Below are 56,930 nucleotides of genomic sequence, written 5' to 3'. Positions count from 1 at the left end.
GGCGAGCCGCGTCGGACGCGCTCGGTCAAGGCGGCGGCCGCGCGCCCGCGCGCGGGCGAAACCGCCCGCTGCCGCGCCGGACCGTCTGCGGGGCGCGACGCCATGCCGCGCCTTTTTGAAAATCGACCCCCAAACGGTGCGAAAATGATGGCCTGCGCGATGGCGAGCCCGCGATTCGGGGGCGCCGGCGCGCGGCGCGGCATCGAACGAGGGGCCCGGCGCATCGGCGCGGGCGCAACGGGCGGTGTCGCGGTCGAGCCGGATCGCATCGGACGTTGCGCCGCCGGCGCGCCGTGCGTCGTGCGTCGTGTATCGGTCGGCGGTTTGCGCGGCGGCGAGCCGTCATGCGAGCCGCCGCTCCCGCGCGGCGTCGCCGATACGGAAGAGGGTGCTCGCCGCACGCCGTTCGCGCCGACGGCGCGAGACCGACAGCAGAAGAGGCGTGGAATGATGAACTGGTTTGGAATCGTCGTGCTGGGCTTTGCCGTCGGCCTGCTCGGCTGGGCGCTCAACCCGCTGCGCCGGCTGAGCCGCGCGTCGCTGTGGCTCGCGGTCGCGGCGGGCGTGTTCGGCGCCGCGGCCGCGAAGATGGCGGGCAATGTCGCAGGACTCTTTTACGATGGCGAGACGCTCGAATGGCCGGTCTGCACCGCCGCCGCGCTTCTCGCCGTTGCCGTGACGGTGGGCCTGTTGGCCCGCCGCTGAACGTTTGCAGGTGAAATCATGAATGCCCGACTTCCCGATCCGTCGCCCGTGCCGGCGCGTCTTGCCCTGTTGCGCGGCGCGATGACGCGCGAGGATCTGGCCGCCTACGTGGTGCCGTCCGCCGATCCCCATTTGTCCGAGTATCTGCCCGAGCGCTGGCAGGCGCGGCAATGGCTGTCGGGCTTCACCGGCTCGGTCGGCACGCTTGTCGTGACCGCCGATTTCGCGGGCCTCTGGGTCGACAGCCGCTACTGGGTGCAGGCCGAGGCGCAGCTCGCGGGCACGGGCGTCGCGCTGATGAAGATGGCGGGCGGCCAGCAGACGCAGCCGCACGTCGAATGGCTCGCCGAGCACGTGCCCGAGGGCACGACGGTCGGCGTGGACGGCGCGGTGCTCGGCGTCGCGGCGGCGCGCGCGCTCACGTCCGCGCTCACTCCGCGCGGCATCGTGCTGCGCACCGATCTCGACCTGCTCGACGCGATCTGGCCGCAGCGCCCGTCGCTGCCCGGCGACGCGGTGTTCGAGCACGCGGCGCCGCAGGCAGACACGGCCCGCGCGGGCAAGCTCGCGCAGGTGCGTCGCGCGATGCACGAGCAGGGCGCGCAGTGGCATTTCGTGTCGACGCTCGACGATCTCGCCTGGCTCTTCAACCTGCGCGGCGCCGACGTCAACTACAACCCGGTGTTCGTCGCGCACGCGCTCGTCGGCCTCGAGCGCGCGACGCTGTTCGTCGCCGACGGCAAGGTGTCGCCCGAGCTCGCGACGTCGCTCGCGCAGGACGGCGTCGACGTGAAGCCGTACGACGCCGCGGCCGCGGCGCTCGCCGCGCTGCCCGAGGGCGCGGGGCTGCTGATCGATCCGCGCCGCGTCACGTACGGGCTGCTGCAGGCGGTGCCGCAGCAGGTGCGCGTGATCGAGGCGGTGAATCCGTCGACGTTCGCGAAATCGCGCAAGACGCCCGCCGAGATCGAGCATGTGCGCGCGACGATGGAGCTCGACGGCGCGGCGCTCGCCGAATTCTTCGCGTGGTTCGAGGGCGCGCTCGGCCGCGAGACGATCACCGAGCTGACGATCGACGAGCAGCTCACCGCCGCGCGCGCGCGCCGGCCGGGCTACGTGTCGCCGAGCTTCGCGACGATCGCGGGCTTCAACGCGAACGGCGCGATGCCGCACTATCGCGCGACGTCCGCCGCGCACGCGACGATCGAAGGCGACGGCTTGCTGCTCGTCGATTCGGGCGGCCAGTATCTGAGCGGGACGACCGACATCACGCGCGTCGTGCCGGTCGGCGCGATCGGCGACGCGCACCGGCGCGACTTCACGATCGTGCTGAAGGCGATGATGGCGCTGTCGCGCGCGCGCTTCCCGCGCGGCATCCGCTCGCCGATGCTCGACGCGATCGCGCGCGCGCCGATGTGGGCGGCCGGGCTCGACTACGGGCACGGCACGGGGCACGGCGTCGGCTATTTCCTGAACGTCCACGAAGGGCCGCAGGTGATCTCGCACCATGCGCCCGCCGAGCCTTACACGGCGATGGAAGAGGGGATGATCACGTCGATCGAGCCCGGCGTGTACCGGCCGGGCAAGTGGGGCGTGCGCATCGAGAATCTCGTCGTGAACCGCGCGGCGGGCCAGACCGAGTTCGGCGATTTCCTCGAATTCGAGACGCTGACGCTCTGCCCGATCGACACGCGCTGCGTGTTGCCCGCGCTTCTCGACGGCGACGAGCGCGCATGGCTGAACGCGTATCACGCGACGGTGCGCGAGCGGGTCGGCAAGCACGTGTCGGGCGACGCGAAGGCGTGGCTCGACGCGCGCACGCAGCCGATCTGACGGACGCGCGGCCGCCGGCGTCGCCCGTCGCCGGATCGCCGGCCGCGGGTGCCGGCGGGCGGGGCGAACGATCGAACGATAACAACGGAGGGCGGCATATGGCGAAGGTGGCGGTGATCGTGGTGGACATGCAGCGCGGGCTGCTGCAGAGGGCAAAGCCCGCGCACCGGCTGGACGAGGTCGTCGCGGGCATCAACCGGCTGACGGCGGCGGCGCGCGCGGCGGGCGCGCCCGTGTGCTTCGTGCAGCACGACGGCGACGCGGGCGACGACATCGTGCCCGGCGCGCCCGGCTGGCAACTGCATGCGGATCTCGCGTGCGCGGATGCCGACTGGCGCATCCGCAAGCGCGCAAGCGACGCGTTCCACGGCACGCCGCTTGCCGCGCAACTTTCCGCGCACGGCGTCGACGCGGTCGTGATCTGCGGCTACGCGTCGGAATTCTGCGTCGATTCGGCGGCGCGCCGCGCGGCGCTCCTCGGCTACCGGACGACGGTCGTCTCCGATCTGCACACGACGAACGATCGCGCTCACCTGAGCGCGGCGCAAATCGTCGCGCATCACAATTTCATCTGGAGCAACTGTTCGTTTTCGGGCAACGGCGTCGCGCCGCGGCTGCTCGACGACGTGCTCGCCGCGGAGTTCGCATGACCATCAAGGCTGTGGTGTTCGATTTCGGCGGCGTGCTGATCGACTGGAGCCCCGAGTATCTGTACAAGCAACTGATTCCCGATGAAGCCGAGCGGCGCTGGTTCCTCATGCACGTGTGCGGAATGGACTGGGTGGTCAGGCAGGACGGCGGCCAGACCATCGACGAGGGAACCGACGAGCGCATCGCGCAGTTTCCCGAGCACGAGGCGCTGATCCGCGCGTTCTACGCGCGCTGGCGGGAGATGATCGGCGGCGAGCTCGCGGGCGGCGTCGCGCTCGTCGACGAGCTCGACGCGCGCGGCGTGCCGCTCTTCGGGCTTACGAACTGGTCCGCGCAGACGTTTCCGTATGCGTGGGAGACCTTTCCGGTGCTGCGGCGCTTCAAGGACATCGTCGTGTCCGGCCGCGTGAAGCTCGTGAAGCCCGATCCAGCGATCTACCGCGAGATGCACGCGCGGATCGAGCCGCACCTGCCGGGCGTCGCGCCGCACGAGCTCGCCTTCATCGACGACAACGCGAAGAACGCCGCAGCCGCGACCGCGCTCGGCTGGCACGGGATTCACCACACGAGCGCCGAGGCGACGCAGGCGCGGCTGCGCGAGCTGGGCGTGCTCGGCTGACGCTACGGGCGAAGCGGCGGCGCGGGGCGTCGCGGCTGAGGATTGGCCGCGCGCGCGCATCGGCGATGGATCGGCGATGCGCATGAAAAAAGCGGGCGACGTGAATGGCAAACCGAAGGTCGAATCGACGATGACCTTTTCGAGTTGTCACTCACGTCGCCCGCTTTTCGTTCGGCGATGTCTCGCGCCGCGCGCGACGCGGATCGTGCGCGGCGCACGGCATGCCGATCGCCGTCGCAAGACGCGCGGCGCGCCGGTCGCGGCGAGCCTTCGCCGCCTGCGCGACGCCTGTCCCCGCGAACGACGAACGCTTGCGCGCGCCGGCCGTTACCGGCTGATCGGCTTGTAGCGCAGACGCTTCGGCTTGGCCGCTTCCTCGCCGAGGCGCGCGCGCTTGTCGGCTTCGTACTCCTGGTAGTTGCCGTCGAAGAACACCACCTGCGAATCGCCTTCGAACGCGAGGATGTGCGTCGCGATCCGGTCGAGGAACCAGCGATCGTGCGAGATCACCATCACCGAGCCCGCGAATTCGAGCAGCGCATCCTCGAGCGCGCGCAGCGTTTCGACGTCGAGATCGTTCGACGGCTCGTCGAGCAGCAGCATGTTGCCGCCCGCGATCAGCGTCTTCGCGAGATGCAGCCGGCCGCGCTCGCCGCCCGACAGGTTGCCGACGTTCTTCTGCTGATCGCCGCCCTTGAAGTTGAAGCGGCCGATGTACGCGCGCGACGGCGTTTCGTACTTGCCGACCGTCAGCACGTCCGCGCCGCCGGAGATTTCCTCGAACACGGTCTTGCTGCCGTCGAGCGCATCGCGGCTCTGGTCGACGTACGCGAGCTTCACCGTCGGGCCCTTCACGATCTCGCCCGAATCCGGCTGCTCCTTGCCCGTGAGCATCCGGAACAGCGTCGACTTGCCCGCGCCGTTCGGCCCGATGATGCCGACGATCGCGCCCGCCGGAATCTTGAAGCTCAGGTTGTCGATCAAGAGACGGTCGCCGTACGCCTTGCTGACGTTCTTGAACTCGATCACTTCGTTGCCGAGACGATCGCCGACCGGGATGAAGATTTCCTGCGTCTCGTTGCGCTTCTGGTATTCCTGGCTGCTCAGTTCCTCGAAGCGCGCGATACGCGCCTTCGATTTCGCCTGGCGGCCCTTCGGGTTCTGGCGCACCCACTCCAGTTCCTTCTTGATCGCCTTCTGGCGCGCCGATTCCGCCGCTTCTTCCTGCTTCAGGCGGTCTTCCTTCTGGTCGAGCCAGCTGCTGTAGTTGCCCTTCCACGGAATGCCGTGGCCGCGGTCGAGCTCGAGAATCCATTCGGCCGCGTTGTCGAGGAAGTAGCGATCGTGCGTGACCGCGACGACGGTGCCCGGGAAGCGCGTCAGGAACTGCTCGAGCCATTCGACCGATTCGGCGTCGAGGTGGTTGGTCGGCTCGTCGAGCAGCAGCATGTCGGGCTTTTCGAGCAGCAGCTTGCATAGCGCGACGCGGCGCTTCTCGCCGCCCGACAGGTGCTCGATCTTCGCGTCCCACGGCGGCAGGCGCAGCGCGTCGGCGGCGACTTCGAGCTGCTGCTCGGGGCTGCCGCCGTCGCTCGTCGCGAGGATCGCCTCGTATTTCGCCTGCTCGGCGGCGAGCGCGTCGAAATCGGCGTCCGGCTCCGCGTACGCCGCGTAGATCTCGTCTAGCTTCTTCTGCGCCTGAAAGATGTCGCCGAGCCCTTCCTCGACGGCTTCGCGCACCGTCTTGCTCGGATCGAGCTGGGGCTCCTGCGGCAGGTAGCCGATGTTCAGGTTCGGCATCGGCGTGGCTTCGCCCTCGATGTCCTTGTCGACGCCCGCCATGATCTTGATCAGCGTCGACTTGCCCGAGCCGTTCAGACCGAGCACGCCGATCTTCGCACCGGGGAAGAACGACAGCGAGATGTCCTTCAGGATCTGGCGCTTGGGCGGCACGATCTTGCCGACCCGGTTCATCGTGAAAACGTATTGGGCCATCTGCGTGATTGAAAGAGTGGAAATTCACGCGGCCGCGCGCCGGCTGGGCCGGCGGCGGCGACGTGCGGATTCGGTTCGTGGAAGCGGCCGCGGCGCGTGCCGGCGGCGGTGCCGCGGCTGCGCGGCGCGAACCGCCATTGTACTCGGCGCGGTACGGGTGCGCGCCCGGCGCGCGTCGGATTCGCATCGATCCTGCGGGAGGGGGCCGCAGCCGAGCGCTCGCGCGATGCCGGGCCGATTGCGCCCCGGCGGTGCGTTCCGTGTCGCGGCCGCCCTAGCGCCACGCGGCGACGCCGCCGTGCCCGGAGCACGTACCGCGCCGGTGCCGGCTGAAGCTGTATGCGCCGTCGCGGCAGCGCGCCGTCGCCCCTTCGGGGACGCGGCCCGATTTCGAATGCGCGGGCGCGTGCACGGTCTCGCCGTCGCGGTTGCGGTACGTATCGTGGCGGTCGAGGTCGGCCTCGCCGCCGGCGGCGGGCGCGTTCGGCAAATAGGCGAATGCGGGGGCGGGCGGCAGCGCCGCGATCGCGAGCGCGACGGCGATGCGCCGCGCCACTCGAGGCAGGGAAATGGACATGGTCTCTCTCGTTTGTCGTTGTCGATGGGGCAAGCGGCCTGACGGCATCTTAAGCGCGGCGAAGCGCTGAAGAAAATCCGCCGCGCATCGTCACATCAGGAAGATGGAACGGATTTCGGCGGGGGAACGAAGCCGACGACGCGGCCGGCCGACGGGACCGGACGGCGGGCGGCGTTCGCGGCCGCCGTGGTGCGAGGCCGCGGCTACGGCGCGTCGCCGGACATCGACGCCGCGCCGTCCGAGCGCGCGTCGTCAATGTCGGGCGGCCGAACGCGGCTACTTTCGCGCGCTCCGCGTGATGCGGCGGATAGACGAGGCGGGACGAGAAGTCGTCGAGCCGCCGCGGATTTCGTCTGCGACGCGGGCCGCGCCTACCGGGCGCCGATTTTCGCGAGCGCGCGGCGAAGGCGATTGCGTTCGCGTTCGCGATCGTCGCGGTCCAGGGGCACGCGCCGGCGCTCGCGCGCGCCGAGCGAACGAGCGAACGAGCGAACGAGCGAACGAGCGAACGAGCGAACGGCGCGATTTTCAGGTACGGTGGCCGGGCGTGATTCCGGCGGGAACGTCCAGGAGAAACCATGACATTCGATGAAGTCAGGCGGATCGCGCTCGCGTGGCGTGGCGTCGAGGATGGCATGTCGTACGGCACGCCGGCGCTCAAGGTGCGCGGCAAGCTGCTTGCGCGGTTGCGCGAAGACGGCGACACGCTGGTCGTCAAGGGCGTGGGCCCCGACGAGCGCGCGTGGCTGGTCGAATCGGCCCCCGACGTGTTCTACGTGACCGATCACTATCTCGGCTGGCCGATCGTGCTCGTGCGCCTGTCGGCCGCGCAGCCCGACACCGTGAAGGCGTTGCTGCTGCGCGAGTGGCGGGCGACGGTGCCGGCGAAATGGCGTGACGACGTGGCATGACGACGTGACGCGCCGGGCCGGCGGGCGGCGCCACGCGATCCGGATGACGACGTTGCATGTTTTCCGCTGCCATCGCGCGTGTTTCGTCAAGCATCGGGAATCGGCATCCGACCGTTTTTTCGCGCGGCTTTTCGGGCCGCGCGAGCGCGTCGGACAGGCCGTGCGACGGTCGCACGTTCGTCGATCCGGCAAGTGGTTCCATCGAAATTCGCGAATTGGTTCTTAGTCGCGAACCGTTTGGTGCTTACACTGCTTCGCTTCGAAGGCGGCCGATCACGATGCCGACGACGGGCACGCCGCCATGCGTTGCCGCATGCGCGGCGCATGCCGAACGCAGCCTCGCAGATCTGCGCGGCGCGCCCGTTCGCATGGCCGCAGGCATGACGTCCGATCGACGCGCGACGCCCGTCGCGCCTGAACGGTTCGATAACAACAAAGCCCCCGCGCCGCCTTCACGCGATGCCCGGTCACACCGGAACCGTTTTTTTGGAGGGAGACATGAAAGGAAGTCAGACAGGCCTCGGAACCGGCCTGAAGCAGCGCCACGTCACGATGCTGTCGATCGCGGGCGTGATCGGCGCCGGGTTGTTCGTCGGTTCGGGGCATGCGATCGCGGAGGCCGGTCCGGCCGCGCTGATCGCTTACGCAATCGCGGGGCTGCTCGTCGTGCTCGTGATGCGGATGCTCGGCGAGATGGCGGTTGCGCAGCCGGACAGCGGCTCGTTCTCGACCTATGCCGATCGCGCGATCGGCCATTGGGCGGGCTTCACGATCGGCTGGCTCTACTGGTGGTTCTGGGTGCTCGTGATTCCGATCGAGGCCACGGCCGCCGCGACGATTCTCAATGCGTGGTTCCCCGGCGTCGCGACGTGGATCTTCGCACTCGGCATCACGTCGGTGCTCACCGTCACGAATCTTTTCTCGGTCAAGAACTACGGCGAATTCGAATTCTGGTTCGCGCTCATCAAGGTGGTCGCGATCGTCGTATTCCTCGCGATCGGCGGCGCGGCGATCGTCGGCCTGCTGCCGGGCTCGAACGTATCGGGCGCGGCGCGCCTCGTGAACGCGGGCGGCTTCATGCCGAACGGCATCGGCGCGGTGCTCGCCGCGATGCTGACGACGATGTTCTCGTTCCTCGGCACCGAGATCGTCACGATCGCCGCGGCCGAATCCGAGCACCCGGAGCGCCAGATCGTCCGCGCGACGAATTCGGTGATCTGGCGGATCTCGCTGTTCTATCTCGGCTCGATCTTCGTCGTCGCGGCGCTCGTGCCTTGGAACGACGCGCTGCTGCCCGCGCACGGCTCGTATCAGCGCGCGATGGAGCTGATCGGCGTGCCGCACGCGAAGGCGATCATCGACGTGATCGTGCTGGTGTCGGTCGCGAGCTGCCTGAATTCGGCGCTCTACACGGCGTCGCGGATGATCTTCTCGCTGTCGAGGCGCGGCGACGCGCCCGCGCTCTTGCGCCGTACCGATGCAAGCGGCACGCCGCGCGCGGCGGTGCTCGCGTCGACCGCGTTCGGCTTCATCACGGTGATCGCGAACTACGTGATGCCCGAGCAGGTGTTCGGTTTCCTGCTTGCGACGTCGGGCGCGATCGCGTTGCTCGTGTATCTCGTGATCGCGATCTCGCAGTTGCGGATGCGCAAGATGCTCGACGCGACGGGCGAGCGTTTGCAACTGCGGATGTGGTGTTTCCCGTGGATCACGTGGGCGGTGATCCTGTTCATTTGCGGCGTGCTGACGGTGATGCTGGTGAGCGAGGCGCACCGGATGGAAGTGGGCGCGACGGCGGTGCTTGCGCTGATCGTGCTGGCGGCGTCGTGGCTGAACAAGCGCGGCCGCGATGCGCAGGCGAGCGTGGGGCGGCGGGTGTCGGCGACGTAACGAACGCGAGCGGCCCGAGGGCGCGGCTGCGCCCGATCTTCGCTGCCCGGGGCAAGCCCGGAACAATCTTGGCCCGACCGGCATGTGCCGGCCGGGCCATTTTCTATTCACGAATCGGGCGTGAGGGCGGCGGGCCGGCGGCGACGGTTGCGCGCCGGCGATGATCCAAAACAAAGGTCCGCATTGCGCGGGCCTTGCAAGCATGCTGCGGCGCGCGGCGAGCGCCGTCGCGAAACGCTCAGACGTTGAACAGGAAGTTCATCACGTCGCCGTCGTGCACGACATATTCCTTGCCTTCCGCACGCATCTTGCCCGCCTCCTTCGCGCCTTGCTCACCCTTGTACGCGATGAAATCCTCGTAGGCGATCGTCTGCGCGCGAATGAAGCCGCGCTCGAAATCCGTGTGAATCACGCCCGCCGCTTGCGGCGCGGTGTCGCCGATGTGAATCGTCCACGCGCGCACTTCCTTCACGCCTGCGGTGAAGTACGTCTGCAGTCCGAGCAGCTTGAAGCCCGCGCGGATCACGCGGTCGAGGCCCGGCTCGTCCATGCCCATGTCGGCGAGGAACGCTTCTTTGTCTGCGTCGTCGAGGTCGGCGATCTCCGCCTCGATTGCCGCGCACACCGCGACGACCGGCGATTTCTCGCTTTCCGCGTACTTGCGCACCGCGTCGAGGTGCGGATTGTTCTCGAAGCCGTCTTCCTTCACGTTCGCGACGTACATCGCGGGCTTCGCGGTGATCAGGCAGAACGGCTTGAGGAGCGCCTTTTCGTCGTCGGACAGGTCGAGGCCGCGCACGGCCTTGCCCTGATCGAGGTGCGCGCGCGTCTTTTCGAGCACCGCGACGAGCTTCGCCGCTTCCTTGTCGTTGCCCGACTTCGCCGCCTTCGAATAGCGGGCGAGCGCTTTCTCGACGGTGCCGAGGTCGGCGAGCGCGAGTTCGGTGTTGATGACTTCGATGTCGTCGAGCGGGCTCACCTTGCCGGCGACGTGGATGACGTTCTCGTCCTCGAAGCAGCGCACGACGTGCGTGATCGCGTCGGTTTCGCGGATGTTCGCGAGGAACTGGTTGCCGAGGCCCTCGCCCTTGCTCGCGCCGGCGACGAGGCCCGCGATGTCGACGAACTCGACGACGGCCGGCACGACGCGCTCGGGTTTGATGATGTCGGCGAGCGCCTTCAGGCGCGCGTCAGGCACCTCGACAACGCCGACGTTCGGCTCGATCGTGCAAAACGGATAGTTCTCGGCGGCGATGCCGGCCTTCGTCAGCGCGTTGAACAGGGTGGACTTGCCGACGTTGGGCAAGCCGACGATGCCGCATTTGAGGCTCATGGGTTCCTTCGGGATTCAATGGGTTGTGCGTGATGTGGGGCGCTTCGGGCCCGGCGCGCTCGTCCGCGCGCTATCGCGAACCGCACCGGGCCGGGCAGGAGCATCCGGCCGGGCGCCGGCGGGATGTGCGTTGCCACCAAAAGAGGCAATTGTAACTCGTTCGACGGCGGGGCAAGGCAACCGGCGGCTCGGGCGGCGGCACGCCGCGGCGCTGCCGCACGCGGGGGCCGGCGCGGTGCGAACGGCGCGGCGGAGGTCGCGAAGACGCGTTGCGACGGAGCGCGGCCGACGCCTGCCGCGCACGAAGCGTCATGCGCGAACATCGGCGCACGGCCGACGCGCGCGCCGCGAGTGAGCCTTTCGCGGCGCCCGGCGGCGCGGGGCCGGCGAGGCCCGAAGCCGAATCAGTCGGCGATCCGCCGGTCGGCGAGCGCCGCGCGGCAGTCGTCGAGCACGAGCTGCGCGAGGCGCGCGTCGTAGTTCAGGTCGTCGGTATCGATGATTTCTTCCACGGCGTCGCGCGCCCACGGCGCGTTGACGAATTCCGCGTGCTTCTTCGCGATGTCGAGTGCGATGAGCGACAGCTTCGCGAGTGTGAGCCAATCGGCTTCGCGTGCGTGCCGGTCGAGCCATTTGTGCGCGGACTGGACCTGAAAGGCTGCACCGGGCCAGCTCTCGTTCAGGTAATAGGCGCCGAGATTTCCGACGACGAGCCAGCAGAGCAGCTCCACTCGGTCCTGTTGATTGAGATGGTGGCGCAGGTCGCTCATGGCCGTGCTCACGAAGGTGGTTGAGACCTGTTTTTACGGCGCGCTCGATATGATCGCGTCGTGATTGAAACGATAGCACGCGACGAGCGGAATCAGACAGGCGTTCGGTGGGATGGACCGCACTTGGCGCTCGGGCGCCGCGGCTCGCGCGGGGCGGGGGCTGCGGTGCGCGACGCGTTGCCCGCGGGAACGGCGCGACGGCGGCGCGGGGCTGCGATGGGGTGCGGGAAGGCGCTCGTCCGAGCCGCGATTTTCATCGGCAGGCGCAGCGCGTATCGGCGCATCGGCGCATTGGCGGGCTCACGCTCGGGCGTCGGCCCCACGCGGCTTGCAGGAACTCGGCTGGGACGGCTGCGCTTGGCGGTGCGCCCGTTCGTGGCCGCTTGCCGAAAAGGCCGGCAAGCGTCGGCTTCGCGCCGCCGATCGCACGTGACGAGACCGGCGACGCGAGCCGCGGGCGACGGGCCGCCGATTCGCGGCCGACGCCGCCGGGCGCGTCAATACCGGTAGTAGTAGCCGCGATGATGATGGTAGCCGCCGTCCGGTACCACGATGCATCCTGCGAGCACGCTGCCCAGCACGACCGCGAGGGCGGCGAGAGCCGCGATCCGTTTCATCGATATCTCCTGTGGTTGCTTGCGTCGGCACACTGTAGTGGCCGGCGGGATGACAAGCGGTGTGCGTTTGTAAGGAAACGTGTGGCGCGTAATGCGCGGCCGCGCCGGCGCGCGGCCGCGGGCGAGCGCCCGTTACATCGCCGCGCAAAGGCGGGGGCGATCGGAGCGGCGCGGGCCCGCCGCCCACGCGTGAAAACCCGCATCGGACGGCCGCCGCGAAACCGGTCCGGCGCGTGCGTCGCCGTGTCGCGCGCCCTGATTTACCGCAAATTCCCCGAGGGAAACGGCGTGGCCCTCCCGGCTATAATGCCCGCCATGACTGCCTATCATCAGACCTTCGACGTCGCCGTCGTCGGCGGCGGCCTCGTCGGCAAGACGGCCGCGCTCGCGCTGACGCAGGCGGGCCACAAGACCGCGCTGCTCGCGCAGCCGGCTGTCCCGCGTCCCGCCGATCTCGCGTTCGACTCGCGCATCTACGCGCTTTCCGCGAGCTCGCAGGCGCTGCTCGAGCGGCTGCGCGTGTGGCAGGCGCTCGATCATGCCCGGCTCGCGCCCGTCTACGACATGCGCGTCTATGGCGACGCGCATGCCGAACTGCACTTCTCCGCGTTCCAGGCGGCGGTGTCGCAGCTCGCGTGGATCGGCGAATCGTCGCTGATCGAATGCGCGCTCGACGCCGCGCTGCGCTTTCAGCCGAACCTCACGTGGTTCGACGCGCGCGCTCAGGGCCTCGACGTGAAGCCGGACGCCGCGACGCTCTCGCTCGCGAACGGCGACGTGATCGAATGCGATCTCGTCGTTGGCGCGGACGGCGCGCATTCGTGGGTGCGCTCGCAGATCGGCTCGAAGGTCGAGCGGCGCGATTACCGGCAGACGGGCGTCGTCGCGAACTTCAAGGCGGCGCAGCCGCATCGCGAGACCGCGTATCAGTGGTTCCGCGACGGCGAGATCGTCGCGCTGCTGCCGCTGCCGGACGGCCACGTGTCGCTCGTCTGGTCCGCGCACACCGCGCACGCCGACGAACTGCTCGCGCTCGATCCCGCGCGGCTCGCGGCCGAGGTCGAGCGCGTGACGATGAACCGCCTCGGCGCGCTCGAGTGCGTGACGCCCGCTCAGGGTTTCCCGCTCGCGCTGCAGACGGTCGACCGGCTGATCGCGCCGCGCGTCGCGCTCGTCGGCGACGCCGCGCATTTGATTCACCCGCTCGCGGGCCAGGGGATGAACCTCGGCTTGCGCGACGTCGCCGCGCTCGCCGACACCCTCGCGAACCGCGAGGCGTTCCGCGATCTCGGCGACACCGTGCTGCTGCGCCGCTACGAGCGCGCGCGGCGCGAGGACATCCGCGCGCTGATGATCGCGACGGACGGCCTGCAGCGGCTCTTCTCGCTGCCGGGCGCGCTCGCGCGCATCGTGCGCAACACGGGGATGGCGCTCGTCGGCGCGCAGCCGCTCGTCAAGCGCTGGCTGGTCGCGTCGGCGCTTGGCTGACGCGTGGCGCGAACCTTCGCGCGGCGCGGCGGTCGGACACTGCTCGGCCACAGTCAGTCGTACACTGTGACGATGCACGCACGCTTTGAAGGATGATTTGCATGAAAAAAACGATTCGTATCGCCGCGCTCGCACTCGCTGCCGCGACGGCGACGCTCGGCTGCACCGCGCAGGCCGACCAGTCCACCGACAAGCTGAAGGCCGCGCTGCAGTCGCGCCTTGGCGCCGACGCCCCGATCAAGAGCGTGACGAAATCGCCGATCGCGGGTTTGTACGAGGTCAATCTCGGCTCGCAGATCGTCTACAGCGACGCGTCGGGCGACTACGTGCTGCTCGGCGAGCTCGTCAACACGAAGACGCACAAGAACCTGACGGCCGAGCGTCTAGCCGAGATCAACAAGATCGATTTCGCGAGCCTGCCGCTTTCGAACGCGATCAAGGTCGTGAAGGGCAACGGCGCGCGCAAGATCGCGGTGTTTTCCGATCCGAACTGCCCGTACTGCAAGAAGCTCGAGACGACGCTGCAGTCGGTCGACAACGTGACCGTCTACACGTTCCTGTATCCGGTGCTGTCGCCCGATTCGACGGTGAAGTCGAAATCGATCTGGTGCGCGAGCGACCGCGTGAAGAGCTGGCAGGCGTGGATGCTCGAGCATCGCGCACCGACGGCCGCGGGGAACTGCGACACGACCGCGCTCGACAAGAATCTCGCGCTCGGCCGCGGGATGAACGTGACGGGTACGCCGACCGTGTTCCTCGCCGACGGCACCCGCCTGCCGGGCGCCGTGTCCGCCGACGAACTGAATCAGGCGCTCGCCAGCGTCAAGTGACGCGGCGTTTCCCGCATCGCCAAAGAGGCGCCGGCGCGTAGCCGGCGCCTCTTTTCGTATCCGTTTCCGTTCCCGCTTGCCCAGACCGATTCCGACGATGAAGCCGATTCGCTACACGATCGTTCCGAAAGACCCCGCCGCGCACCTGTTCGAAGTGACGCTCACGCTCGCCGATCCCGATCCGGCCGGTCAGCGCTTTGCGCTGCCCGCATGGATTCCGGGCAGCTACATGGTGCGCGAGTTCGCGCGCAACATCGTGACGCTGCGCGCGTTCAACGACGCGGGCCGCAGGTTGCGGATCGGCAAGCTCGACAAGCACACCTGGCAGGCCGCGCCGTCGCCCGGAGCGATCACGCTGCGCTACGACGTCTACGCATGGGATCTGTCGGTGCGCGCCGCGCATCTCGACGACACGGGCGGCTTCTTCAACGGCACGAGCGTGTTTCTCGCGCCGCTCGGCCACGAGGACGCGCCGTGCGAGGTGATGATCGAGCGCCCGGCGGGCGACGCGTACCGGCGCTGGCGCGTCGCCACCGCGCTGCCGGAGGCGCGCGGCACGAAGCGCTACGGCTTCGGCGCGTACCGCGCGCAGAACTACGACGAGCTGATCGACCATCCGGTCACGCTCGGCGAGTTCGCGCTCGCGTCGTTCGACGCGCACGGCGTGCCGCACGACATCGCGATCGCGGGCCGCGTGACCGGGCTCGATCTCGAGCGGCTGGCGGCCGACCTGAAGCGCGTGTGCGAAGCGCAGATCGCGCTGTTCGAGCCGAAGACGAAGCGCGCGCCGATGTCGCGCTACGTGTTCATGACGCAGGCCGTCAGCGACGGCTACGGCGGGCTCGAGCATCGCGCGTCGACGGCGCTCGTCTGCAATCGCACCGACCTGCCGGTGAAGGGGCGCACGGAGAAGACGGAGGGCTATCGGACCTATCTCGGCCTGTGCAGCCACGAGTATTTCCACACGTGGAACGTAAAGCGGATCAAGCCGGCCGCATTCGCGCCGTACGACCTGTCGCGGGAGAACCATACGTCGCTGCTGTGGCTCTTCGAGGGCTTCACGTCGTACTACGACGACCTGATGCTCGTGCGCAGCGGCCTGATCTCGCAAGACGACTACTTCGCGCTCGTCGGCCGCACGATCGCCGGCGTGCAGCGCGGCGCCGGCCGGCTCAAGCAGAGCGTCGCCGAAAGCTCGTTCGACGCATGGATCAAGTATTACCGGCAGGACGAGAACGCGACGAACGCGATCGTCAGCTATTACACGAAGGGCTCGCTTGTCGCGCTCGCGTTCGATCTGGCGATCCGCGCGCGGACCCGCCACCGCAAGTCGCTCGACGACGTGATGCGGTTCTTGTGGCAGCGGTTCGGGCGCGACTTCTACGACGGCAAGCCGAACGGCGTCGGCGAGGGCGACGTGAAGGCGCTGATCGCCGAGGCGACGGGCGTCGATCTCGGCCGCCTCTTCGACGATGCGGTGTCCGGCACGCGCGATCTGCCGCTGGCCGCGCTCCTCGAGCCGTTCGGCGTGACGCTCGCGCCGGACGCGGGCGCGAACGGCTCGGCCGACGCGCCCCCGAAGCCGACGCTCGGCGCGCGCACCCGGGGCGGCGCGGAATGCACGCTCGCGGCCGTCTACGAAGGCGGCGCCGCGCATCGGGCGGGGCTGTCCGCGGGCGATGCGCTCGTCGCGATCGACGGGCTGCGCGTGACGGGCTCGAACCTCGACGCGCTGCTCGCGCGCTACCGGGTCGGCGACAAGGTCGAGATCCACGCGTTCCGGCGCGACGAGCTGCGCGTCGCGCATCTCAAGCTCGACGGCCCGGACATCGCGCGCTACAAACTGACGGCGCAGCCGAAACCCGCGGCGACGCGCGCCCGCCGCGACGCGTGGCTCGGGTTGCCGGCGGCGCGCGGCCGCCGATAATCGCGTCGGGCCGGGCGCGGATTGTTTCGCTGTTGCAACAATCCGTCGTCCGGCCGCTGCTTTTTCGCGGCGGCGGCGATCCGCACAATGGCGTCACTCGCGCTGCACTCGGCGCAAACCAAACCCACGGAGCCCGACATGACGACCATTCTCCAGATCAATTCCGCCGCCCGCTCGCAAGGCGCCCAGTCGACGATGCTCGCCGACGAACTGACGGCGAAGCTGCAACAGGGCAACCCCGGCGCAACCGTCAAGGTCCGCAGCCTGCTCGCCGACGCGCTGCCGCACCTCGACGACGCGGTTCTTGGCGCGTTCTTCACGCCGGCCGAGCAGCGCAGCGCCGAGCAGAACGCGATCGTCGCGAAGAGCGACGCGCTGATCGACGAGCTGCGCTCGGCCGACGTGATCGTGATCGGCGCGCCGATGTACAACTTCGGCGTGTCGTCTCAGTTGAAGACGTATTTCGACTGGATCGCCCGCGCGGGCGTCACGTTCCGCTACACGGCGCAAGGTCCGGAAGGGTTGCTCAAGGGCAAGAAGGTGTACGTGGTGTCGGCGCGCGGCGGCAAGCACGTCGGCATGCCGACCGACAGCCAGACGCCGTTCCTGACGACGTTCCTCGGCTTCATCGGCATGACCGATGTGACGTTCGTCTACGCGGAAGGTCTCGCGCTCGGGCCGGACGCGGCGAGCGAAGCGCTCGCGAGCGCACGCGAGGCGATCGCCGCGGTTTGAGCGTCGTTGCCCGGTAGCGGGAAAAAACGGAAAAAAACGCCGCGAACCTCCCAGGCCCGCGGCGTTTTCGTTTGCGTCGGCGATGGGCTGGATGCCGCGCGATGCACTTGGGCCTGGGGCACGTCCTTTTCACGTGGCGCGAGCGGAATCGCGCGCGGCGGGCTGTTTCGCCGAAACGGTCCGGCGTCGAGCGTCAGGCGAGCGTCTCGGCTGCGTCCGGCAGCCGCCAGTCGATCGGCGCGCGCCCGTGTTTGACGAGATAGTCGTTCGCGAGCGCGAAATGACGGCAGCCGAGGAAGCCGCGGTGCGCGGACAGCGGCGACGGATGCGGCGCTTCGAGCACGCAGTGCTCGCGCGGATCGAATAGCGCGCGCTTTGCCTGCGCGTGCGCGCCCCACAGCATGAACACGAGGTGGCGGTGGCGTGTCGCGAGTTCGTGGATCAGCGTGTCGGTGCATTTTTCCCAGCCGCGCTTCGCGTGGCTCGCGGCCGACGAGCGCTCGACGGTCAGCACCGTGTTGAGCAGCAGCACGCCCTGGCTCGCCCAGGTGTCGAGACAGCCGTGGCGGGGCGCTTCATAGCCGAAGTCGGCCGAGATTTCCTTGAAGATGTTGCGCAGCGACGGCGGCGGCCGCACGCCGGGCGGCACCGAGAACGCGAGCCCGTGCGCCTGCGGGATGCCGCGGTCCTCGCCGTGATACGGGTCCTGGCCGAGAATCACGACCTTCACGTCGTCCGGATGCGTGAGCCGCAGCGCGCGGAACACGTCGGCCGGATAAATCGCCTTGCCGGCCGCACGCTCGCCGTCGACGAAGCGGCAGAGCGGCGCATAGGCGTCGCTCGCGACGAACGGCTCGAGAATCGCGCGCCAGTCGGGCGGCAACGCGTCGAATTGCGATTCGAGGGTGGGCGTGAATGCGTCGCCCTTCGGGGCCGGCGGCGCGGGCGGAGCAGGATCGTCGAACAGCGAGGGTTGTTGCATCGGGCGGGACGAAGAGGGCTTGGTCATGCGGAAAAGGGCGGTCAGTCGGTGCGCAGGTCGCCGCCGCGCAGCCGATAGCCGCGCTGCGCCTTGCTCAGGTTGTCCGGCGCGACGCCCGGCAGCGCTGCGGCGACTTCGTCGGCGAGCGTCGCGAGCGCACCCGCGTCGCCATCGACGAGTTCGAGCTCGATCTCGCAGATCGGCTCGCGGCGCACGTCGCCGTCCGCCTGCGCGACGATCTCGCCGCGATCGAGCGCCGCCTCGATCGTCGCGCCCGCGTGTTCGATGCGCCACAGCGTGCGTGAGAAGTCGGTGCGAAAGAGCGCGATCAACTGCGGCGCGGCGGCGCGTAGCGCATCGGCCGCGTCCGGCACGTCGCATGCGGCGCAAAGCGCATCGATCTCGAGCGCTTCGCCCGCGACGGGCATCTCCCACTCGTGGCGGCGATGCAACCCGCGCTCGCTCATGCCGGCCGTCTTGAACGTCTGCAGCCAGCCCTGCGGCGCGCGCCGCAGGCGCAGCGCGCTTTTCGCGCGCGCGAGCGTGAGCGTCGGCGTGTCGAAGTAGACGTTCACGAGCGCGATCTCTCGGCCGCTGGCGCCGGCGCGCGCATCGAGAAAGCGCCGCGCCGCGTCGACTTGCGCGGCGGGCAGCGCGAGCTTGATTTCCTGTTCGATCGCCATCGCGGGCCGCTCAGAAGAACATCCGCGCGAGTTCCGCGCCCGGATTCTCGGCGCGCATGAACGCTTCGCCGACGAGGAACGTATGCACGCCCGCCGCTTCCATTCGCTCGACGTCCGCGCGCGACAGGATGCCCGATTCGGTGACGACGATGCGGTCGTCCGGAATCGCGTCGAGCATGCCGAGCGTCGTGTCGATCGTCGTCTCGAACGTGCGCAGGTTGCGGTTGTTGATGCCGACGAGCGGCGTCTTCAGTTCGAGCGCCGCGCTCAGTTCGTCGCGGTTGTGCACCTCGACGAGCACCGCGAGCCCGAGCGAATGCGCGTACGCCTCGAGATCGACCATCAGCGGCGTATCGAGTGCGGCGGCGATCAGCAGGATCGCGTCCGCGCCCATCGCGCGCGCTTCGAGCACCTGATACGGGTCGACGATGAAGTCCTTGCGCAGCACGGGCAGGTTGCATGCGGCGCGCGCCTCTTCCAGATAGCGCGCGCTGCCCTGGAAGAACTGCTCGTCGGTCAGCACCGACAGGCATGCGGCGCCGTGCTCCGCGTACGAGCGGGCGATGTCGGCCGGCACGAAGCGCTCGCGCAGCACGCCTTTCGACGGGCTCGCCTTCTTCACCTCGGCGATGACGGCGGCGTGTCCGGCCGCATGCTTGCCGCGCAGCGCGCCGACGAAGTCGCGCGAATCGCGCGCCGACGCCTGCAGCTTCAGTTCTTCGAGCGGCGCGCTCTTGAGTGCGGCGGCGATCTCTTCGCGCTTGACGGCGATGATTTTGTCGAGGATGTCGCTCATGGATGTCTGCCCTGCGTGCTGGATTCGGATTCGGTTGAGGCGCGAGGCGCCGGATCAGCGCTTGAACTGCTGCGTGAAGCGCGCGAGCTCGTCGACCTTCTCGCGCGCGCGGCCGCTCGCGATCGCTTCGCGCGCGAGCTGGATGCCGTCGGCGATCGAGCCCGCGACGTTCGCCGAATAGAGCGCGGTGCCCGCGTTGAGCGTGACGATTTCGCGCGCGACGCCCGGCTTGTTGCCGAGCGCCTCGAGCAGCATCACGCGGGATTCGCCGGCGTTCTCGACCTTTAGCGTGCGGTTCGACACCATCTGCATCCCGAAGTCCTCCGGGTGGATCTCGTACTCGCGCACTTCGCCGTCGCGCAGCTCGCCGACGAGCGTCGCCGCGCCGAGCGACACCTCGTCCATCCCGTCCTTGCCGTAGACGACGAGCACGTGCCGCGCGCCGAGCCGCTGCATCACGCGCACCTGAATGCCGACGAGATCCGGATGGAACACGCCCATCAGCTGGTTCGGCGCGTCGGCCGGGTTGGTGAGCGGCCCCAGGATGTTGAAGATCGTCCGCACGCCGAGCTCGCGGCGCACGGGCGCGATGTTGCGCATCGCCGGATGATGGTTCGGCGCGAACATGAAGCCCATCCCCGTCTCGGCGATCGACGCGGCCACCTGCTCGGGCTGCAGATCGATGTTCACGCCGAGCGCCTCGAGCACGTCGGCGCTGCCGGACTTGCTCGACACGCCGCGGTTGCCGTGCTTCGCGACCTTCGCGCCCGCCGCCGCCGCGACGAACATCGTCGCGGTCGAGATGTTGAACGTGTGCGAGCCGTCGCCGCCCGTGCCGACGATGTCGACGAAATTCGCGTTGTCCTCCACCTCGACGTGGCGCGCGAACTCGCGCATCACCGTCGCGGCGGCGGTGATCTCGCCGATCGTCTCCTTCTTCACGCGCAGACCGGTGATGATCGCGGCCGCCATCACGGGCGACATGTCGCCGCGCATGATGAGCCGCATCAGGTGCAGCATTTCGTCGTGGAAGATCTCGCGGTGCTCGATCGTGCGCTGCAGCGCTTCCTGGGGAGTGATGGTCATGATTCGGTCCGCCGTCGTCAGGCTGAATGAGCGGCCGCTTGCCGCGCTTCCTTCAGGAAATTCTCGAGGAGCGCGTGGCCGTGCTCCGACAGGATCGATTCCGGATGGAACTGGACGCCTTCGATGGGCAGCGTCTTGTGGCGCACGCCCATGATCTCGCCGTCGTCGGTCCACGCCGTGATTTCCAGGCAATCGGGCAGCGATTCGCGCTCGATCGCAAGCGAATGATAGCGGGTCACGTCGAAGTGCTTCGGCAGGTCGGCGAATACGCCGCGGCCGTCGGTCTCGATCCGGCTCACCTTGCCGTGCATGATCGTCTTCGCGCGCACGACGCGGCCGCCGAACGCCTCGCCGATCGCCTGGTGGCCAAGGCACACGCCGAGAATCGGCTTCTTGCCGGCGAACTCGCGCAGCACGCCGAGCGTGATCCCCGCATGCTGCGGGTTGCTCGGGCCGGGCGACAGGCAGATCGCGTCGGGGTTCAGGCGCGCGATTTCGTCGAGCGTGATCTCGTCGTTGCGATAGGTGCGCACGTCCTCGCCGAGCTCGCCGAAGTACTGGACCAGGTTGTAGGTGAACGAATCGTAGTTGTCGATCATGAGCAGCATGGTCAGTCTCCGGTCAGAAATCGGAATCGAGGCCGTCTTGCACCTGTTCGGCCGCGCGCAGCACCGCACGCGCCTTGTTCTCGGTTTCCTGCCATTCGGATTCGGGCACCGAGTCGGCGACGATGCCCGCCGCCGCCTGCACGTACAGATTGCCGTTGTGGATGAGGCCCGTGCGGATCGCGATCGCGAGATCCATCTCGCCCGAGAACGACAGGTAGCCGACCGCGCCGCCGTAGAGCCCGCGCTTCACCGGCTCGAGCTCGTCGATCAGCTCCATCGCGCGGACCTTCGGCGCGCCGGAGAGCGTGCCGGCCGGGAACGTCGCGCGCAGCACGTCGTAATTCGTCATGCCGGGCTTCAGCTTGCCTTCGACCGAGCTCACGATATGCTGCACGTGCGAGTATTTCTCGATCACCATCTTGTCGGTCACTTGAACCGAGCCGATCTGCGCGATGCGGCCGACGTCGTTGCGCGCGAGGTCGATCAGCATCACGTGCTCGGCGATCTCCTTCGGATCGTTGAGCAGCTCGGTCGCGAGCTCGGCATCGCGCTCGGGCGTGTTGCCGCGCGCACGCGTGCCGGCGAGCGGGCGGATTGTCACGATCTGGTCGTCGCCGCGCTTCTCCTGGCGCACGAGAATCTCCGGCGATGCGCCGACGACATGGAATTCGCCGAAGTTGTAGTAATACATATACGGCGACGGATTCAGCGAACGCAGCGCGCGGTACAGCGACAGCGGATTGTCGCGATACGGCTTCGCGAGGCGCTGGCCGACCTGGATCTGCATCAGCTCGCCCGCCGCGATGTATTCCTTCGCCTGGCGCACGGCGGCCAGATAGTCTTCCTTCTTGAACTCGCGATAGATTTCGGTGCGCACGCTCGCCGACGTGACGGGCGGCACGACGCTCGCGCGCAGCCGGTGCTTCAGCTCGCGCAGCCGCTGCTTGGCTTTCGTGTACGCCTCGGGCTTCGTCGGATCGGCGTAGACGATCAGGTAGAGCTTGCCGGCGAGATTGTCGATGACGGCGACTTCCTCGGTGAGCAGCAACTGGATGTCGGGCAGGCCGAGATCGTCGCGCGGCGCGGTGTGCGCGAGCTTTTTCTCGATGTAGCGCACCGCGTCGTAGCCGAAGTAGCCGGCGAGGCCGCCGCAGAAGCGCGGCAGGCCGGGACGCTGCGCGACCTTGAAGCGGCTCTGGAATTTCGCGATGAACGCGAACGGATCGCCGTCGTGGGTTTCGACGACCCGGCCGTCCGTCACGACTTCCGACACGCCGTTCTTCGTGCGCACGAGCGTGTGCGCGGGCAGGCCGATGAACGAGTAGCGCCCGAAGCGCTCGCCGCCCACCACCGATTCGAGCAGGAACGAGTTGGCGCCGCCGCGTTCGGGCTGCGCGAGCTTCAGATACAGCGAAAGCGGCGTTTCGAGGTCGGCCAGCGCTTCGGCGATGAGCGGAATGCGGTTGTAGCCCTCGTTGGCGAGCGATTGGAATTCGAGTTCAGTCATGTTCCGGTCCTGTCGTCGGGACGATCGGCGCGGCGCGCCGGGGATCGCGTGGCGCTGCGCTCGCGCCCGGAGCACGTCCCTCGCGGGGCGGATCGGACGAACCGGCGGATGCTTTGCCTGGCGATCGTGCGTCGCGCGCCGACGGGCAGCCCGAACGCGGAACGTTCGACAGCGGCAGGGCCGGCGGGTTGGACGACGATCGGGGCGCGGACGCGCAGCGAAACAAAAAACGGGGCTGAAGACGAGCTTCAGCGTACCTCATCGAGGTTGGCGCGACCAGCGACGCCAGGGCCAGGCTCCCCGGTCGATGCTGCTCAGACTCCGTTTTTTGTTCAGAAACATGCGGATGGAAGAAAAAGTCAGATGGCTGATCTTGCCGCTGATCTTGCCGAATTATGCGCGGAAATGAGCCGCGCGGCGGCGAGAAGCGAATCGACTATACCATCCGATTCGATCGTTTGTATAGCGTTGCCGTGGTTGTAGCCGTACGGCACGGTCAGCGTCGCCATTCCGGCGGCGCGGCCCGCGAGCGCGTCGTTCTCCGAATCGCCGATCGCGACCGCCGCGCGCGGCGCGACGCCGAGCGCATCGCACGCGGCAAGCATCGGCGCCGGATCGGGTTTCTTGCGCGGCACGCTGTCGCCGCCGAACACCGCGCAGAAGTGCCCGGAGAGGCCGTACTGCGCGAGCAGCTCGACTGCGAACCGGTAAGGCTTGTTTGTCACGCATGCCAGCTTGACGCCCGCGTCGCGCATCGCCTGCAAGCCTGCGTCGACGTCCGGGTAGAGCCGCGTGTGGCGGCCGTTGATCTTCGCGTATTCGGCCTGGTAGAGCGCGAGTGCCTCGCCAAAGCGCGCGCTCGCGTCGTGTTCGGAAAAGCGCGGCGTGAGCACGCACTGAATCAGGTTCTCCGAACCCTTGCCGACATAGCGCATCACCTCCTCGCGCGTCGTTTCCCGAGCGTCGAGCTGCGCGAGCATCGCGTTCAGGCCGGCCGTGAAATCGTCTGCTGTATCGACCATCGTGCCGTCGAGGTCGATGAGCGCCGCTTCGATGCGCGGCGCGTCGATGAAGGGCGACGTCGTCATCGTGCTCACGCGCGCTTGACGGCGGCGAGCGCGTCGCGCATCTCGCCGATCACCTGACGATAGTCGGGCTTGCCGAAGATCGCCGAGCCCGCGACGAACGTGTCCGCGCCCGCCGCGGCGATTTCCGCGATGTTGTCGGCCTTCACGCCGCCGTCGATCTCCAGATGGATCTCGCGGCCGGTGCGCGCGGTGTACGCGTCGATGCGCGCGCGGGCTGCGCGCAGCTTGTTGAGCGCCTCGGGAATGAACGATTGACCGCCGAAGCCCGGATTCACCGACATGATCAGCACGAGATCGACGCGGTCCATCACGTGGTCGAGGTAGTTGAGCGGCGTCGCCGGATTGAACACGAGGCCCGCCTTGCAGCCGTGATCGCGGATCAGGCCGAGCGTGCGGTCGATGTGGTCCGACGCTTCCGGGTGAAAGCTGATCAGGTTCGCGCCCGCCTTCGCGAAATCCGGCACGATCCGGTCGACCGGGCGCACCATCAGATGCACGTCGATCGGTACCTGCACGTGCGGCCGGATCGCCTCGCAGACAAGCGGGCCGATCGTCAGGTTCGGCACGTAGTGGTTGTCCATCACGTCGAAGTGGATCCAGTCGGCGCCGGCGGCGACGACGTTGCGGACTTCTTCGCCGAGCCGCGCGAAGTCGGCCGACAGAATGCTGGGGGCGATGCGGAATTGCGTCATGAGCGGAAAGCGCGTGGGGAGCGTTGCGATACGGAAAAACGCCATTCTACCGCCGCGGCGCGCGGCGCCCGGTTGCGGGCCGGGGCCTCATCAAGCAGAATGCCGAACCAAAGCGGCGCGTCGGCCGTGCGGGGCGGGCGCCTCGGCAGCGGCTGCGGCGGGCGACCTCGACGGGACCACCATGAGCCAGTATCGATTCAGCGTATCGGTGAAGACCAGCTATTTGCCGGAACAATCCGACCCCGAACGCCGTCAATACGCATTCGCGTACACGCTGACGATCCGCAATACAGGGCAGGTGGCGGCGCAACTGATCGCCCGGCACTGGATCATCACGGATAGCGAGAACCAGGTTCAGGAGGTCAAGGGGCTCGGCGTCGTAGGCCATCAGCCGTTGCTGCAGCCGGGCGAGCAGTTCGAGTACACGAGTTGGGCCGTGATCGCGACGCCTGTCGGCACGATGCGCGGCGCGTATTTTTGCGTCGCGGAGGACGGCGAGCGCTTCGAGGCGCCCGTCGACGAATTCGCGCTGCACATGCCGCGCACGCTGCACTGAGCGTGCGGGCGCCGCCGGGGCGCGGCAGATTGGGGCGCTGTCAGCGCTGGGGCTTGTCGTGCCGGCCGGGCTGCTTCTTCTTGCCCGAAGCCGTCCAGACGACGATGAATATGAGCAGGGCGAGCGCCAGCAACGATTCCAGCGCAAAGATGAGCATCGGGTATTGGTCGAGCAGATCGGACATGGCGGTTTCCATCAACAACGGACATTGTATGGGTTTTAGCCGGCGGCTTGCCGGGTGGGCTGCGGCCGTCGCGGCTGCGGCGCTTCTTGCCGCATGCGGCGGCACGCCGGTGCGGCAGGCGTCGCGGCCCGCGGGTGCCGCGATCGTACCAGGGCAGATCGCGGCTGCGCGACTCACGCCCGTCGCGTGGCAGCAGGTGCCGGGCTGGCAGGACGACAGCCTGATCGGCGCGACGATCGCGCTGCGCGAGAACTGCGTACGCCTCGCGCGGCAGGCGAACTGGCAGCGCGCGTGCGCGGCCGCCGTGCGGCTCGACGATCTCGACGTCGGCAGTGCCCGCACCTTCTTCGAGACGTACTTCACGCCATTCCAGTTCGCGAATAACGACGGCACGCTCGACGGCCTCGTGACCGGCTACTACGAACCGCTGCTGCACGGCTCGCGGGTTCGGCGTGGTCCGTATCAGTACGCGCTCTACCGCTGGCCCGCCGGCTACCGCGCGGGCGCGTCGATGCCGGCACGCGCGCAGCTCATGCGCTCGGGCGTGCTGAACGGCAACGAGCTCGTCTGGGTCGACGATCCGATCGAGGCGTTCTTCCTGCAGGTGCAAGGCTCGGGCCGGGTCGTCCTCGACGACGGTACGGTGATGCGGGTCGGTTACGGCGGCACGAACAACCAGCCGTACCGCTCGATCGGCAAATGGCTGCTCGATCATGGCGAACTCAGCGCCGGGCAGGCGACGATGCAGGGGATCAAGGCGTGGGCGCGCGCGAATCCGTCGCGTGTCGATGCGCTGCTCGACACCAATCCTCGCTTTGTGTTCTTCCGCGAGATGCCGTCGCAGGAGGACGTGCCGCGCGGCGGCGCGGACGGCCCGGTGGGCGCGCTCGGCGTGCCGCTCACGCCGGAGCGCTCGATCGCGGTTGATCCGTCGTCGATTCCGCTCGGCACGCCGGTGTTCCTGCAGACGACGCGTCCGATGACGAATGCGCCGCTCAATCGCCTCGTGTTTGCGCAGGATGTCGGAACGGCGATCAGGGGCGGCGTGCGGGCGGACTATTTCTGGGGGCTTGGCGACGACGCAGGCGACCAGGCCGGCCGGATGAAGCAGACCGGGCGGATGTGGCTGCTGTTTCCCAATTCATGAGCGGCGCGTGAGCATGCGCGTGCGCGCGGCGAGCGTCGGGTGCTTGACCGCGTGAGTGCGATTGCGTGACCGCGCTGTGGCCGCGCGAGCGTTGCATTGGGGCGACGGCGGATTGCGCGCCGCGTTCGTCCGCATGTCGGGCGGCGCGCTTTGTTTTCGGGGGGATCGGTGGTGGGGCTGGGGGCGCGCGAACGGCGCGCGGCCGGTCTGCGCGATCGAACGTATGTGATTCGCGCCGCCGTGCATCGCGCGGCGGTTTTTCCTCCAAGCGGTTCGTTTCGGAACGGGCGGCGCGCGCGGGGCGTCCAGCGCGATGCGCGAAGCGTCACGACCGCCGCTTGTCGACGATTCGCCGCGCCTTGCCGACCGAGCGTTCGATGCCGTTGACGGGCAACACGTTGATGATCGCGGTCACGCCGATCAGCGACTTGATGTCGTGAGCGAGCGAGCGGCGTGCGGCATCGATCGCGGCTGCATCCGGCGCCGTCTCCGGGCAGGGCTCGACGTTGAGCGTCAGCACGTCGAGCGGCCCGTCCTTCGTCAGGACGACCTGATAGTGCGGCGCGAGCGCACGCTGCTTGAGCAACTGCTCTTCGAGCTGGGTCGGAAACACGTTTACGCCGCGCACGATCATCATGTCGTCCGAACGGCCGGTGATCTTTTCCATCCGGCGCATCGTGCGCGCGGTGCCGGGCAGCAGGCGCGTGAGGTCGCGGGTCCGATAACGGACGATCGGCATTGCCTCCTTCGTGAGCGACGTGAACACGAGCTCGCCGAACTCGCCGTCCGGCAGCACTTCGCCGGTGTCGGGATCGATGATTTCGGGGTAGAAGTGATCTTCCCAGATCGTCGGGCCGTCCTTCGTTTCGACGCACTCCGATGCGACGCCCGGGCCGATCACTTCGGAGAGCCCGTAGATGTCGACGGCGTCGATGCCCATGCGCTTTTCGATCGCGACGCGCATGTCGTTGGTCCACGGCTCCGCGCCGAAGATGCCGATCCGCAGCGAACACTGGGCGGGATCGAGGTGCTGGCGCTCCATTTCGTCGGCGATCGACAGCATGTAGCTGGGCGTCACCATGATGATGTCGGGCCGGAAGTCCTGAATCAGCTGCACCTGCTTTTCGGTCTGGCCGCCGCCGAACGGGATCACCGTGAGCCCGGCCCGCTCCGCGCCGTAATGGGCGCCGAGACCGCCCGTGAAGAGGCCATAGCCGTAGCTCACATGGACCTTGTCGCCTGGCCGGGCGCCCGCCGCACGGATCGAGCGGGCGACGAGGCCGGCCCACATATCGATGTCTTGCGCCGTGTAGCCGACCACGGTCGGCTTGCCCGTCGTGCCCGACGAAGCATGGATGCGCGAGAGGCGCTCCTGTGGAACGGCGAACATGCCGAACGGGTAGTTGTCGCGCAGGTCGTTCTTCGTCGTGAACGGAAAGCGGCCCAGATCCGCCAGCGTCTTCAGATCGGTCGGATGCACGCCCGCCTCGTCGAACTTGCGCCGATAGACGGGCGAATTCTCGTACGCGTGCGCGAGTGACCATTTCAGGCGGTCGAGCTGAAGCGCGAGCAGTTCGTCGCGGCTCGCCCGTTCGATCGGTTCGAGCGGAAGCGAGGTTGTCATGATGTCTCCAATATATTTATGTGAGCGCGTGTGCACGCTAACGGTCTATAGGGATCACCGTCCCTTTGATTTGGGTCGATTTGCCGCGGAACATCGCGACGGTTTCTCCCGCCCGGTTCGTTACGCGAATATCGTAGATGCCGTGCCGGCCGTTCAGCGTCTGCTCAGTCGCCTCTGCGGTGAGCACGTCGCCGCCCGCCACCGGCCGCAGGAATTCGATCGAGCAGCCGGCCGCGACGGTGTTGACGTTGTACGAGTTGCACGCGAACGCGAACGTTGAATCCGCGAGCGTGAAGATGAGTCCGCCGTGACAGATCTGGTGGCCGTTCAGAAAATCCGGGCGCACCGGCATGCACGTGCGCGCATAGCCCGGCCGCACTTCGAGCAGCTCGATGCCGAGGCCGCGGCTGCAGGCGTCCGCGGCAAACATTGCTTCGGCGGTCGCGCGGGCAAGCGCTTCGGCGGAGCGTTCGGCGGTTGCCGTGGGAGAGCGTTCGGTCATCTCAGCGTCCTTCGAAGCGAGGGGCGCGCTTTTCGATGAACGCGCGCACGCCCTCCGCGTAGTCGTACGATTGCCCGAGCTCGCGCTGAAGGTCGCGTTCGACATCGAGCTGTTGGTCGAGCGTGTTGGTGACGCTCGACCGCATCGCCTGCTTGATTGCCGCGATCGCTCGTGTCGGCTGCTGCGCGAGTTGTCGGGCGAGTTGCGAGGCGGTACCGGTGAGTTCGGCATCGTCGACGACGCGCCACACGAGCCCCCAACGCTCCGCCTGTTCGGCCCCGAGTTTGTCGCCCGTCAGCGCGAGGCCGAGCGCGCGGGCGAAGCCGACGCGCTGCGGCAGGAACCACGTGCCGCCGGAATCCGGAACGAGGCCGATCTTCACGAACGATTGAATGAAACTGCTCGATTTCGCCGCGATGACGAGATCGCACGCGAACGCCAGATTGGCGCCTGCGCCCGCCGCGATGCCGTTCACGGCGGCGATGACGGGCAGCGGCAGCGCTTGCAGGCGGCGAATGAGCGGATTGAAATGCGCTTCGATCATGTCGCCGAGATCGGTCATCGCCCCAGGTGTGAAATCGAGGTCGGCAAGATCCTGGCCCGCGCAGAAGCCGCGGCCCGCGCCCGTGAGAATCAATGCGCGCGCGTTGGCGGCCTGCACGTCGTCGAGCGCCGACTGCAGCTCGCGATGCATGTTGCGCGTGAAGCTGTTGAGCTTGTCGGGGCGATCGAGCGTGATCGTCGCGATCTGTGCTGCCGGATCGATGTCGATGCGAATCGCTTGGTAGGACATCGGCTGTCTCCTGTCATGCCTTCGAAATGAACGGGATGCGTCCTTCGCCTGCCGGCTCGTCTTATACGCGCTCGATCGCGATCGCGATGCCCTGCCCGACGCCGATGCACATCGTGCAGAGCGCGAAGCGGCCGCCGGTGCGATGCAACTGATACGTCGCGCTCGTCACGAGCCGCGCGCCCGAGGCGCCGAGCGGATGGCCGAGCGCGATCGCGCCGCCGTTCGGATTCACGCGCGCATCGTCGTCGGCGACGCCCAGCAGCCGCAGCACCGCCAGGCCCTGCGATGCGAACGCCTCGTTCAGCTCGATCACGTCGAACTGGTCGAGCGTCATGCCAAGCCGCGCGAGCAGCTTCTGCGTCGCCGGCGCCGGGCCGATCCCCATCACCCGCGGCTCGACGCCCGCGGTCGCGATCCCCAGCACGCGCGCGCGCGGCACGAGGCCGTGACGCCGCGCGGCCGCCTCGCTCGCGACGAGCAGCGCGCACGCGCCGTCGTTCACGCCCGACGCGTTGCCTGCCGTCACCGTGCCGTCCGGCCGCACGACGCCCTTGAGTTTGGCGAGCGCATCGAGCGTCGTCTCGCGCGGATGCTCGTCGCGCGCCACGACGAGCGGCTCGCCCTTCTTCTGCGCGATCGTCACCGGCACGATTTCCTGCGCGAGGGTGCCGTCGGCCTGCGCGCGCGCCGCCTTCTGCTGGCTGCGCAGCGCGAACGCGTCCTGATCGGCGCGGCTCACGCGGTAATCGGTCGCGACGTGCTCGGCCGTCTCCGGCATCGAATCGACGCCATACTGCTGTTTCATCAGCGGATTGACGAAGCGCCAGCCGATCGTCGTATCGAAGATCTCGGCCTGCCGCGAGAACGCGCTCGTCGCCTTGCCCGTGACGAACGGCGCACGGCTCATGCTCTCGACGCCGCCCGCGATCATCAGGTTCGCCTCGCCGGCCTTGATCGCGCGCGCGGCGATGCCGATCGCGTCCATCCCGGAGCCGCAGAGGCGGTTGATCGTCGCGCCGGGCACGGCGTGGGGCAAGCCGGCGAGCAGCAGCGACATGCGCGCGACGTTGCGGTTGTCTTCGCCGGCCTGGTTCGCGCAGCCGTAGATCACGTCGTCGACGGCGGCCCAGTCGACGTCGCGGTTGCGCTCGGCGAGCGCCTTGAGCGGCACCGCGCCGAGGTCGTCGGCCCGCACCGGGGCCAGCGCGCCGCCGTAGCGGCCGATGGGCGTTCGGATTGCGTCACACAGGAATGCTTTGGTCATGTCGAGTTCCGGCAAGGGTGAACCCGCGAGCGGGCGGGTTCATTCATGGTAGTGAACGATCGCGCGATCGGCAGCTCGGCCGAACGGGTTATGCCGTTTGGCCAGCTTCCGCGGGAACGGCCTTCGGCGCAACATGGTGCCGGCTCTGTACGACGCGGAAGCGATTCGCGACGAACGCTGCATCGGCGAGCGACGCGTTCGCGGCCGGATTGGCGCCCGTGCCGTGAAAGTCGGAGAACGCCGCCGACTGATTGACGAACACGCCACCCGTCAGATTGATCGACAGCGCGACGCCGCCTCGTATCGCCGCATCGTGCGCCGCTTCGACGACGGCATCGTCCGTGCTATAGACGGACAGCGTCAGCGCGCCGTGCTCGGCCGCGATCGAGCCGGCGAGATCGAGCGATTGCGCAGTCGAGTCGGTCGCGATGACGAACGAGATCGGACCAAACCACTCCTGCGTGTACTTCGCGCGATCCGCGACGTCGAGCTGCACCACGAGCGGCGTACGCACGCGTGCGTCCTTGAATGCCGGATGCTCGAGCGCCTGACTGTCGGCGAGCACGCGACCGAGTTTGCGCGCGCCGTCGATGCGGGCCGCGATGCCTTCGTTCTGGAGCGCGCCGATGAGCTCGACCGAGCGCGCCGGGTCGCCCGTCAGCTTCTGCACGGCGCCGGCGATTGCCAGTGCAACGTCGTCGAAACTGACGTGCCCTTCCGCGGTGCGGATGCCGTCGCGCGGAACATAGATGTTTTGCGGCGCGGTGCACATCTGGCCGGAGTAGAGCGCGAGCGAGAACGCGATGTTCTTGACGGCGGCTTTCAGATCGTCGATGGAATCGATCACGATCTGGTTGACGCCCGCCTTCTCCGTATACACCTGTGCCTGGTGCGCGTTGCGTTCGAGCCAGTTGCCGTTTTGCGAGCTGCCGGTGAAGTCGATCAGCTTGATCTCCGGGCGGAGCGCCAGCTCTTGGACGAGCGCGCCGTCGCTCCCTTCGGTCGCGAGCAGTGTGACGACGTTCGGATCGAAGCCCGCTTCACGCAGCACGGCGCGCGCGATGCGCACGGTGATCGCGAGTGGCAGGATCGCGCCGGGATGCGGCTTGACGATGACCGCGTTGCCGGTTGCCAGATCGGCAAACAGGCCCGGATAGCCGTTCCAGGTCGGGAACGTGCAGCAACCGAGCACGAGCCCCGTGCCGCGCGGCACGACCGTGTAGCGCTTGTGCATCGCGAGCGGCGGATTCTTGCCCTGCGGCTTTTCCCAATGGGCGTCGGCGGGGATGCGCTGCAGTTCGTGCCACGCGTAGGCGACGGCTTCAAGCGCGCGGTCCTGCGCATGCGGCCCGCCCGCCTGGAAAGCCATCATGAACGCCTGTCCGGTGGTGTGCATCACGCTGTATGCGATTTCGAAGCTCGCGCGATTCAGCCGGGCGAGGATTTCAAGGCTCACACCGACCCATGCGGACGGTCCGGCCTTGCGCCATGCGGTCTGTGCCTGGGCGGCAGCGGCGATCAACTCGTCGGGCGAAGATTTCGGGTAGCGGATGCCGAGTGCAAATCCGTACGGCGAGCGCTCGGCGCCGACCGTTCCGCCAGAGGCGGGCTGATCGAGTTCGAAGGGTTTGTAGAGTTGGGCTTTGAATGCTGCTTCGCCGTCTGCGTTGGCGCTTTCCCCGTACACTTTGGGGCTCGGCATCTCGGCGAACGGGCTCCAGTAGCCGCGCGTTTCGATCGTGGAGAGCGCGTGCTTCAACGTGTCTTCATGCTTCGTGAACAGAGGATGGGTCATGGCGGCAGGCGTGGTGAACGTTGAGAAAGGTGGCGGTCATTAATTAACCGACCGGTTGGTCGGAAAATGTTAGCATCAAATCGTCCGTACGTGTGCGGCATTTCATGTTTCATTGATCGAGGAGAGGCAGATGGCTTACGAGAACATCCTGGTGGAGACGCGGGGCCGGGTGGGACTGATTACGCTGAATCGTCCGAAGGCGCTGAATGCGCTGAACGACGCGCTGATGGACGAGCTCGGCGCGGCGCTCAAGGTATTTGATGCGGATGAGGGTATCGGCGCGATCGTGCTGACGGGCAGCGAGAAGGCGTTCGCAGCTGGCGCCGACATCGGGATGATGGCGACCTATTCGTATATGGACGTCTTCAAGGGCGACTACATCACGCGTAACTGGGAGGCGGTGCGTCAGGTTCGCAAGCCGGTCATTGCGGCGGTGGCGGGTTTCGCGCTGGGCGGCGGCTGCGAGCTCGCGATGATGTGCGACATCATCTTTGCGGCCGATACCGCGAAATTCGGCCAACCCGAAATCAAGCTCGGCGTGCTGCCGGGGGCGGGCGGCACGCAGCGTCTGCCGCGGGCGGTATCGAAGGCGAAGGCGATGGACATGTGCCTAACCGCTCGCTTCATGGATGCGGAGGAGGCCGAGCGCGCGGGGCTGGTGTCGCGGATTCTGCCGGCCGACAAGTTGCTCGACGAAGCGATTGCCGCGGCGTCGACGATCGCCGAGTTCTCGTTGCCCGCCGTGATGATGGTGAAGGAGGCGGTGAATCGCGCGTACGAGACGACCTTGTCCGAAGGGGTGCACTTCGAGCGCCGCTTGTTTCATTCGGCGTTTGCAACTGAAGATCAGAAGGAAGGCATGGCGGCGTTCGTCGAGAAGCGCAAGCCCGTCTTCAAGCACCGCTGAACGCGGCCAAAGTGTCGTGCGCCTTTGTTTTCTGCCGCGCGGCGCGTCTCGAATGAAAGCGCCTGCGCGCCTCGAGTTTCTGACTTGCCGCGTGCCTGAACTCAAGGTGCAAGAATTTTCTTTCGAAAGGGGCTTGCGCGCGGAAGAGGTAGTGCCTACAATCACGCCTCTTTCGCGCTACGGAGAACGCAGCGCGAAGGGGAGCGGGAAGTTTCACGGCTCGGGTAGTGCGGTCGGCGGTGGTTGCGACCGAGAGCGTGAAATGGTGATCCAGACGCTGCGCGACACGGTAGTAAAAAAGTTGTTGACGTGCTGCGAATAAGTGATCATAATCTCGTTTCTCTGCTGCTGACAACGCAGCGCTGCTGAGAAGACGGAGTTGAGTAGGAAAGTTTTCTCGCAGATGTGCTCTTTAACAATGAACAGCCGATAAGTGTGGGCGCTTGATGTAAGCGGACGATCTTCGGATCGCAAGCAAAAGTATCAAGAGTCTCACACTAAAGTAAGTCAGGTTTATGAAGCAATTCATATGACCTGTCAGCTTTGAGTGAGCGACCGGTTGGAAACAACCGAAAACAGTAACAGGAATTGAACTGAAGAGTTTGATCCTGGCTCAGATTGAACGCTGGCGGCATGCCTTACACATGCAAGTCGAACGGCAGCGCGGGCTTCGGCCTGGCGGCGAGTGGCGAACGGGTGAGTAATACATCGGAACATGTCCTGTAGTGGGGGATAGCCCGGCGAAAGCCGGATTAATACCGCATACGATCTGTGGATGAAAGCGGGGGACCTTCGGGCCTCGCGCTATAGGGTTGGCCGATGGCTGATTAGCTAGTTGGTGGGGTAAAGGCCTACCAAGGCGACGATCAGTAGCTGGTCTGAGAGGACGACCAGCCACACTGGGACTGAGACACGGCCCAGACTCCTACGGGAGGCAGCAGTGGGGAATTTTGGACAATGGGCGCAAGCCTGATCCAGCAATGCCGCGTGTGTGAAGAAGGCCTTCGGGTTGTAAAGCACTTTTGTCCGGAAAGAAATCATCCTGGCTAATAACCGGGGTGGATGACGGTACCGGAAGAATAAGCACCGGCTAACTACGTGCCAGCAGCCGCGGTAATACGTAGGGTGCGAGCGTTAATCGGAATTACTGGGCGTAAAGCGTGCGCAGGCGGTTTGCTAAGACCGATGTGAAATCCCCGGGCTCAACCTGGGAACTGCATTGGTGACTGGCAGGCTAGAGTATGGCAGAGGGGGGTAGAATTCCACGTGTAGCAGTGAAATGCGTAGAGATGTGGAGGAATACCGATGGCGAAGGCAGCCCCCTGGGCCAATACTGACGCTCATGCACGAAAGCGTGGGGAGCAAACAGGATTAGATACCCTGGTAGTCCACGCCCTAAACGATGTCAACTAGTTGTTGGGGATTCATTTCCTTAGTAACGTAGCTAACGCGTGAAGTTGACCGCCTGGGGAGTACGGTCGCAAGATTAAAACTCAAAGGAATTGACGGGGACCCGCACAAGCGGTGGATGATGTGGATTAATTCGATGCAACGCGAAAAACCTTACCTACCCTTGACATGGTCGGAATCCTGCTGAGAGGCGGGAGTGCTCGAAAGAGAACCGGCGCACAGGTGCTGCATGGCTGTCGTCAGCTCGTGTCGTGAGATGTTGGGTTAAGTCCCGCAACGAGCGCAACCCTTGTCCTTAGTTGCTACGCAAGAGCACTCTAAGGAGACTGCCGGTGACAAACCGGAGGAAGGTGGGGATGACGTCAAGTCCTCATGGCCCTTATGGGTAGGGCTTCACACGTCATACAATGGTCGGAACAGAGGGTCGCCAACCCGCGAGGGGGAGCCAATCCCAGAAAACCGATCGTAGTCCGGATTGCACTCTGCAACTCGAGTGCATGAAGCTGGAATCGCTAGTAATCGCGGATCAGCATGCCGCGGTGAATACGTTCCCGGGTCTTGTACACACCGCCCGTCACACCATGGGAGTGGGTTTTACCAGAAGTGGCTAGTCTAACCGCAAGGAGGACGGTCACCACGGTAGGATTCATGACTGGGGTGAAGTCGTAACAAGGTAGCCGTATCGGAAGGTGCGGCTGGATCACCTCCTTTCTCGAGCTTAAATCCGCGAAGTTGAGCGCTCACGCTTATCGGCTGTAAATTAGGACAGACTCAGGGGTCTGTAGCTCAGTCGGTTAGAGCACCGTCTTGATAAGGCGGGGGTCGTTGGTTCGAATCCAACCAGACCCACCAATTGTCTGGCGGAATAAACCTGAGTGTCTCTGTATGGGGGCATAGCTCAGCTGGGAGAGCACCTGCTTTGCAAGCAGGGGGTCGTCGGTTCGATCCCGTCTGCCTCCACCAATCCTCAATGGTAAGTGCTTGGAAGCGAGCATTAAGCATTGGCGATTGAGCCAGTCAGAGTGATGCAGGAAACTGTATCGGCTGTCGTTCTTTAACAATCTGGAAGAAGTAAGTAATTTGGATAGCGGAAGCGTCTAATGAGATGGACGTGGAAACTATCCGGGTTGTGATTGTATCGATGTATCTCAAGATGATTCGAACTTCATGTTCGGCTCGATTTTGGAATACGGCACAACGCGAGAACTCAACCTGTAGCGTACTGTGTATCGGATCATCGTAAGCGCTCAAGCGCTAACGATGATCGAGAGACAGACTCGTTATAGGGTCAAGCGAACAAGTGCATGTGGTGGATGCCTTGGCGATCACAGGCGATGAAGGACGCGGTAGCCTGCGAAAAGCTACGGGGAGCTGGCAAACGAGCTTTGATCCGTAGATGTCCGAATGGGGAAACCCACTCCGAATGGAGTATCCATAGCTGAATACATAGGCTATGTGAGGCGAACGCGGTGAACTGAAACATCTAAGTAACCGCAGGAAAAGAAATCAACCGAGATTCCCAAAGTAGTGGCGAGCGAAATGGGAAGAGCCTGTACTCTTTATTTGTATTGTTAGCCGAACGCTCTGGAAAGTGCGGCCATAGCAGGTGATAGCCCTGTAGGCGAAAACAGTATGAAAGAACTAGGTGTACGACAAGTAGGGCGGGACACGTGAAATCCTGTCTGAAGATGGGGGGACCATCCTCCAAGGCTAAATACTCGTGATCGACCGATAGTGAACCAGTACCGTGAGGGAAAGGCGAAAAGAACCCCGGGAGGGGAGTGAAATAGATCCTGAAACCGCATGCATACAAACAGTCGGAGCCTCGAAAGGGGTGACGGCGTACCTTTTGTATAATGGGTCAGCGACTTACGTTCAGTAGCAAGCTTAACCGAATAGGGCAGGCGTAGCGAAAGCGAGTCCGAATAGGGCGTTCAGTTGCTGGGCGTAGACCCGAAACCAGGTGATCTATCCATGGCCAGGATGAAGGTGCGGTAACACGTACTGGAGGTCCGAACCCACTAACGTTGAAAAGTTAGGGGATGAGCTGTGGATAGGGGTGAAAGGCTAAACAAACCTGGAAATAGCTGGTTCTCTCCGAAAACTATTTAGGTAGTGCCTCGTGTCTCACCTTCGGGGGTAGAGCACTGTCATGGTTGGGGGGTCTATTGCAGATTACCCCGCCATAGCAAACTCCGAATACCGAAGAGTGCAATCACGGGAGACAGACATCGGGTGCTAACGTCCGGTGTCAAGAGGGAAACAACCCAGACCGCCAGCTAAGGTCCCCAAATATGGCTAAGTGGGAAACGAAGTGGGAAGGCTAAAACAGTCAGGAGGTTGGCTTAGAAGCAGCCACCCTTTAAAGAAAGCGTAATAGCTCACTGATCGAGTCGTCCTGCGCGGAAGATGTAACGGGGCTAAGCCATATACCGAAGCTGCGGATGCGTGCTTGCACGCATGGTAGGAGAGCGTTCCGTAAGCCTGCGAAGGTGCCTTGTAAAGGGTGCTGGAGGTATCGGAAGTGCGAATGCTGACATGAGTAGCGATAAAGGGGGTGAAAGGCCCCCTCGCCGTAAGCCCAAGGTTTCCTACGCAACGTTCATCGGCGTAGGGTGAGTCGGCCCCTAAGGCGAGGCAGAAATGCGTAGCTGATGGGAAGCAGGTCAATATTCCTGCACCATTGTTAGATGCGATGGGGGGACGGATCGCGGAAGGTTGTCCGGGTGTTGGAAGTCCCGGTCGCTGCATTGGAGAAGGCGCTTAGGCAAATCCGGGCGCAGGATTCAAGGGTGTGGCGCGAGCTCCTTCGGGAGCGAAGCAATTGGAAGTGGTTCCAAGAAAAGCCTCTAAGCTTCAGTCTAACGATGACCGTACCGCAAACCGACACAGGTGGGCGAGATGAGTATTCTAAGGCGCTTGAGAGAACTCGGGAGAAGGAACTCGGCAAATTGGTACCGTAACTTCGGGATAAGGTACGCCCTGGTAGCTTGACTGGCCTGCGCCAGGAGGGTGAAGGGGTTGCAATAAACTGGTGGCTGCGACTGTTTAATAAAAACACAGCACTCTGCAAACACGAAAGTGGACGTATAGGGTGTGACGCCTGCCCGGTGCCGGAAGATTAAATGATGGGGTGCAAGCTCTTGATTGAAGTCCCGGTAAACGGCGGCCGTAACTATAACGGTCCTAAGGTAGCGAAATTCCTTGTCGGGTAAGTTCCGACCTGCACGAATGGCGTAACGATGGCCACACTGTCTCCTCCCGAGACTCAGCGAAGTTGAAGTGTTTGTGATGATGCAATCTACCCGCGGCTAGACGGAAAGACCCCATGAACCTTTACTGTAGCTTTGCATTGGACTTTGAACCGATCTGTGTAGGATAGGTGGGAGGCTATGAAACCGGAACGCTAGTTTCGGTGGAGCCGTCCTTGAAATACCACCCTGGTTTGTTTGAGGTTCTAACCTTGGCCCGTGATCCGGGTCGGGGACAGTGCATGGTAGGCAGTTTGACTGGGGCGGTCTCCTCCCAAAGCGTAACGGAGGAGTACGAAGGTACGCTAGGTACGGTCGGAAATCGTGCTGATAGTGCAATGGCATAAGCGTGCTTAACTGCGAGACCGACAAGTCGAGCAGGTGCGAAAGCAGGTCATAGTGATCCGGTGGTTCTGTATGGAAGGGCCATCGCTCAACGGATAAAAGGTACTCTGGGGATAACAGGCTGATACCGCCCAAGAGTTCATATCGACGGCGGTGTTTGGCACCTCGATGTCGGCTCATCTCATCCTGGGGCTGTAGCCGGTCCCAAGGGTATGGCTGTTCGCCATTTAAAGAGGTACGTGAGCTGGGTTTAAAACGTCGTGAGACAGTTTGGTCCCTATCTGCCGTGGGCGTTGGAAGTTTGAAGGGGGCTGCTCCTAGTACGAGAGGACCGGAGTGGACGAACCTCTGGTGTACCGGTTGTGACGCCAGTCGCATCGCCGGGTAGCTATGTTCGGAAGAGATAACCGCTGAAAGCATCTAAGCGGGAAACTCGCCTTAAGATGAGACTTCCCCGGGGACTTGATCCCCTTGAAGGGTCGTTCGAGACCAGGACGTTGATAGGTCGGGTGTGTAAGCGCAGTAATGCGTTCAGCTAACCGATACTAATTGCCCGTAAGGCTTGATCCTATAACAAGTCTGCCTTGCCAGATCTTGTTGATTCTCGTGTGCGATACACACAACCCAATATTACTGCTTCTTCCCAGATTGGTTCTGTTGGCCTGCCCAGCAGAACATCCCTCTTTGCCTGATGACCATAGCGAGTCGGTCCCACCCCTTCCCATCCCGAACAGGACCGTGAAACGACTCTACGCCGATGATAGTGCGGATTGCCCGTGTGAAAGTAGGTAATCGTCAGGCTCCCCTTGCCAAAACCCCCGCCCAACCAGGCGGGGGTTTTGCTTTTTATCCCCACCCACCACACCCCTCTCATCCCTCTGCCGACGCCACCTCCATACCGCCCCGTAAGCGAGTCGCCGGTACCGTCTCGACGGTGTGAATGAATGTTGCCAGAGTAGGCCCCACCACGGCGAGTAGCGGGGACCACAGTGTCAACAGAAGCACCGAAGAGAACGTAAGCGTGTCGGCAGCGCCGTCTTGACGACGGGATCTTGATGTCAGCTGTCGTCGCGGAGTTGATCAGCTATGGCCCACGGCATGAGCTGATCGACACGATTGATTGCGTGATCAGCAATGCGGGCAAGGACGAAGCGCAGATACGCCTCGGGATCGATGCCGTTGAGCTTCGCCGTTCCGATGAGGCTATAGATCGCGGCAGCGCGCTCGCCGCCGGAGTCGGCACCGGCGAACAGGTAATTCCGCCTCCCGATGGCCACTCCACGCAACGCTCGCTGGACGTGTCAGGAATTTCGTGTGCTGAGGCCGGTTAAAGGTCTCAGTTGATGGCGGAGGTGAATCGCTCGCCGAACAGAATGGCGAACTGATTAACTGCTTGCCGCCAAGTGATAGGCGGCATCTTCCAATCCTTTTCGATGTTGCGCAAGGCCAGATACAGCAGTTTGCTGGCGGCTTCGTCGCTCGGGAAGTGGCCGCGGTTCTTGACGATCTTGCGCAACTGCATGTGCATGCTCTCGATAGCGTTTGTCGTATATACGATTCGACGCACCTCCGGCGGATAGGCAAAGAAGGGAATCACCTGTTCCCATTGGCGCTGCCACATGGCCGCGACGGTAGGGAATTTGCGGCCCCACTCGCTCTGCGCAAAGGCGTCGAGCGCCGCTGCCGCCGCCTCGGCCGTGGCGGCCTGGTAGATCGGCTTGATCGCGGCAGCCAGCGGCTTGCGATCCTTCCAGCTCGCCAGATTCAGCGAATTGCGGATCAGATGCACGATGCAGATCTGGATTTGGGCGGCCGGATAGACCGCCTCGATCGCTTCGGGGAAGCCGCGCAACCCATCGACCACCGCGATCAGGATGTCGTGCAAGCCGCGGTTCTTCAGCTCGTTGAAGACCTTCAGCCAGAACTTGGCGCCTTCGGTTTGCTCGATCCACAAACCCAGTACTTCCTTGCGGCCGTCGGCGCGGATGCCCAGCGCCAGATAGACCGCCTTGTTCTTGACCGTGCCTTCGTCGCGGATCTTCAGCCGCAGCGCGTCGAAGTACACAATCGGATACATGGCCTCGAGCGGGCGCTGCTGCCACTGTTCGACGTCGGCCAGCACCTCGTCGGTGACCGTCGAAATCAGGTCGGGCGACACCTGCAACCCGTACAGTTCCAGCAGATGGCCCTGAATCTCGCGAACGCTCATGCCGCGCGCATACATGCTGATCACGTGGTCGTCGAAGCCTGGCAGCCGGCGTTGGTACTTGCCAACCAACTGCGGCTCAAACGTCGCCTGTCGATCGCGCGGAATATCCAGCTTCAGTTCGCCGTTGGGCGTCAGGACCGTCTTGGCGCTGGTGCCGTTGCGGTGGTTACCGGCCCTGCCTTGCTCGGTCTCGGCTGCCAGATGGTGGCTCAACTCGGCCGCGAGCATGCGCTCGGCCAGTTGCTTCTTGAGCTGGCCGGCCAGCCCCGATTCGCCCAGGATCGACTCGGCATCCTTGCCCTGAACCTGGGCAAGCAACTGATCGATCAGCTCATCGGGAAACAGCTTTGGTGCCTTCGGATTCTTGCTCTTCTTGCTCACTGTTGCATCGGTCATAGGACGTTAGTTCCGTTATCGTCTCATGACCTCAGCACACTAAAAATCTGACAGGCTCCGCTCGCTCGACCGGCAGGTTATCGATCTCGAGTTGGCCGTCGTCGCAATAGCGTGTGAGCGCTTCCCATCGGTTCAGCGCATAGAGAATCGCCCGACTCGTATCGGATTTCTTTGAGAGTGTCTCCAGCGTGGCGGTGAGCCAGGCGTGAAGCTGACTGAGAAGCGGTCGGGCATGTGCTTCTCGATACGCACGACGCTCGTCGGGCGGTTTGCCGCGTATCGCGTCTTCGATCTTGTACAACGCACCGATACGCTCGAGCGCTTCGGTATTCAATGCGTTCGGGCGCGCAGCGTGTAGCTCATAGAACTGGCGTCGGGCATGCGCCCAGCAGGCAGCTTCCCTCACGCGTCCGGTCTCGTAGATAGCCTGGTACCTTCGAGCAGCATCGACAGTTGGGCTTGGCTCAGGCAGACAACGCCACCGTCGGCGCGTGGCCAAACGAATCGGCCCCGTTCCAGGCGTTTCATCAGAAGACACATGCCGTCGCCGCTCCACCACAGCACTTTGACCAGATCGCCGCGCTTGCCTCGGAACACGAACACGTGGCCGCTGAAGGGATCGCGTTCCAATACGGTCTGGACCTTCGCGGCCAAGCTGTTGAAGCCTGAACGCATATCAGTCACACCCGCGGCCAGCCAGACCTTTGTGCGGCTGGGCAGCCCGATCATGCTGCCGATTCCGGTGTGTTGCGCAACATGCGCAGCACCAGCCGCAACGTGCCCTCGTTGGGCGAGCCCTCGATCCGCACACGAGTGTTACCGACGTTGATCTCTATGGCGCCCATCGCGGCAGCGCCGATCACCGGCGTCGGCGCCACGGTCGCAGTCGGTCGCTCGATCTGTGGCGCTGGCGCTTCCAATGTGACCGGCAAAAATCCCACAGAATCGTATTCGCCGGCACGCAACGCGCGACGCCATTTGAATAACAAGTTCGTGTTCACCCCGTGTTCCATCGCCAGCCGCGCTACGGATACGCCCGGTTCGCAGGCCAGCTTGGCGAGTTTCCGTCGAAATTCGACGGGGTGATTAGGAATGCCTTTGCGTGAAGTTCTCTTCGGTGCTTCTGTTGACACTGTGGTCCCCGCTACTCGCCGTGGTGGGGCCTACTCTGGCAACATTCATTCACACCGTCGAGACGGTACCGGCGACTCGCTTACATACCGCCACGACAAGATCTGACGGAGCGACGCCTCCACCCCTCCTCAACATCCCAGTTCTTAGAATGGCTGCCGCCGTACCACTGGGACGACCTGGACCACGTGCAGCGTTTCGCAACCGACTGGATGTGGATTTACAATCACGACCGCCCGAACATGGCCTTGGGCGGATTTACGCCAAAACAGCGGCTGGCCATGGCCGCTTAGTTTCTACTTCTGAGCCCCGTGCAAAGCGGGGGGATTACCACTGAAAACCGGGGCCGCTCAAAAACGAACTCTACTAGGTTCTGGCTGGCCCGGTTTGCTGGGGGCAGGTCACTCCGTGAAGGCTCGGCAGTCAGATCCGCACGGAGCCTGATCGCAGGTCAACGCCGACTGACCGTTCCGACGGAAGGTTGCATTTATTTAAGTGAGGCAAAAATTTAAGCTTGACGCAACTTCTGTCGAAAGGTAATTTTTTCGGCAGCCGGCCGCCAGTAGGCGGCTGCGGGCGCTTATTGACATCAATCTGGACATCCGATGATCGACCGACTGAAATACAGCTTCACCGACCTCGCGCGATACGATGCATCGGTTGTCGACACGCACGCGGGCCTTTCGCATCTGATCGATGCGTTGCAACTCGACGCGCTAGTGGTCACGTCGCAGGACGAGTACATCTCGGAGTGGCTGCCGCGCTGCAATAATCCGCGCTACGCATTGTCCGGATTCGACGGGTCGGTCGGCTCGGGGGTGTTTTTGAGCGCGGCGGCTGCGAAGCGGATCGGCGTGCCGCAATTCGTGTTGTTCGTCGATGGTCGCTACCATCTGCAGGCGGAGAAACAGTGCGATCCGGTGCGCGTGCACGTCGAGAAACTGGGACTTAACGTCGCGATGTGGCCGGCGATCGGCGACTGGCTCGCGACGCACGCGGCCGACATCAAGCGTGTGGGCTACGACGCGCCGCGCCTGAGTGTCGCTCAGCGTGCGTGCTTGTTCGCGCAAACGCGGAGCGCCGGGTTGCAATGGACGAGCCTTGCCGACAGCGAAATCGACCAGGCGATCTCGCTGCCCGGCTGGCGCGTCGAGCGGCCGATTTTCGAATTGCCGCGCTCGGTAACGGGCGTCTCCATCGCGGAGAACGTCGCGACGCTCAACAAACGAATCGGCGAGCATCTCGGCGATCCGTGCGCGAAGGCCGCGTTCTTGAGCTGCGCAGCGGACGATCTGAGCTATCTGCTGAACAGCCGCGGCTACCACCTGCCGTATGTATCGTCGCATGTCGGCTTTCTGTTCGTCGTTGGCGATGCGGTCGCGCTGTTTCTGCCGGAAGGTTTTGATCGCTGTCCGGTGCAGGTCGACTCTTATCCGGCGCTGCACGTGATTCGTAACGATGCCGCCGCGCTCGAGCGCTTTCTTGCGCAATTCGACATCGAGTACGTGTGCTACGGCTTCGAAGCGGTCAATTGCGCGCTACCCGACGCGGTGCGCCGCGTGTGGCCCGTTGCCCGTCATGTCGACCACAACCCGGTCGAAGCAATGCGGGCGGCCAAGACGCCGGAGGTGCTCGGCCAGTTCCGCGATGCGTTCGCGCGCAGCTCCGACGCGATTGCCGAGGCGATGCGCTGGGCGAAAAAAGGCGAGCCCGGCAAGCGGCACTCCGAATTCGATCTCGCACGCGTGATCAGCGACGCATATGCCGCGCGTTCGGCGGTGGCGCTGAGCTTCACGACGGTTGCGGCGAACGGGGCGAACAGCGCGTCCGCGCACTATACGGCGGTGAGCCCCGACGTCGAGCTGACTGAAGGCGAACTGGTGCTGCTCGATAGCGGTGCCTACTTCGACGGCGGTTTCGCGACCGACTGCACGCGCGTCGTGTTGCGCCGAACGCGCGCCGATACGCAGCCGCAGCCGTGGCAACGCGAGATCTACACGGTCGCGCTGAAGGCGTGCATCAAGGGGCTCGTCACGCGTTTTCCGCAAACGGCAACGGGCGCGGATGTCGACGCCGTCGTGCGCGGCGTCTGCCGCGAGCATGGCTACGACTACAATCACGGCACCGGGCACGGAATCGGCATTCACGTGCACGAAGGCGGCGTGCGGTTCAACGTGGGTTCCCAATATGGCCTCGTGCCGAACGCCGTCATTTCGGTGGAGCCGGGTATCTATTTGCCGGGCAAGGGCGGTGTGCGCATCGAGAACATCGTCGTCATCCATCCAAGCGAACGAGAGCCGGGCAAGATGGAATTCGAGAACCTCGTGACCGTCGGCTACGACTGGGATCTGATCGATGTCGATTTGCTCACCGACGACGAGCGTGCCTATCTGCGCGACTATGAGCGATTGTGCGTCGAGCGGGGGACGAACGTAACGGATTGCCCGCTGCTGTAACCACGTACTTGGGTTGAGGCGCGGAGGCGCTGCGTGACGAAGCAAAACGCCGTCGAACGACGGCGTTTTGTTTGACCGTTCGACGCGCCGGGCGACGATCAAGCGTTGCTCGCGCCGTCGTCCGCGTGCGTCATGCGGCGCGCGTCTCGTTCCAGCGGTTCGCGCGTCGGAACGTGCCGATGTCGTTGAAGCGCACGCCGACCGCGCGCATTGCCGCGTGTGCCCGCTTCGCGGTCAATTGGCGAATGTAGAACGGATCGCGCACGACGAAGTGATGAATTGCATGCGTGCTACCGAAGTTGAAGCAGAACAGCTGCGCCGGGATCAGCCACCACGGATTCAGCACTTGCGTCTGTTGAATCACGTTGCGCGAATCGATATCGCCGTAGTAGTGCATGTTCGAGCTGATGAAGTTGATGCAGAAGCTGCGCACGAAGTTCGGCCCGAGCCAGGTCACCGCGAGGAAGTCGACGACATGCATCGCCTGCTGGACGAGCATCGGCACGTCGGGCTGGTAGCCGAGCGCGTGCAGTGCGAGGAGTCCGACGTGGTAGGCGATGAACGCATGCCACAGCACGTAGTAGACGTGGCCGATCGGCATGTACGACATCAACTGCTCGATGCGCAGGCGCACGCGGTCGCCGCGTTCCTGCGCGGGTTGCGCAGCGACGTACTGCAGCACTTTGCGGCGCATGCCGAGCGGGCGCAGCGCGACGGCGAGCATGCCGTCGGCAAGCATCAGCAGACGCTTCAGGCCCCAGCGCTCGCCATTGGTGATTCCGTATTCCTCGAGATCGGATTCGCCGCCCGACACCTTGTGATGATGCAGATGCATCCGGCGACGCGTCCACGGATTGATCGTGCCCGGCCGGGTGAGCCAGCAGAGCGTCATCATCACGTGGTAGGCCCACGGCGTCTTCTTGAAGTACATCAAATGGATCAGGTCGTGCTCGAGTTCGTGGATCAGCGACGTCGCGAGCGTCGCGATCGGCAGCGCGACGTACCACGCGATCATGCCCGTCGCGTATAGATACGCGCTGCCGAGCAGCGTGGCGACGCACAGCGCCATCACGGTCGCGCCGATCAGATTCTGATTGTCGAGCAGCGGGTATTTCGCGCGCAGCGCGTCGCTCGCGGCATTGACCTCGTTGCGGACGTACGCGACCTTTTCCGCGTCATTCTTGAAGCGCAAAGTCTTGTTCATTGTTTGAATCCATATCCCTGAAATCGGCGGTTTGCCGATGAGGCCATCTTAGAGCGGTCAGCGCGCTTGCCGTGAGAGCCGGTCGTGCCAAAGAGCGAGTCATTTGAGGCCAATTTGCGGGGCGGCGAAGTGTCATATCAGGCCATCTGTCGCTATAATCGATCGGTCACCGCTCGGAGTCGAAGCATGGCCATGTCCGTTCCGGACCCCACGAGGCAATTGAACAAGGCGAGCGTATCGTCGGCGTACGCGCTCTTCATGCTGATGCTGGCGGAAGAGCGCGGCATCGCCGGCGCCGACTTGCTCGCGAACACGGGCGTCACGCGTTCGAAGCTAGAGGAGCCGGACGCGCGTATCACGCCGCTGCAGCAGGCGGCAATCGTCTTCAATTTGCTCGGGATGACGAACGATCCGTCGATCGCGATCGAGATCGGCTTGCGCAGCAGCCTGACGAAGTCGGGGCTGATCGGCTTCGGCCTGATGAGCTGCGCCACGCTCGGCGAGGCGATCCAGCTCGGCATTCGGTATCTGCCGACGCGCGTGCCGTTCTTTTCGGTGCGGCTCACGGAACTCGAGCACACGGTGCAGATCGACATCCTTGAAGCGTTTCCGCTCGGCAGGCTACGGCAGTTCGCCGTCGAGAACTTCATGGTCGAGACGGCGATCTTGTTCAACTCGCTGTTGACGCCCTCGCATGACAAGACGATGAAGGCGAACGCCGAACTCTGCTTCGAGTGGCCCGAGCCGCCTTATTTCGCGCGCTATCGCGACCGTCTGCCGCGCTGTCATTTCGGTGCGCCCGCCAACCAGATTCGCTGCGAAGCCGCGCTGCTCGACGAGCCGATCAGGACTGCGAACGCGCACACGGCGCAGATGATCGTCCAGCAGTGCGAAGCGGAACTCGCGCGGCTCGGCTATGCGGAGAGCATCGTCGAGCGCGTGCGTAATCTGCTGATTCGCGGCAACAACGGCTATCCGTCGCTCGACGCGCTCGCGCGCGAATTGCATCTCTCCGAGCGCACGCTCAAACGCAAGCTGAGCGACTATGGCGCGACGTATTCGGCGCTGCTCGATGAGATCCGGCTGCGCGACGCGCTGCGTCTGCTAGAGGGGACGCATCTGACGGTCGAGGAGATTGCGGCACGCGTCGGCTATACGGATCGGGCCAACTTCAGCCGCGCGTTCCGGCGCTGGACGGGCACGTCGCCGAGCAGCCGGCGCCGGGCCTGACGCGCCCGCGCGATTGCGCGGCACATTGGGCGCTGCGGATCGATCAGTCGAGTCGCGCGATGCGCCTGCCGAGCGCGCAACACGCATCGCGGGTACACCTGCTGGCAACAGGGATGTTCGCATGCGCCGACGCGATTTTGCGACACTACGCGGGCATTCCTTCAGCGATATCAAGTCGCAATTCCCCACGCACAGTAGGTCATGCCGGCCGGCTTGTGTCGAGCATCCGCCAGGCATACGATTTTTGAACGGTGACGCGACATGCGTCGCGTGCCGTGCGATCGGCGCGAACGCCGCATGGCGACGTGCGCGCACCGCGCCGGGATTTCCGGCTTCCGCTACGATTCGACCACCACGCTAGGTAACATGACTTCCGTTCTCCTCCTCGAAAACATTCACGACAGCGCGTCCCGGCATTTCGCCGACGCGAATGTCGACATCGAGCGGCGCAAGGGCGCGCTCGCCGGCGACGAGCTTCAGCGCGCGCTGCTGCAGCATCAATTGATCGGCATTCGCTCCGCGACGCATCTGACGCGCAACGAGATCGACGCCGCGCGTCATCTGCTCGCGATCGGGTGTTTCTGCATCGGCACGTCGCAGGTCGATTTGTCGGCTGCCGCGCATCACGGCATTCCGGTGTTCAACGCGCCGTTCTCGAATACGCGGTCGGTCGCGGAGCTCGTGATCGCCGAGGCGATCCTGTTGCTGAGGCGCGTGCCGGAGAAGAGTGTCCTCGCGCATGCGGGGGAATGGGCGAAAGGTGCGGGCGGATCGTTCGAGGCGCGCGGCAAGACGATCGCGATCGTCGGCTACGGCAACATCGGCGCGCAAGTCGGCGTGCTTGCCGAGGCGCTCGGCATGAAGGTCGTCTATTACGACGTGCAGGCGAAGCTGTCGCTCGGTTCCGCGCGGCCGGCGCGTTCGCTGGGCGAAGCGATCGCGCTCGCGGACGTCGTCACGCTGCACGTGCCCGCAACCGCGACGACGCACAACATGATCGACGCGAGTGTCCTCGCGCAGTTCAAATCGAATGCGATCCTGATCAATGCGTCGCGCGGCACCGTCGTCGATATCGATGCGCTGCGCGATGCGCTCGTGCGGAAGCACCTGAGCGGTGCGGCGATCGACGTGTTTCCGCGCGAGCCGAAGAGCAACGCGGACCGCTTCGAATCCGTGCTGCAGGGGTTGCCGAACGTGATCCTGACGCCGCATATCGGCGGCAGCACGCAGGAAGCGCAGGAGAACATCGGCGCGGAGGTGTCGTCGAAGCTTGTCGCGTTCCTGACGCGCGGCGATACCGCGGGCGCCGTCAATTTCCCGCAGGTGAGCCCGGGCGATTGCACGTCGGCCGCGCGGCTCTTGAACGTGCACGGCAACGCGCCGGGCGTGCTCGCGGTGCTCAACACGCTGCTCGCGCAAGAGGGCGCGAATGTCGTAGCGCAGCATCTGCAAACGCGCGGCGATATCGGCTATGTGGTGACCGATCTCGACCGCGTGCCGTCCGACGCGTTTCTTGAAAAGCTGAGCGGCAACCGCGCATTTACTCGCAGCCGGCTGCTTCGCAGCGCATGATGCGCCGCGCGGGCCGCCGGCAAGCGGTTCGCGCGCGACGTGCGCCGCGCGCTTGATGCGCTGCCGCACCCTGTCGATTTTGACAGCGTTGGATTTCTCGCGGCCCGCGTGTAATATTGCGCACCAATTGAATCGTCCCGCGCCGACGGCGCTCGAACGGATCGCCGAATCCGGAGCGCGCGAACCAACATGTTCGCTCATCTGCGTCCCGCTGCGGAATCGATGATACCGACGACGAATCGCCGCAATGCGACGCGCGTCGCACAAGACGGAATCGAATCGGAATCCTGAGATTTACTTAGAACAACAATGTATTTATCCGGGGAAGGGGGTTCGTGTATCGTGCGGTTTTTCGCCCGCACGTTGTCGGTTGTCCATTCGGCGTCGGCGTGACGCCGCTTGCTGCGGCGTCGCGCGTGCACGCCTGCATTCCGAACGATTGCACGAAGCCCGCGCGGCGACGCTTGCGTTTGCCGCGGCTGACAGGCGTTTCATCGACGATGTGCAGCGCGTATGCGCTTTCGCCGATTTCTCCAAGAGGGCCGACGATGCAGTTCGAAGAATTGAGCGATGACGAATGGGCGCGCATCGAGGGATTGCTGGCCGCCCAGCCGGTGCGCAACACGCGCTGCGGCCGGCCGCGGGCACAGGCGCGCGCGGTCGCGAATGCGGTGCTGTGGGTGCTGGCGACCGGCGAATGCTGGGCCGCGTTGCCGCGCCGCTATCCGTCTTCGCCGACATGCCGCCGCCGTTTCGACGAATGGTCCGCTGATGGCACGCTTGCCGCGATCGTTGAACGGTTGCGCGGAGGCGGGCGGCGGGTCGAGCTGCGCGAGCGGACCGGCTCGATCGACGCGAAGCCCCATGCGCGGGCGCGTCGTCGGTTTCAACATAATGCGTTCTGGAGCAGTCCTGAGTCATGGTACGCGTCCGTCGTCGTCGGTGGCGCGATCGAGGCAGGCAGGGACGATCGCACGCCGGAACGCGGCGAGGGCAGCGCGAACTGACACGCGGCAATGCGTGTGAAGCGCGTCGCGCTTCACGGTACGTCGGCGAATCCGTTGCGGCGGTCGTGCCGTGACCGACTGTTCGAGGGCCGCCGAATCAGCCGGTCGAGGCGTCGGCGCTTTGCCCGGCGCGATTGCGATGCGAGCGCCTGCCTGTGCCGCTCGCCAGCGCGCGGGCGGTGACATCGATCGTGCGCGGAATCAGCTTGAGAGTCGAGAACGTATCGGCGATCTGCTGCTGATACGCGAGCGCCGCGTCGTCGATCGGTTACACGCCGTAGCTTGCACGCCTCAACGCGCGCGCGAGCGTTGTCGTATCGAGACCGACGAGCGGCGAGAGTCGCGCGGCGACCGTGGAGATATTCGCGCGCCAGCGATCGGCCGCGCCGACTTCGTCGAGCAGCGCGCGCACGCGCTGCGGCTCGGCTTCGGCGAACTTCCGGCTCGCGAGATGGTACCGCGTGTTGTTCACGAGCCCTTTGCCGTTTGCGATCGCGCGTGCGTTCGCCTGACGCTCGATCGCGGCAAGATAAGGATCCCCAATTACCCTGGCATCGACCCCGGTATCGACGCCGCGCCGCGCGAATGCCGCGCGCGCATCGGCGGGGGCGAGACAGACGGGCGCGATGTCGCGGTAATCGATCTTCTCGCGCCGCAGCGCATTGACGAGCCGATATTCGGTGCGCGCGATTGCGCCTCGCTTTCCCGCATTCTCTCCCTGGGCGGTACTCGAAGCGCGCCGAGGCCGTCATGTCGGGATCGGGGCTTCGACGCGAGCGTTTCTACGTCGACGTCGGCGTCGGCGTCGGCGTCGGCGTCCGAGGCGGGCGAGCCGAAACCGATGCGTCGACACGTGTGACGCGAGCGCCGCCGCTCGCTCCAACGTACGTCGCCCGAAACATTCCCGGCAACCGACCGCCGGCGGCGCACGGCCGGCTTCGTCAAAAGCTCGCGCCCATCTGCCGAATACCGCTGGCCGTCAGCCTGCAACCGGTTCTGCGCCGAGGTTTCGTTGTTGCGCCGCAACGGCACGCCCGTCGCTTCGCGCGGCCTGTGCGCGTGACCCCGATACACCGCCGCTTTTCACGAAGCAAGATCGATTTCATAATAGATGCGCTGTCCGGGAGCGCGCGGCATGTCCGAGCGTGCAAGCTTGCCGAATGAGGAGAACCGGAATGGGCGAGTTGGCGGACGAATCGAGAATCTTCCTGTCGACGCTGCAGCCTGAGCGCCGCGAGCGCCGGCTCGCGATGACGGCCGTGGCGCTCTCCGTGGTCCTGTTCGCGACGCTCGCACCATTCGTGCGCATCCAGATGCCGCAGGTGTGGGCGTTCATCCCGATCTACCAGTCGGCGATCGTGATCTGTGATCTCATCACGGCGGGCCTGCTGCTCGGTCAATTCGGCATTTTGCGCACCACGTCGCTCGTCGTGCTCGCCGGCGGCTATCTGTTCACGGCGTTCATGGCGAGCGTGCACATGCTCACGTTTCCCGGCCTGTTCCTGCCGAGCGGGTTGCTCGACGCGGGCCCGCAGACGACTGCGTGGCTCTACATGTTCTGGCACAGCGGCTTTCCGCTTTGCGTCGCCCTCTACACGCTCGTCAGTCGCCGCGAGCGAGGGGCGCCGCTCTATACGGGGCGGCTCGCGTTTCCCGTGGGCGTTTGCATCGGCACGGCGCTCGTCGCGACGGGCGTTTTCGCCGCGCTCGCGACGAGCGGCCGTGAGCTGTTGCCGGCGATCATGGACAATCATCACTACACGCCGCTCATGCGCGGCGTCGTGACGACCGTCTGGCTGATGACGCTCGGCGCGCTGATCCTGCTCGCATCGCGCCGGCCGCATTCGGTGCTCGATCTGTGGCTCATCGTCGTGCTGTGCGCGTGGCTGCTCGATATCGCGCTGTCGGCCGTTCTCAATCACGGGCGTTTCGATCTCGGCTTCTACGCGGGGCGCATCTACGGCCTCGTCGCGTCGAGCTTCGTGCTGCTCGCGCTGTTGCTCGAAAACGGCAAGCTGTACGCGCGCACGGTCCACGCGTTGCAGGGCGAGCGGATCGAGCGCCGGCGCGTGCAAGAGAAAACCGTCCGGTTGAACGAGGCGAACGAGCTGCTCGAGCAGCGCGTTGCCGAACGCACGAGCGAGTTGCAGACCGCGAACGACGAGCTGCGGCGGGAGATCGTTGAGCGCGAGCGCGCGGAGGAAGCGCTCGCCCGTTCGCGCGAAGAGTTGCGCGAGATCGCCGCGATCAGTTCGACCGCGCGCGAGCAGGAGCGCGGCCGGATCGCACGCGAGCTGCACGACGAGCTTGCGCAGACGCTCGCGATGCTGCGGCTCGATCTCGAACGCGTGTCGACGACGGGCAACGAGCTCGCCGGGCGCTTCACGGAGATGCGCGGGCTGCTTGACGGCGCGGTTGCGGCGACGCGCCGGATCGCGTCGGATCTGCGCCCGCTGATGCTCGACGATCTCGGGCTCGTGCCGGCCATCCAGTGGCTCGTGCAGGCGTTCCAGCAGCGGCACGGGATCGGCTGCACGCTGATCGTCGATCCGCCCGAGCTCGATCTCGTCGAGCCGCAGGCGAGCACGACGTTTCGCATCCTGCAGGAATCGCTGACGAATGTCGGGCGCCATGCTCGCGCATCGCATGTCGACATCCGGCTCATCGCCGACGATCGCGAGGTGATGCTGAGCGTGCGCGACAACGGCGTCGGCTTCGATACGGAGAACCCGCGCAAGCCGAATTCGTTCGGACTCGTCGGCCTGCGCGAGCGCGCGTACCTGGTGCAGGGCACGCTGTCGGTGCAGACGGCGCCGGGGCGGGGGACTGCGATCGAGGTCCACATCCCGCTCGTTCGGCCGCACGAATTGACCGTCCTGCAAAGCGGCGAGCTGCGCGAATGACGTGACGGCTTTGCGCATCGCGGCCGCCGCGCGCATCGGCGGCACGCGCCCGGGCCGGGCGGAGCGATCTTGCCGCCTCGCCTCGTCACCGGGCCGCGCGGCGGCGCTCGCGGGCATCCGGCGACGCACGGCCGCGCACGGCGCGATGCTTGCCTGTTGCAGGGGCATCGCATGCGCGCGGTTCTCCGCAAGCACGCGAACAAAAGTCGACAACGCTCGGCGGCGCGTTTCTATAGAATCGTCGATCCTTACATATCGGTTTCATCGAGCGGACATGCATCGGCCGCACGGCGCGGCACGCCGGCATCGGACGCGATGCCGTCGCCTCGCGCAATCGTCCGTTCGTCTTCACTTCGCATCACATATCCACGATCCATGGTTCGACACGCATTCGCTTCGACGCCGGCGCCGAGTCGCGCCGCCTTCGCCTTTCGCCGTCGCGGGCCGCGCGCGTTGGCGACCGCCGCGCTCGTCTGTGCCGCCGCGCTTCTCGCCGCGGGTTGCGGCGAACGCGCCGAGCCGCAGCGCGGCGGCGCGATGCCCGTGCTGAGCGTATCGTTCAGGCCGAAGAGCGGGTTCGTCGTGCCCGTCGCGATCGCGGGCAAGACTTATCGCTTTCTCGTCGACACGGGCGCGAGCCACACGGCGATCGACAATCGGCTCGCGCAGTCGATCACGCGGCCGTCGACCGACGATCAGATTCCGATCGCGTACCGGACGATGCTCGAAAAAGGCTTGACGACCGCGAACGGCGTGCTGCCGGGCGCGCGCGTGCGCCTGTGGCAGCCGCTGCCGATCGCGCTCGGCAGCTACGAAGTGCCGAGTTTCTATCCGTGGCTCGGTCTCGATCTATCGTTGCTGTCGCAGGTGCTGGGCACGCAGATCGACGGCATCGTCGGCATCGAGATCTTTCGCCAACTGAGCTGGGTCGCCGACAATCGCAGCGGCACGCTGACGGTCTGGCGCCATCCGCCCGCCGGGCAGCGCTTCGCGCATTGCGTGCCGTACCAGGACAGCTTCGGCCAATCGCCCGCCGTGAGCGTCGATTTTCGCGATCAGTGGACGATGTTCCGCTTCGATACCGGCGCGAGCTATTCGATCGCGTCGGCGCCGACGCTCGCGTACCTTGCGAGCCGCAAGGCCGCGACGCCGCTCGGCGGCACGGGGCCGAGCATGTCGGCCAACGGCGTCGGCCAATCGCGCGATCACTTCGTGAGCGGGCTGTCGTTCGACGGCCAGCCCGTCGGCCGCCTGCGCGTGGCCGAGGGCGGCGGCGACATGCTCGGGATGAACTTTCTCGCGCGGTTCGACCGCTACATGTTCGTGCCGAGCACGATGGAGTTCTGCTACGACGCGAGCCGCTTCACGCGGGACGATCCCCGGCCGCTGCGCACGATCGCGATCCGCTTCGTCGACGGCCGCGTCGAGCTCTTCCACAACCGGCCGGAGGATCTCGGCCGCTACGGCCTCGAGAACGGCGACGTGCTCGTCGAGATCGACGGCAAGCGCGTCGAAGCGTCGGCGATCGACGACGTGCGCGACCGATTGAACACCGCGCCCGCCGGCTCGCTCGATATCGCGATCGAGCGCGGTGGTTCGCGCCGCGCCGTGCGGATTTGACGCACGTCATGAACGGGGCCGCGCATGCGGCCGCGAGCGGTGTGTTTCACGCATCGCAACGTTGCTGCCACGCGCGTGATCGACGCGCGTAACGCATTGCCGCATAAGAGAAAAATCGAAACAACCCGCAGTGCGCCGTGAAACATTGCACTTTTGCCGCAACCAGCTAAATTCCAGAAAACATGAGATTTGCGGTCGTTCGGCCAATCGCCTATCAACACAAAGAAGTATTCGATTGACATGAATCAACGCAAAGCAACGGTGCTCATGAGATTTTCGCGACATTGAAAATTTGAACAACAAGTTCCCATGAGACCAATGAAAGCGATGGTGCCGCCGGCGTACCCGCTTACCCCACGAGCCGCAGGGGCGGCTCGCGTCGCTGGCGGGAACTGCACGCCTTCCCGGAGGGGATGACAGTGACCTCGAGACCCACCGCTGTACTTGCCGTGCTGTGCGGCTTGCTGAGCCAGACGGCGCTATCCCAGGAACCGCAGACCGAGCGCGCGCCGGACACGATGGAGGCGCGCGTGCTCGCATGCGCCGCCTGCCACGGCCGGCAGGGCGAGGGGACGTCGAACGACTACTTCCCGCGCCTGTCCGGCAAGCCCGCGGGCTATCTGTACAACCAACTCGTCGCGTTCCGCGACGGCCGGCGCAAGTACCCGCCGATGAACTACCTGCTCGCGTATCTGCCCGACGCGTACTTGCGCAAGATCGCCGATCACTTCGCGAGCCGGCGGCCGCCGTTCCCGGTGATCGCGGCGCCCGCCGTCGCGCCTGCGGTGCTCGAGCGGGGGCGGCAGCTCGTGAAGTCGGGCGACCCCGCGCACAAGATTCCCGCCTGCGCGTCGTGCCACGGCGCGTCGTTGACGGGCATGGAGCCCGCGATTCCGGGCCTGCTCGGCTTGCATGCCGAATACCTGAGCGCGCAGCTCGGCGCATGGCGCTACGGCACGCGCACATCGTATGCGCCCGACTGCATGCAGCAAGTCGCGTCGCGCCTCACCGACACGGACGTGACCGCCATCGCGGCATGGCTCGCTTCGCAGCCGGCGCCCGCGAACCCGTTGCCCGCCCCCGCGGGCTCGCTCGACATGCCGCTCGCATGCGGTAGCGAACCGCGTTAATGGAGGCCTCGGTGCACAAGCATTTGATCGTCAAATTCCGCAGCGCGTTCGCGAATGCCGCGCTCGGGCTGCTCGCGGCGACGTTCGCCGCATCCGCCGCACACGCGCAACCCGCCGCGGACGCGGCGACCATCAAGCGCGGCGAGTACCTCGCCCGCGCGGGCGACTGCGTCGCGTGCCACACGGTGCCGGGCGAGAAGCTGTTCGCGGGCGGCCGCGCGATGCCGACGCCGTTCGGCACGCTGTACTCGCCGAACATCACGCCCGACAACGACGCGGGCATCGGCAAATGGACGGCCGACGAGTTCTACACGATGATGCACACCGGCCGCTCGCGCGACGGCTCGCTGCTGTATCCGGCGATGCCGTTCGCTGCGTACACGAAGGTCACGCGCGCGGATTCGGACGCGATCTTCGCGTACCTGCGCTCGGTGCCGCCCGTGAAGCTCGCGAACCGGCCGCACGACATGCGTTTTCCGTACAACAACCGGCAGTTGCTGATCGGCTGGCGCACGCTGTACTTCAAGGAAGGCGAGTATCAGCCGGACCACACGAAATCGGCCGAATGGAACCGCGGCGCGTATCTCGTGCAGGGGCTCGGCCACTGCTCGATGTGCCACACCGCGATCAACGCGCTCGGCGGCAGCTCCGATTCGAACGCGTTCGAAGGCGGACTGATTCCGATGCAGGCGTGGTACGCGCCGTCGCTCACGTCGAACAGGGAGGCGGGGCTCGGCGACTGGAGCATCGCCGACATCACGGGCCTGCTGCAGGCGGGCGCGTCGCATCGCGGCGCGGTGTACGGGCCGATGGCGGAGGTCGTCTACGACAGCCTGCAGTATCTGTCGGACGACGACGTGCGCGCGATGTCCATCTACCTGAAGTCGCTGCCGCAGCGCGGCAACGGAGCCGAGTCCGCGCCGAGCACGACGATGGCGCCGTCGGAGCAGGCGCGCCTCTACAAGCTCGGCGCGAAGATCTACGACACGCAGTGCGCGAGCTGCCACGGCAAGACGGGGCGCGGCAAGACGCCGGCATTCCCGCCACTCGCGGGCAACCAGTCGATCCAGATGACGTCCGCGGTGAATCCGATCCGCATGGTGCTGAACGGCGGCTATGCGCCCGGCACCGCGAAGAATCCCGAGCCCTACGGCATGCCGCCTTTCGCCCAGTCGCTGTCGGACGACGAGGTGGCTGCCGTGACGACGTTCATCCGCACCGCCTGGGGCAACCGCGGCACGCCGGTCTCCGCGAAGGACGCCAACGCGCTGCGCTCCGCTCCGCTCTATTGAGGACATCATGAGCGACACTTCCCAACGACACGGGGGCGACCCCGAACCGCACGACGACGCGGTCGACGAGATCGTCCGGTCCGGTCCGCGCGGCGCGCTCGCGCTTGCCGGCACGGCGACCGCGATCGTGATCGCGCTGTGGTTCGCCTTTTACTTTCTCGTCTTCCTGCCTCGCGGCGTGATCCAATAACAAGCGGCTCCCATGTCCAAACAACCTATGCCAGACCGTCTCGACGGGGCGCAGCTCGCGGCCCGGATCGAGCGCAGGTGGGCGATCATGGCCGTCGGCCTGATGATCGTCCTCGTCGCCATGATGGTGTACACCGGCCTGCACTGGGCGATGATGCCGCCGTCCCGCGTCGAGACGATCGATCCGACGACCCTGCACGTTTCCGGCGAATTCGTCGAGAGCAACCTCGGCACCGCGCGCGAGCCGGACGGCTCGGTCACGGTGCGCGTGATCGGCCAGCAGTACTCGTTCACGCCGCAGTGCATCCTCGTGCCGGCGAACACGCCCGTCACGTTCCGCGCGACGAGCGCGGACGTCGTGCACGGCTTTCTCATCACCGACACCAACATCAACTCGATGCTCGAGCCGGGCTTCGTCTCGACGTTCAGGACGACCTTCAGCAAGCCGAAGGATCACCTGATGCCGTGCCACGAGTATTGCGGCACGGGC

47 protein-coding genes, 2 tRNA genes, 3 rRNA genes and 4 pseudogenes (1 of these 56 cut by a window edge) are annotated in these 56,930 nt (G+C 65.5%); 30 read left to right on the top strand and 26 right to left on the bottom strand.

Annotated features, from left to right (window positions below):
* Positions 1–450: 450 nt before the first annotated feature.
* From BTH_RS27130 to BTH_RS27110, 5 genes are all read left to right on the top strand, one after another.
* The gene (locus tag BTH_RS27130) at positions 451–705 is read left to right on the top strand and encodes a hypothetical protein (protein ID WP_025369754.1); all 255 of its coding nucleotides are present in this window, start codon (positions 451–453) and stop codon (positions 703–705) included.
* An 18-nt stretch (positions 706–723) separates the two neighbouring features.
* Positions 724–2,538, top strand: a complete 1,815-nt coding sequence (locus tag BTH_RS27125; RefSeq protein ID WP_009888675.1) for an aminopeptidase P family protein — start codon at positions 724–726, stop codon at positions 2,536–2,538.
* Positions 2,539–2,636: 98 nt separating this feature from the next.
* Entirely contained in the window at positions 2,637–3,188 is a 552-nt protein-coding gene (locus tag BTH_RS27120; protein ID WP_009888676.1) for a cysteine hydrolase family protein, read from the top strand.
* Entirely contained in the window at positions 3,185–3,808 is a 624-nt protein-coding gene (locus BTH_RS27115; protein ID WP_009888677.1) for an HAD family hydrolase, read from the top strand. The genes BTH_RS27120 and BTH_RS27115 overlap by 4 nt, the downstream gene beginning before the upstream one ends.
* Positions 3,809–3,890: 82 nt before the next feature.
* A complete protein-coding gene (locus BTH_RS27110) occupies positions 3,891–4,157 on the top strand; it encodes a hypothetical protein (RefSeq protein ID WP_226809486.1) in 267 nt (88 codons plus the stop codon).
* Here BTH_RS27110 and ettA read toward each other — a convergent pair.
* Positions 4,136–5,803 carry an energy-dependent translational throttle protein EttA gene (ettA, locus tag BTH_RS27105; protein ID WP_009906296.1) on the bottom strand — a complete coding sequence of 556 codons (1,668 nt, stop codon included), beginning with the start codon at positions 5,801–5,803 and terminating at the stop codon, positions 4,136–4,138. The genes BTH_RS27110 and ettA overlap by 22 nt on opposite strands.
* Positions 5,804–6,077: 274 nt before the next feature.
* Positions 6,078–6,380 (bottom strand): DUF3761 domain-containing protein, encoded by a 303-nt coding sequence (locus BTH_RS27100; protein ID WP_011402539.1) that lies wholly within the window; start codon positions 6,378–6,380, stop codon positions 6,078–6,080.
* Between the two features lie 578 nt (positions 6,381–6,958).
* Between BTH_RS27100 and BTH_RS27095 the strand changes: the two genes are divergently transcribed.
* Positions 6,959–7,291, top strand: a complete 333-nt coding sequence (locus BTH_RS27095) for an MmcQ/YjbR family DNA-binding protein (protein WP_009888687.1) — start codon at positions 6,959–6,961, stop codon at positions 7,289–7,291.
* 498 nt (positions 7,292–7,789) lie between these two features.
* Positions 7,790–9,181, top strand: coding sequence for a GABA permease (gabP, locus tag BTH_RS27090; RefSeq protein ID WP_009888689.1), 1,392 nt, complete (start codon positions 7,790–7,792; stop codon positions 9,179–9,181).
* Between the two features lie 238 nt (positions 9,182–9,419).
* Here gabP and ychF read toward each other — a convergent pair whose 3' ends face one another.
* The gene (ychF, locus tag BTH_RS27085; RefSeq protein ID WP_009888690.1) at positions 9,420–10,514 is read right to left on the bottom strand and encodes a redox-regulated ATPase YchF; all 1,095 of its coding nucleotides are present in this window, start codon (positions 10,512–10,514) and stop codon (positions 9,420–9,422) included.
* Between the two features lie 404 nt (positions 10,515–10,918).
* Positions 10,919–11,284 (bottom strand): hypothetical protein, encoded by a 366-nt coding sequence (locus BTH_RS27080; protein WP_009888691.1) that lies wholly within the window; start codon positions 11,282–11,284, stop codon positions 10,919–10,921.
* Positions 11,285–12,207: 923 nt separating this feature from the next.
* Between BTH_RS27080 and BTH_RS27070 the strand changes: the two genes are divergently transcribed.
* From BTH_RS27070 to BTH_RS27055, 4 genes are all read left to right on the top strand, one after another.
* A complete protein-coding gene (locus tag BTH_RS27070) occupies positions 12,208–13,389 on the top strand; it encodes a UbiH/UbiF family hydroxylase (RefSeq protein WP_038708065.1) in 1,182 nt (393 codons plus the stop codon).
* A 101-nt stretch (positions 13,390–13,490) separates the two neighbouring features.
* The gene (locus BTH_RS27065; RefSeq protein ID WP_009888698.1) at positions 13,491–14,219 is read left to right on the top strand and encodes a DsbC family protein; all 729 of its coding nucleotides are present in this window, start codon (positions 13,491–13,493) and stop codon (positions 14,217–14,219) included.
* Positions 14,220–14,316: 97 nt separating this feature from the next.
* Positions 14,317–16,146 (top strand): M61 family metallopeptidase, encoded by a 1,830-nt coding sequence (locus tag BTH_RS27060; RefSeq protein WP_009888700.1) that lies wholly within the window; start codon positions 14,317–14,319, stop codon positions 16,144–16,146.
* A 138-nt stretch (positions 16,147–16,284) separates the two neighbouring features.
* Positions 16,285–16,881, top strand: a complete 597-nt coding sequence (locus BTH_RS27055) for an FMN-dependent NADH-azoreductase (RefSeq protein ID WP_011402536.1) — start codon at positions 16,285–16,287, stop codon at positions 16,879–16,881.
* Between the two features lie 193 nt (positions 16,882–17,074).
* Here the strand turns inward: BTH_RS27055 and BTH_RS27050 are convergent, their stop codons facing one another.
* The 9 genes from BTH_RS27050 to BTH_RS35400 all read right to left on the bottom strand — a co-directional run bounded on the left by BTH_RS27050 (position 17,075) and on the right by BTH_RS35400 (position 24,579).
* Positions 17,075–17,863 carry a uracil-DNA glycosylase gene (locus BTH_RS27050; RefSeq protein WP_009888703.1) on the bottom strand — a complete coding sequence of 263 codons (789 nt, stop codon included), beginning with the start codon at positions 17,861–17,863 and terminating at the stop codon, positions 17,075–17,077.
* 41 nt (positions 17,864–17,904) lie between these two features.
* The gene (locus BTH_RS27045) at positions 17,905–18,546 is read right to left on the bottom strand and encodes a CYTH domain-containing protein (protein WP_009888704.1); all 642 of its coding nucleotides are present in this window, start codon (positions 18,544–18,546) and stop codon (positions 17,905–17,907) included.
* 10 nt (positions 18,547–18,556) lie between these two features.
* On the bottom strand, positions 18,557–19,342 hold the full coding sequence (gene trpC / locus BTH_RS27040; RefSeq protein WP_009888705.1) for an indole-3-glycerol phosphate synthase TrpC: 786 nt from the start codon (positions 19,340–19,342) through the stop codon (positions 18,557–18,559).
* A 54-nt stretch (positions 19,343–19,396) separates the two neighbouring features.
* On the bottom strand, positions 19,397–20,428 hold the full coding sequence (trpD, locus tag BTH_RS27035; RefSeq protein WP_009888706.1) for an anthranilate phosphoribosyltransferase: 1,032 nt from the start codon (positions 20,426–20,428) through the stop codon (positions 19,397–19,399).
* A gap of 17 nt (positions 20,429–20,445) precedes the next feature.
* Complete coding sequence (locus BTH_RS27030; RefSeq protein WP_009888707.1) at positions 20,446–21,036, bottom strand: aminodeoxychorismate/anthranilate synthase component II; 591 nt, start codon at positions 21,034–21,036, stop codon at positions 20,446–20,448.
* Between the two features lie 13 nt (positions 21,037–21,049).
* The gene (gene trpE / locus BTH_RS27025) at positions 21,050–22,543 is read right to left on the bottom strand and encodes an anthranilate synthase component I (protein ID WP_009888708.1); all 1,494 of its coding nucleotides are present in this window, start codon (positions 22,541–22,543) and stop codon (positions 21,050–21,052) included.
* A gap of 359 nt (positions 22,544–22,902) precedes the next feature.
* Positions 22,903–23,631 (bottom strand): phosphoglycolate phosphatase, encoded by a 729-nt coding sequence (locus BTH_RS27020; RefSeq protein WP_011402533.1) that lies wholly within the window; start codon positions 23,629–23,631, stop codon positions 22,903–22,905.
* 5 nt (positions 23,632–23,636) lie between these two features.
* Entirely contained in the window at positions 23,637–24,323 is a 687-nt protein-coding gene (gene rpe / locus BTH_RS27015; RefSeq protein ID WP_009888710.1) for a ribulose-phosphate 3-epimerase, read from the bottom strand.
* Positions 24,324–24,369: 46 nt separating this feature from the next.
* On the bottom strand, positions 24,370–24,579 hold the full coding sequence (locus BTH_RS35400) for a hypothetical protein (RefSeq protein WP_009906273.1): 210 nt from the start codon (positions 24,577–24,579) through the stop codon (positions 24,370–24,372).
* Between BTH_RS35400 and apaG the strand changes: the two genes are divergently transcribed.
* Complete coding sequence (apaG, locus tag BTH_RS27010) at positions 24,505–24,879, top strand: Co2+/Mg2+ efflux protein ApaG (RefSeq protein ID WP_009888712.1); 375 nt, start codon at positions 24,505–24,507, stop codon at positions 24,877–24,879. The two genes, BTH_RS35400 and apaG, sit on opposite strands and share 75 nt — an antisense overlap.
* A gap of 40 nt (positions 24,880–24,919) precedes the next feature.
* Here apaG and BTH_RS35395 read toward each other — a convergent pair whose 3' ends face one another.
* The gene (locus BTH_RS35395; RefSeq protein WP_009909887.1) at positions 24,920–25,063 is read right to left on the bottom strand and encodes a hypothetical protein; all 144 of its coding nucleotides are present in this window, start codon (positions 25,061–25,063) and stop codon (positions 24,920–24,922) included.
* Positions 25,064–25,091: 28 nt separating this feature from the next.
* Here BTH_RS35395 and BTH_RS27000 point away from each other — a divergent pair, with 28 nt between their 5' ends.
* On the top strand, positions 25,092–26,210 hold the full coding sequence (locus BTH_RS27000; protein WP_009909886.1) for a murein transglycosylase A: 1,119 nt from the start codon (positions 25,092–25,094) through the stop codon (positions 26,208–26,210).
* Positions 26,211–26,535: 325 nt separating this feature from the next.
* Here the strand turns inward: BTH_RS27000 and paaK are convergent, their stop codons facing one another.
* The 5 genes from paaK to paaN all read right to left on the bottom strand — a co-directional run bounded on the left by paaK (position 26,536) and on the right by paaN (position 32,188).
* Complete coding sequence (gene paaK, locus BTH_RS26995; RefSeq protein WP_009888715.1) at positions 26,536–27,834, bottom strand: phenylacetate--CoA ligase PaaK; 1,299 nt, start codon at positions 27,832–27,834, stop codon at positions 26,536–26,538.
* 37 nt (positions 27,835–27,871) lie between these two features.
* The gene (gene paaI, locus BTH_RS26990) at positions 27,872–28,264 is read right to left on the bottom strand and encodes a hydroxyphenylacetyl-CoA thioesterase PaaI (protein WP_025369756.1); all 393 of its coding nucleotides are present in this window, start codon (positions 28,262–28,264) and stop codon (positions 27,872–27,874) included.
* Positions 28,265–28,337: 73 nt separating this feature from the next.
* Positions 28,338–29,129 (bottom strand): 2-(1,2-epoxy-1,2-dihydrophenyl)acetyl-CoA isomerase PaaG, encoded by a 792-nt coding sequence (gene paaG, locus BTH_RS26985; protein WP_009888717.1) that lies wholly within the window; start codon positions 29,127–29,129, stop codon positions 28,338–28,340.
* A 61-nt stretch (positions 29,130–29,190) separates the two neighbouring features.
* Positions 29,191–30,393, bottom strand: coding sequence for a 3-oxoadipyl-CoA thiolase (gene pcaF / locus BTH_RS26980; RefSeq protein ID WP_011402529.1), 1,203 nt, complete (start codon positions 30,391–30,393; stop codon positions 29,191–29,193).
* Positions 30,394–30,481: 88 nt separating this feature from the next.
* Positions 30,482–32,188 (bottom strand): phenylacetic acid degradation protein PaaN, encoded by a 1,707-nt coding sequence (gene paaN / locus BTH_RS26975; RefSeq protein ID WP_009888721.1) that lies wholly within the window; start codon positions 32,186–32,188, stop codon positions 30,482–30,484.
* Positions 32,189–32,318: 130 nt separating this feature from the next.
* Between paaN and BTH_RS26970 the strand changes: the two genes are divergently transcribed.
* From BTH_RS26970 to rrf, 6 genes are all read left to right on the top strand, one after another.
* Positions 32,319–33,095, top strand: coding sequence for an enoyl-CoA hydratase (locus BTH_RS26970; protein ID WP_009888723.1), 777 nt, complete (start codon positions 32,319–32,321; stop codon positions 33,093–33,095).
* Positions 33,096–33,685: 590 nt separating this feature from the next.
* Positions 33,686–35,216, top strand: a 16S ribosomal RNA gene (locus BTH_RS26965).
* 64 nt (positions 35,217–35,280) lie between these two features.
* Positions 35,281–35,357, top strand: a tRNA-Ile gene (locus BTH_RS26960).
* 35 nt (positions 35,358–35,392) lie between these two features.
* Positions 35,393–35,468 (top strand) — tRNA-Ala (locus BTH_RS26955).
* A 323-nt stretch (positions 35,469–35,791) separates the two neighbouring features.
* Positions 35,792–38,671 (top strand): 23S ribosomal RNA (locus BTH_RS26950).
* Positions 38,672–38,788: 117 nt separating this feature from the next.
* A 5S ribosomal RNA gene (gene rrf / locus BTH_RS26945) occupies positions 38,789–38,902 on the top strand.
* Together the 16S, 23S and 5S rRNA genes with 2 tRNA genes alongside form the textbook arrangement of a ribosomal RNA operon.
* 257 nt (positions 38,903–39,159) lie before the next feature.
* Here the strand turns inward: rrf and BTH_RS26940 are convergent.
* The 5 genes and pseudogenes from BTH_RS26940 to tnpA all read right to left on the bottom strand — a co-directional run.
* Positions 39,160–39,396, bottom strand: a pseudogene (locus tag BTH_RS26940) (transposase domain-containing protein); the annotation flags it as partial.
* Positions 39,397–39,437: 41 nt separating this feature from the next.
* A complete protein-coding gene (locus tag BTH_RS26935; RefSeq protein ID WP_011402527.1) occupies positions 39,438–40,706 on the bottom strand; it encodes an IS256 family transposase in 1,269 nt (422 codons plus the stop codon).
* A gap of 58 nt (positions 40,707–40,764) precedes the next feature.
* Positions 40,765–41,154: pseudogene (locus tag BTH_RS32415) on the bottom strand (transposase); the annotation flags it as partial.
* Positions 41,109–41,435: an IS66 family insertion sequence element accessory protein TnpB gene (tnpB, locus tag BTH_RS26930; protein WP_009892112.1), complete on the bottom strand. Its 327-nt coding sequence runs from the start codon at positions 41,433–41,435 to the stop codon at positions 41,109–41,111. The gene tnpB and the pseudogene BTH_RS32415, both read right to left, overlap by 46 nt.
* Positions 41,432–41,839, bottom strand: coding sequence for an IS66-like element accessory protein TnpA (gene tnpA / locus BTH_RS26925; protein WP_009888727.1), 408 nt, complete (start codon positions 41,837–41,839; stop codon positions 41,432–41,434). The genes tnpB and tnpA overlap by 4 nt, the downstream gene beginning before the upstream one ends.
* A gap of 147 nt (positions 41,840–41,986) precedes the next feature.
* Between tnpA and BTH_RS34055 the strand changes: the two are divergent.
* Together BTH_RS34055 and BTH_RS26920 are read left to right on the top strand one after the other, a co-directional pair.
* Positions 41,987–42,130, top strand: a pseudogene (locus tag BTH_RS34055) (integrase core domain-containing protein); the annotation flags it as partial.
* Positions 42,131–42,442: 312 nt separating this feature from the next.
* Entirely contained in the window at positions 42,443–44,293 is a 1,851-nt protein-coding gene (locus tag BTH_RS26920) for a M24 family metallopeptidase (protein ID WP_009892110.1), read from the top strand.
* A gap of 130 nt (positions 44,294–44,423) precedes the next feature.
* Here the strand turns inward: BTH_RS26920 and BTH_RS26915 are convergent, their stop codons facing one another.
* Positions 44,424–45,497: a fatty acid desaturase gene (locus tag BTH_RS26915; protein ID WP_009892109.1), complete on the bottom strand. Its 1,074-nt coding sequence runs from the start codon at positions 45,495–45,497 to the stop codon at positions 44,424–44,426.
* Between the two features lie 186 nt (positions 45,498–45,683).
* On the opposite strand from BTH_RS26915, the gene BTH_RS26910 reads away from it, so the two are divergent.
* The 3 genes from BTH_RS26910 (at position 45,684) to BTH_RS26895 (ending at position 49,306) form a co-directional block, all read left to right on the top strand.
* On the top strand, positions 45,684–46,727 hold the full coding sequence (locus tag BTH_RS26910) for an AraC family transcriptional regulator (RefSeq protein WP_009892108.1): 1,044 nt from the start codon (positions 45,684–45,686) through the stop codon (positions 46,725–46,727).
* A 297-nt stretch (positions 46,728–47,024) separates the two neighbouring features.
* Positions 47,025–48,299 (top strand): phosphoglycerate dehydrogenase, encoded by a 1,275-nt coding sequence (serA, locus tag BTH_RS26905; RefSeq protein ID WP_009892107.1) that lies wholly within the window; start codon positions 47,025–47,027, stop codon positions 48,297–48,299.
* 389 nt (positions 48,300–48,688) lie between these two features.
* Complete coding sequence (locus tag BTH_RS26895; RefSeq protein WP_099005206.1) at positions 48,689–49,306, top strand: transposase; 618 nt, start codon at positions 48,689–48,691, stop codon at positions 49,304–49,306.
* Positions 49,307–49,462: 156 nt separating this feature from the next.
* On the opposite strand, the pseudogene BTH_RS26890 reads toward BTH_RS26895, so the two are convergent.
* A pseudogene (locus tag BTH_RS26890) lies at positions 49,463–49,982 on the bottom strand (sulfonate ABC transporter substrate-binding protein); the annotation flags it as partial.
* Positions 49,983–50,481: 499 nt separating this feature from the next.
* Between BTH_RS26890 and BTH_RS26885 the strand changes: the two are divergent.
* The 6 genes from BTH_RS26885 to BTH_RS26860 all read left to right on the top strand — a co-directional run.
* Entirely contained in the window at positions 50,482–52,209 is a 1,728-nt protein-coding gene (locus tag BTH_RS26885; protein ID WP_009892096.1) for a sensor histidine kinase, read from the top strand.
* Positions 52,210–52,584: 375 nt separating this feature from the next.
* A complete protein-coding gene (locus BTH_RS26880) occupies positions 52,585–53,829 on the top strand; it encodes an aspartyl protease family protein (protein WP_009909880.1) in 1,245 nt (414 codons plus the stop codon).
* Between the two features lie 413 nt (positions 53,830–54,242).
* A complete protein-coding gene (locus BTH_RS26875) occupies positions 54,243–54,959 on the top strand; it encodes a c-type cytochrome (RefSeq protein WP_011402521.1) in 717 nt (238 codons plus the stop codon).
* Positions 54,959–56,251 carry a c-type cytochrome gene (locus BTH_RS26870; protein WP_009892090.1) on the top strand — a complete coding sequence of 431 codons (1,293 nt, stop codon included), beginning with the start codon at positions 54,959–54,961 and terminating at the stop codon, positions 56,249–56,251. The genes BTH_RS26875 and BTH_RS26870 overlap by 1 nt, the downstream gene beginning before the upstream one ends.
* Before the next feature lie 7 nt (positions 56,252–56,258).
* Positions 56,259–56,441: a hypothetical protein gene (locus BTH_RS26865; RefSeq protein ID WP_004526488.1), complete on the top strand. Its 183-nt coding sequence runs from the start codon at positions 56,259–56,261 to the stop codon at positions 56,439–56,441.
* A 27-nt stretch (positions 56,442–56,468) separates the two neighbouring features.
* Positions 56,469–56,930 carry the 5' portion of a cytochrome c oxidase subunit II gene (locus BTH_RS26860; RefSeq protein ID WP_009906247.1) on the top strand. Its footprint extends 96 nt past the window's final position, so only the first 462 of its 558 coding nucleotides appear in the window; its start codon is at positions 56,469–56,471; its stop codon lies beyond the right edge, outside the window.

It is taken from the genome of Burkholderia thailandensis E264 (assembly GCF_000012365.1).
GTDB lineage: Bacteria > Pseudomonadota > Gammaproteobacteria > Burkholderiales > Burkholderiaceae > Burkholderia > Burkholderia thailandensis.
This window is presented reverse-complemented; position numbering and strand designations above follow the sequence as displayed.

Excerpts from the sequence above, each read along its gene's own strand:
- BTH_RS27130 (WP_025369754.1), top strand. The coding sequence starts at position 451 with ATGAACTGGTTTGGAATCGTCGTGCTGGGCTTTGCCGTCGGCCTGCTC.
- BTH_RS27125 (WP_009888675.1), top strand. The coding sequence starts at position 724 with ATGAATGCCCGACTTCCCGATCCGTCGCCCGTGCCGGCGCGTCTTGCC.
- BTH_RS27120 (WP_009888676.1), top strand. The coding sequence starts at position 2,637 with ATGGCGAAGGTGGCGGTGATCGTGGTGGACATGCAGCGCGGGCTGCTG.
- BTH_RS27115 (WP_009888677.1), top strand. The coding sequence starts at position 3,185 with ATGACCATCAAGGCTGTGGTGTTCGATTTCGGCGGCGTGCTGATCGAC.
- BTH_RS27110 (WP_226809486.1), top strand. The coding sequence starts at position 3,891 with ATGAAAAAAGCGGGCGACGTGAATGGCAAACCGAAGGTCGAATCGACG.
- ettA (WP_009906296.1), bottom strand. The coding sequence starts at position 5,803 with ATGGCCCAATACGTTTTCACGATGAACCGGGTCGGCAAGATCGTGCCG.
- BTH_RS27100 (WP_011402539.1), bottom strand. The coding sequence starts at position 6,380 with ATGTCCATTTCCCTGCCTCGAGTGGCGCGGCGCATCGCCGTCGCGCTC.
- BTH_RS27095 (WP_009888687.1), top strand. The coding sequence starts at position 6,959 with ATGACATTCGATGAAGTCAGGCGGATCGCGCTCGCGTGGCGTGGCGTC.
- gabP (WP_009888689.1), top strand. The coding sequence starts at position 7,790 with ATGAAAGGAAGTCAGACAGGCCTCGGAACCGGCCTGAAGCAGCGCCAC.
- ychF (WP_009888690.1), bottom strand. The coding sequence starts at position 10,514 with ATGAGCCTCAAATGCGGCATCGTCGGCTTGCCCAACGTCGGCAAGTCC.
- BTH_RS27080 (WP_009888691.1), bottom strand. The coding sequence starts at position 11,284 with ATGAGCGACCTGCGCCACCATCTCAATCAACAGGACCGAGTGGAGCTG.
- BTH_RS27070 (WP_038708065.1), top strand. The coding sequence starts at position 12,208 with ATGCCCGCCATGACTGCCTATCATCAGACCTTCGACGTCGCCGTCGTC.
- BTH_RS27065 (WP_009888698.1), top strand. The coding sequence starts at position 13,491 with ATGAAAAAAACGATTCGTATCGCCGCGCTCGCACTCGCTGCCGCGACG.
- BTH_RS27060 (WP_009888700.1), top strand. The coding sequence starts at position 14,317 with ATGAAGCCGATTCGCTACACGATCGTTCCGAAAGACCCCGCCGCGCAC.
- BTH_RS27055 (WP_011402536.1), top strand. The coding sequence starts at position 16,285 with ATGACGACCATTCTCCAGATCAATTCCGCCGCCCGCTCGCAAGGCGCC.
- BTH_RS27050 (WP_009888703.1), bottom strand. The coding sequence starts at position 17,863 with ATGCAACAACCCTCGCTGTTCGACGATCCTGCTCCGCCCGCGCCGCCG.
- BTH_RS27045 (WP_009888704.1), bottom strand. The coding sequence starts at position 18,546 with ATGGCGATCGAACAGGAAATCAAGCTCGCGCTGCCCGCCGCGCAAGTC.
- trpC (WP_009888705.1), bottom strand. The coding sequence starts at position 19,342 with ATGAGCGACATCCTCGACAAAATCATCGCCGTCAAGCGCGAAGAGATC.
- trpD (WP_009888706.1), bottom strand. The coding sequence starts at position 20,428 with ATGACCATCACTCCCCAGGAAGCGCTGCAGCGCACGATCGAGCACCGC.
- BTH_RS27030 (WP_009888707.1), bottom strand. The coding sequence starts at position 21,036 with ATGCTGCTCATGATCGACAACTACGATTCGTTCACCTACAACCTGGTC.
- trpE (WP_009888708.1), bottom strand. The coding sequence starts at position 22,543 with ATGACTGAACTCGAATTCCAATCGCTCGCCAACGAGGGCTACAACCGC.
- BTH_RS27020 (WP_011402533.1), bottom strand. The coding sequence starts at position 23,631 with ATGACGACGTCGCCCTTCATCGACGCGCCGCGCATCGAAGCGGCGCTC.
- rpe (WP_009888710.1), bottom strand. The coding sequence starts at position 24,323 with ATGACGCAATTCCGCATCGCCCCCAGCATTCTGTCGGCCGACTTCGCG.
- apaG (WP_009888712.1), top strand. The coding sequence starts at position 24,505 with ATGAGCCAGTATCGATTCAGCGTATCGGTGAAGACCAGCTATTTGCCG.
- BTH_RS35395 (WP_009909887.1), bottom strand. The coding sequence starts at position 25,063 with ATGTCCGATCTGCTCGACCAATACCCGATGCTCATCTTTGCGCTGGAA.
- BTH_RS27000 (WP_009909886.1), top strand. The coding sequence starts at position 25,092 with ATGGGTTTTAGCCGGCGGCTTGCCGGGTGGGCTGCGGCCGTCGCGGCT.
- paaK (WP_009888715.1), bottom strand. The coding sequence starts at position 27,834 with ATGACAACCTCGCTTCCGCTCGAACCGATCGAACGGGCGAGCCGCGAC.
- paaI (WP_025369756.1), bottom strand. The coding sequence starts at position 28,264 with ATGTTTGCCGCGGACGCCTGCAGCCGCGGCCTCGGCATCGAGCTGCTC.
- paaG (WP_009888717.1), bottom strand. The coding sequence starts at position 29,129 with ATGTCCTACCAAGCGATTCGCATCGACATCGATCCGGCAGCACAGATC.
- pcaF (WP_011402529.1), bottom strand. The coding sequence starts at position 30,393 with ATGACCAAAGCATTCCTGTGTGACGCAATCCGAACGCCCATCGGCCGC.
- paaN (WP_009888721.1), bottom strand. The coding sequence starts at position 32,188 with ATGACCCATCCTCTGTTCACGAAGCATGAAGACACGTTGAAGCACGCG.
- BTH_RS26970 (WP_009888723.1), top strand. The coding sequence starts at position 32,319 with ATGGCTTACGAGAACATCCTGGTGGAGACGCGGGGCCGGGTGGGACTG.
- BTH_RS26935 (WP_011402527.1), bottom strand. The coding sequence starts at position 40,706 with ATGACCGATGCAACAGTGAGCAAGAAGAGCAAGAATCCGAAGGCACCA.
- tnpB (WP_009892112.1), bottom strand. The coding sequence starts at position 41,435 with ATGATCGGGCTGCCCAGCCGCACAAAGGTCTGGCTGGCCGCGGGTGTG.
- BTH_RS26920 (WP_009892110.1), top strand. The coding sequence starts at position 42,443 with ATGATCGACCGACTGAAATACAGCTTCACCGACCTCGCGCGATACGAT.
- BTH_RS26915 (WP_009892109.1), bottom strand. The coding sequence starts at position 45,497 with ATGAACAAGACTTTGCGCTTCAAGAATGACGCGGAAAAGGTCGCGTAC.
- BTH_RS26910 (WP_009892108.1), top strand. The coding sequence starts at position 45,684 with ATGGCCATGTCCGTTCCGGACCCCACGAGGCAATTGAACAAGGCGAGC.
- serA (WP_009892107.1), top strand. The coding sequence starts at position 47,025 with ATGGCGACGTGCGCGCACCGCGCCGGGATTTCCGGCTTCCGCTACGAT.
- BTH_RS26885 (WP_009892096.1), top strand. The coding sequence starts at position 50,482 with ATGGGCGAGTTGGCGGACGAATCGAGAATCTTCCTGTCGACGCTGCAG.
- BTH_RS26880 (WP_009909880.1), top strand. The coding sequence starts at position 52,585 with ATGGTTCGACACGCATTCGCTTCGACGCCGGCGCCGAGTCGCGCCGCC.
- BTH_RS26875 (WP_011402521.1), top strand. The coding sequence starts at position 54,243 with ATGACAGTGACCTCGAGACCCACCGCTGTACTTGCCGTGCTGTGCGGC.
- BTH_RS26870 (WP_009892090.1), top strand. The coding sequence starts at position 54,959 with ATGGAGGCCTCGGTGCACAAGCATTTGATCGTCAAATTCCGCAGCGCG.
- BTH_RS26865 (WP_004526488.1), top strand. The coding sequence starts at position 56,259 with ATGAGCGACACTTCCCAACGACACGGGGGCGACCCCGAACCGCACGAC.